This is a genomic window from Pseudomonas sp. SDO5215_S409 (genome assembly GCF_054071325.1).
Window position 1 is genome coordinate 1 of the sequence record NZ_JBSVWN010000018.1, and the last position, 57,671, is coordinate 57,671.

A 57,671-nucleotide genomic window follows, 5' to 3' on the forward strand; every position below is an offset into this window, starting at 1 on the left:
GCCACGGTAAACCGTTAGCCCACTGTTGGGTAGGTGGGGTTTATGGATCGCATACGATTCGGGCAATCAGATTATCGGCATGACGGCCACTTTGGAGCCAAATAGCGTAACCATCCAGCAAAGCCAGAATCGCCTCAAAGTGGCAGGCCAAAATGGCCTCATCGATATCCAGATCTCGGCTTTTGGCATATGCGTAGAAAGCCTGGATCGCGCGCAGGTGCGCCGCAGCCGTATTGTAAGCGCGGTGCCTGAGTTTGAGTTGGACGTAGATGAACGGAATGAGTATGGGCAACGGAGTCGCATCACCAGCTTGTACAAGCAGCGGTAGTCGTTGACCTGAAGAGAAACGGCACTGAATCAGTCTCATCGGCAGCCACCTCATTCAAGGATTCGTCATGAACACTCTGGACATAGCCCGTTGAGAGAGTAGGCGTCAACAACGAATTCGTCGAATCAGTCACTTAGGCAGCTCATGAACATTTATGACATGGCCTGTCGTTTAACATAATATACATTATGCGTATCTTCATATCGCCTAATCAGGGGCAGTACCCGTCAAACCTCAACAAGCAAAACCCCTATCCACTTCACACCTGAGCAAACCCGCCATCCACAAACATTTCGCTGCCTGTCATGAAGCTGCTCTCATCCGACGCCAGGAACAACGCCGCCGCTGCGACTTCTTCTGCCTGGCCGATTCGGCCCAGTGGAATCTGTGCAGTCATGTCATCGATGATCGTATCTTTCTGACCTGTGCCAGACAGCACCAGGTCCAAGCCTGGTGTCGAGATCGGTCCAGGTGAAAGTACGTTGACGCGAATGCCGGTGCCTTTGAGGTCCAGCGCCCAGTTCCTGGCGAAATTACGCAGTGCGGCTTTTGTCGCACTGTAAACGCTGAACGCGGGTGTGCCCATGGTGCCTGTGGTCGAGCCCGTCAGAATGACTGAGCCTTGTTGACTCATCAGCGTCAGCGCTTTTTGTACGGTGAACAGCGTGCCTTTGACGTTGACGCCGAATGTGCGATCAAAGGATTCTTCGGTGATCGAGCCCATTGGCTGGAAATCACCCAGGCCCGCATTGGCGAACAGCACATCGATTCGGCCTTTCTCCGCTTTGATGTGCGTGAAGATGCGCTCCAGGTCGCCCTGGTTGGAAATGTCGCCCTGGATGGCGACGGCTCCATAGCCGATGAGTCGCAGCGCCTTGTCCAGTTCTTCCTGCCTGCGTCCCACAATCACGACCTGCGCGCCCTCAGCTGCGAAGCGAATGGCGGTTGCCAGGCCAATGCCGCTGTTGCCGCCGGTAATCACTGCAATTTTGCCGTTGAGCCTGCTCATGTTGAACTCCCGAGAATGTTGAGGCCCAACTCTAGATCCGCGCTATTATTTTGAATAGTATGCACCTTTTAGTAAGTACTCTACTCAGCGAGTGATCCCATGTCGAATAACACGTTCAACTGCGGTCTCGACGCCGCCCTGGCGGTGATTGGCGGTAAATGGAAACCGTTGGTCCTTTTTTATCTGGCGAAGAATGTTCACCGCTACGGCGAACTGCGTCGCGCGATTGGGGGTGTGACTGACAAGGTGCTGATCCAGCAACTCAAAGAGTTGGAACGCGATGAAATTATCTCGCGCATCGATTATCAGGAAATACCGCCAAAGGTTGAATACTCACTCACGCCGTTCGGACATTCCTTGGCCATGGCGCTTGGCGCATTGTGTACCTGGGGAACGGAGCATATGCAAACCGTCGAACGTATCAGTGAGCGTCGAACGAACGCCCTCTCTAAAGGGAACCTCCCTTCAAATTTCCCCACTCAATAACATCCCTAAAAATCATCCCTTCCTGAATGGCCACTCACATGAACAAACTTGGCAACATAGCAACCTGGGCCGGTAATGTTTTCAAAAGTAATGCCGAGGATTCTGCGCAGGCCCAGGATAAAAAAGCCAAGGCCTCGAGTGCGACCGTCGAGCGTCCGGACATTTCAAATATCGATTGTGTGGGTGCTGCAGTTGCTGTGCCTAGGCTCAAGCAAGCGTTGCGTTCATTTCCGCACAACGAATTCGATCTTGAGAAAGTCGCCAAAAACTTGAAATTATCAGCCGCTATCGGCGACGGCGCTTGTGTGGGTCTGAGCCTTACATGGCTTGAAGGCGTGATGCAGCGGCCGAATAAAAGCCCTGTCAATAAAAACGGTTGCCTCGTTACGAACGCCGGGTTGCAGACGGCGTTCGCCAGTCAGCGAAACTACGAAGGTAAACACGCCAAGGCACTGGCCACACTAGGCAATTTATCGCCGGAGGCCGCTTCGCGTGCGGCCACGCAGGCGCTGTTCAATGAACATCGGTTAAGCGCAGCTACAGTGTCCGGCGGGCTCGACGAAGAGCATCTGGCCTCTCTGATTGCCACGCCTGGGCACTACATTATTGCGTTAACCGGTTTCAGTGACGGCCACTGCCTGGCAGCTACGACGTTGCCCGCCCATGAGCACGAGCCCAGAATCACGGTGTTTGACCCGGAAGCGGGTGAATTCAAAATGCATACGGATGAGGCCGAGTATTTTCTTACAGCCCTCAACGCCCGTTACAAAACTGTGGGCTGGAATTACTCAGGGATGGACGTCTTCTCTCTGCGGGCAAACACCCAGGCCGCCAACCGGGGATAACCGCCCCGCTCCCCAACAAAAAATGAAAACCTCATAACTCAACTAAATGACTATTTAGTTGAGTTATCCCCCTCCCCACCCCGAACAAACGCCAACACCCTCTGCAACATCACCTCACACGCCTGCAACTGCGCCACGCTGATAAACTCATCCGGCTTGTGCCCCTGTTCCATGCTCCCTGGCCCGCACACCACGGTCGCGATCCCCACTTCATCAAACAACCCGCCTTCGCTACCAAACGCCACGGTGCTGAACGCGTGCGAGCCGCAAAAGTCGGCCACCCACTGCGCGGCCTGGCTGTCTGCGGGTGTGGACAGCCCCGGGTAGCTGGACAGCTTGCGAAATTCAATGGTCGATTGGGCGCTGACCGCACGCATCGCGGGCAGCAGGTGGTGTTGGGCGTAGTCGCGTAGTTGGTTGGCCACCCGCCAAGGGTCTTGCGCCGGCAGTGAGCGTATTTCGAAGTCAAAATGGCAGTGCTCGGGCACGATGTTCAGTGCCCTGCCCCCTCTGATCATGCCGGTTTGCACGGAGGAAAACGGGGGGTCGAAATGGTTGTCCAGCAATTGGGGGGCCTTGAGGATTTCACCCAGTCGGCCCAGTTCCGCGATCAGGCGTGCGGCGTATTCGATGGCGTTTACGCCCTGCGGCGCGTAGGCCGAATGGCAGGCGGCGCCGTGCACGTCGCAGCGCATCGCCAGTTTCCCCTTGTGGCCCAGCACCGGTTTGAGTTCGGTGGGTTCGCCGATCACGCACAGCAGCGGCTTGACTGGGCAATGCCGGAACCACTCGATGAGTGAACGCACGCCCAGGCAGCCCACTTCTTCGTCATAGGACAACGCAATGTGCACAGGCATGCGCAACGGGGCCTGGACCAGTGCCGGTACGCAGGCCAGCACGCAGGCGATGTAGCCTTTCATGTCGGCGGTGCCGCGCCCGTACAGCTTGCCGTCCTGCTCCGTGAGTTCAAACGGCGCAACGCTCCAGGCCTGGCCGTCTGCTGGCACCACGTCGGTATGCCCCGACAGCACAATGCCGGGCACGTCCGCCGGGCCGATCGTGGCCAATAGGTTGGCCTTGCTCTTTTGAGCATTGAACAGCAGCTGGCAGCTCACACCAAAACGCTGCAAGTAGTTGCGCACGAAGTCGATCAGCGCCAGGTTCGACTCCCGGCTGGTGGTGTCAAAGCTGACCAGTTGCGCCAACAGGTCGCGGCTGTTGCTCATCGCTCATCTCCCGGTACGGCGTAGCCCGGGGCGGTCGCCGGGTAGATCGCGCGGTCGATGTAGTCCTGCATTTGCCCGCGATAGGCCTGCCACAGCGTGTCGAGCGCCGCCAGCGGGTCGGTGTCGGCCCAGTCCACGCGTAGATCGACGATCGGCCAAGTGAAGTCCCCCACTACCCTCAAGGCCGCCGAATGCACCGGCCCCGCTTCCCCGCCTTCGGCCAGGCCTGCCTGCAACGCCGCCATGAGCCGGTCGGCAAGGTCGCCCGGCGTGGTTTCAAACGTGTGCACCATGGCTGTGACCACACCGGTGTTGGCCAACATGTTCCCGGCGGCCACGCAGCACTCGCCGCTGAGTGCCTTGTGAATGCCCAAGGTGTTTGCCCCGCTGAAATGCGCGGTTTTGCCGGTGTGATCAATGGCAATCAGTTGGCGGTATTGGCTGTACCCGTATTGCCCCAGCGCTGCGATGATCGCCTCGTCGGGTGTCAGGCCCTGCTCCAGCAAGTCAAGGGTCAAGGGGCCCAATGCCGGCAAGGTGATGTTTTGTGACGACACCGCGCCGATCCCCGGGCGCAGCCACGGGCAACGGGCGCCCACGGCAATGCTTGAGGAGCTGATGGCGATGCCGAACTGGCCGGTGTCCGGGCAGTGGGCGACAACAGAAAAAGTCATGGGCGCTCCTAGTGATCAGGGCTCAGTCGAGCAACGAGGCGTCGGCCGCGATCATCAACTGCTTCATTTCTTCAAAATGCTGGCGGGAAAAATCAGTGATCGTTTCCCACCCGCGCGCTGTTTTTTCGGCGATGTCATCCGACAGCACCCGTAACGGCTGGCCGGTGGACCAGGCCGTCACCAGGATTTGGCAGGCCCGCTCCAGGGTCCAGATATCGTCGAAGGCCTCACCGATGTCCGACGCAATCACCATCACCCCGTGGTTGCCCATCAACAGGCGGCGCTTGTCCCCCAGCAGCCCGGCCAGCCGTGCGCCCTCGGCCTCGCTGTCGGCCATGCCGCCGTACATTTCATCCACGGCAATGCGGTTGAAATAACGTGCGCTGTTCTGGTCGATCGGCGGCACGTGGGGTTTGGCCAGGCACGCCACTGCCGTGGTGTGCACCGGGTGCAAGTGCAGCACGGCCCGCGCGTGCGGCAAACGCTGGTGGATCTGCCCGTGAATGGCCCACGCCGTCGGGTCCACCTGCGGGTGATCGGCGCACCCGCTGTCGTCGGCATCGAGCAGCAGCAAGTCACTGGCACGAATGCGCGAGAAATGCTTCCACTTGGGGTTGATCAAAAACTGTTTGCCATCTGCCGAAACGGCCGCGCTGAAATGGTTGGCCACCGCTTCATGCATCCCCAAATGGGCGACGATGCGAAAGGTGGCCGCCAAATCGATACGGGCGTTCTCCTCGATTGATAACGCCATGTGGCTCTCCTCAAGGCTTGGGCATCAGCTCGGCAATATCGGCCTCGGTCGGCGCCTGAAAGTTGTACTTCTTGAGCAGCGCGGCGTATTCAGGCGTGGCGCTGTATTGCTTCAAGCCCGCCACCAGCGCGTTCTTGACCTCATCGTTGCCCTTTTTCACCCCCAGCCCGTTCAGCACCGGGTAGATCAACGTGTCGGACGAAATCACCACCCGGCCTCCGAGTTTTTCCACCGCGCCGCGCGCCACCGCCGCGTCGGTGATCTGCGCCTCGACGGCATGCGCCAGCATCGCCTGGGTGGTTTGCGGGTCGGTGCTGTACTCGCTCAGTTCGATGGGCTTCAGGCCCTTCTTCACGCAGTAGTCATCAGACAGCTTGTGCATCTGTTGCAGCCAGGACGTCGCCGCCATGGAGCCGATTTTGTGGCCGCAAAACTCTTCCGGCTGCTTGGGCTGGTAATCGCTGCCCTTGAGCGCCAGGATCGACTCACCGCTTTTGAGGTAGGGAATCATGTCGATCACCTTCACCCGCTCGGCCGTGATGTACATCGACGAGTTGGTCACGTCAAAACGAGCGCCCTGAAGGCCCGTGATCAGGTTGGGAAAGCGCGTGTCGACGGTTTCCACCTTGCGCCCCATCACCTTGGCGAGGCCATCGAGGAACTCAATGTCAAAGCCCGCGGGCCGGTTGTTGTCCATGTACTCGTAGGGGAAGAACGTCACGTCGGAACCGGCGATGATTTTTCCGTCCTGTTCAAAAGCCGAGGCCGTCAACGACGTCATCGCAACAGCGGCGCCCAGCAGAGTCAGGGCGATGGGGCGTACAAGCACACTTAACGTTGTCATGGTAATTCCCGCAGGGTTGGCAAAGGGGTTAGGCGGTGACCGGATCCTGTCCGGCCTGTTGTACAAAAAAAGAGGCGCCACGCGGTTTTTGCGGCAAGCGCAACTGGTGGGCCGTGGAGCGCACCAGGCCGCTCTCCTCCCCCGCCACCAGCCGCCCGGCATGGCGACTGGGCAACGGGTTTTCACCAAACGGCAGCGCGTCCTCGGCGGCATACACGCTGATGAACAGCGTGCGCGGCCACTCGGTTTCATTGGGGCTGGAGGCATGCAACACCCGGGTGTGCATGAAGCACACCGAGCCTGGCGGGCCAAAACAGGCGACCGGCGCCTGGCAATGTTGCGCCACCACGTGGTCATCCACCGCCCCGGCGAAGCGTTCGCCGTGCCAGTGCGACCACAACGGGCCCTTGTGGCTGCCCGGGATCACCTGCAGCGGGCCGTTTTGCGGCGTCACCTCGCTGACCATCAGCAAGGCCGTGACGATGTCGTCATTGCTGTGGGGGGTAAACGGGAAATCCTGGTGCCATTTCACCTGGGTGGCGGTGTGCGGCAACTTGGAGTTGATCTTGCTGTGGTGAAAACGCGCACCGCGCCCGCCAATCAATTGCGCGGCGATGGCCGACATGCGCGACTGCAACGCCACGCGCTCATAGGTCGACGAAATTTCGGTGGGCGAGCTCACCCGGCGCAGCGAGGGGTGATCGGGCCGATGGTCGCCCTCCAGATCGAAACGGGCGCGCCCGTCCACGGTTTCGCCAAAGCCCTGGTCATGGCTGCGACTGTCCTCCACCCACTGGTCGAAGTCTTGTTGCAGCGCCGCCACTTCGTCGCGCCCCAGTACGTCCTGCACCACCAGGACACCGTCCCGATGAAACTGCTCGATTTGCCATTGCTCGATCATGCTGTTTCCTTCTTGTAGGTGAACACCGTCAGGGGGTCATGCCAGCGAAACATCCTTGAGGAACGCCTCGACGCGCGGATGCTTGCCGCTGCGCAGGGTGTGGGGGTGGTCGTCGCACACCACGCGGCCTTTTTCCATGAAGACGATGCGGTCGGACACCTTGAAGGCGAAGTTCATTTCGTGAGTGACGATCACCATGGTGATGCCCTCCTTCGCCAGCGTTTCGATGACCTGCAACACCTCGTTGATCTTCTCGGGGTCCAGCGCAGAGGTGGGCTCGTCAAACAGCATGATTTGCGGGCGCATCATCAAGGCCCGCGCGATGGCCACGCGTTGCTGCTGGCCGCCAGACAGTTGATGCGGGTACTTCCACGCATGGTCGAGCATGCCTACCTTGTGGAGCAGCGCGTACGCCTGCTGCTTGAGCTCGGCCAGGCCTGCAAGGCGGTGATACCGGGGGGCCATGAGCAGGTTATCGAGCACCGTCAAATGCGGGAACAGGTTGAAGCTCTGAAAGACCATGCCGATGTTCAGGCGGTGCTCGGCATGCTCGACGTATTTGGGTTTCTGCGCGCCCTGGCGGCTCAGGTGGATAAAGGGCTGGCCGTTGATGCGGATGTCGCCATTGTCGATCTGCTCCAGCCCGTTGAGCAGGCGAATCAACGTGGTCTTGCCCGAGCCGGAAGGCCCGATCACCGACACCACCTCACCCGGCTGAATCTGCAGGCTGACCGCGCCCAGCACTTCCACCTCGTTGTACGCCTTGTGCAGCCGGGTGGCCTGCAATGCAGGCCCCTCGGCGCCGCTGGGCTGTGGTCGCGCCAGGGTCGCACGTTGTTGCGTGGCCAAGGCCAGCACGCCCGCGTCGGGAACCTGCGACACCTTGCGCTGGTTCACGTCCAGGAAGCGTTCCAGGCGTTTGAGCAAAAAGTCGAACACGGTGACGATCAACACGTAATAGAAGGCCACCGCCGCCATGGTTTCCATCACCATGAAGTTTTGCGAGTACAGCCGCTGGCCCACCATCAGGATCTCGGTGAGCGAGATCACCGACACCAATGAACTGAGCTTGACGATCGAGATGTATTCGTTGGCCAGCGACGGCAGCGCCACCCGCAGTGCCTGGGGAATGATCACCCGCCACTGGATCCCCAGGAATCGCAAGCCCAACGCCCGCGCCGCTTCGCCCTGGCCCTTGGGGATCGACAGCAATCCGCCGCGATGGATTTCGGCCACATAGGCGGTTTCACACAGCACCATCGCCAACAGCCCCGCCCAGAACGGGTCGGTCAGCACCGGCGCCGTCGACGGAATAGCTTGTGGCAGGTTGTAGGTAAAAATCAGCAGGACCAACAGCGGCAGGCTGCGAAACAACCAGATGTAGCCGCGCGCTGGTAGGCTGATCAGCGGGCGGCTGGACTGCTTGGCCAGCGCCACGAAAAACCCCAGTGCAATACTGATGACCCACGTCAGCGAACTCAGTTTGATCACGGTGACCGTGGCCCGCCAAAACTCGGCATCGGCCAGCAACCCCAGCATGTAATTCCAGTTGAATGTCATCGTCGCCGCGCTCGCTAAAAAAACCCGAGGTGCGCACCTTGCGGCGTGCACCGATGAATCGAGAGTCATGGACGCAGGCACACAGGGTCAATTAGTTAAAACCGGCCCAGTGAGTCGGAAGAACCTACGCAGCGAAACAGGCGCTAAAACGCCGCCCGCCGCGCAAAAAAGCCCTGAAACAGGGCGGTATTTGAGCGCGCAGGCCCACCTCGCCACCTGGCGGTGCATGCCGGGCAATCGGAAAAATAAAATGTGCAGGCGGGCCCGGAAAATCAGGCGCGCCTAAAGAGTACCGGGGAGCGCCCGCGCGGCATGGGGGTCGAAAAAGCTCGGCGCCGCCATGCCCGGGATGTACTGGTCAGACACAAACATGCGGCAACGCTCGGTAAAGGCCGCCACCACGCGCGATATCGGGGCATTACTGGCCGTTGCGTACCCCAGCTGCATGGGCCGCACATTGCCCGCCAGGCGAATGCGGATCAGGCGCTTGCCGTCCTGGGACAAATTGCTTTTGGGCCGCGCATTGGCAATGCAATAGCCCACCCCGTTGGCCACCATGGCGCGCACGGTTTCCAGGTTGCTGGAGCGCATCACGATGTTGGGCGTGACGCCCGACTGCAGGAACAGGCTCAGGAAGTATTCCCGGCTCCAGGGCATGTCCAGCAGCACCATCGGGTAGGCGCCCAGGTCTTGCACCGAGAGGGCCGGCAGGCTGGCCAGCGGGTGATAGGCCCCCACCATGACGTAAGGCGGCAGTTGCGCCAGGGGCTGGAAGTCGATGTCGCTGCTGTTGACCAGGTCGTAGGTCAAGGCAATGTCGATCTCGGCGCTGCGCAGTTTTTCCAGCAACTCCTCGTGGTTGCCCTCGACCTGAGTGACGCGCACGCCCGGGAATGCCCGGCCAAACCCAAACACCAGCTCTGGCGTGATCGTGGGTGCCAGCGACTCCAGGCACCCCACGCGCAGCGGGCCGCGCACGCTGTTCAACGACTCTGAGGCGATGGTGTAGAGGTTGGACATCTGCTGCAAAATCAGCTTGGCCTCCTCCATCACCTGGCGCCCCACCGCCGTCAGGGAAATACCCTGCGCGTGATGGCGCACGAATAACTGAATGCCCAGTTCGGCTTCCATGTGGGTGATGGCCGCCGAGATCGACGGCGACGACACATGAATGCGCTCCGATGCGGCACTGATGCTCCCTGCTTCACCGGACGCGACAAAGTACTCCAATTGGCGCTGGGTAATTCGACTGAGCATCACGCCTCCGCAACCTTGATAAGCCAGCGCGGGATGACCGCCGGCAAGTGGGACAAAGCAGGATTCATGCCGCCCGCTCTCGGGGCGCTGAGGCCGTCGGCGCCGGGCCAGGCCGGCGGGTTCGGTTTTTCCTAAGCACTGCCCCGCACAAAAGCTGGTTTCGCCGGGTGCAAACGCCATGTGACGCTGGGGCCATTCCTGTCACCGTGAGTCGCCCGGCATGCCCACCCACACCCGCATCCGCATGTTCAACACCAAAACCACCTACCCCAACCAGGCACTGGACAACGACCTGTGCCAGGCCGTGCGCGCTGGCAACACTATTTATGTGCGGGGCCAGGTCGGCACCGATTTTGACGGCAACCTGGTCGGCCTTGGCGACCCCCGCGCCCAGGCGGAACAGGCGATGAAAAACGTCAAGCAGCTGCTTGAAGAGGCGGGCTCCGACCTGTCCCATATCGTCAAGACCACCACCTACCTCATCGACCCACGCTACCGCGAGCCGGTGTACCAAGAGGTGGGCAAATGGCTCAAAGGGGTATTTCCGATTTCGACCGGCCTTGTGATCTCAGGCCTCGGCCAGCCGCAATGGCTGATGGAGATCGATGTGATTGCCGTGGTGCCTGACGACTGGGTGCCCGCATGACTCCGCCCGTGGTGTTCTTCCTCAATGGCCCCAACGCCAACCTTTATGGCCTGGACAAGAACGGCACCTACGGCAGTGAAAGTTTCGCCGCCATCCAGGCCCGCTGCGCCCAACACGCCGCAGAGCTGGGCTTGACGCTCGAGTTTCGCCAAAGCAACCACGAAGGCGTGTTGGTGGACTGGATCCAGGAAGCCCGCCAGAGCGCAGACGCCATCATCATCAACGCCGCGGGCCTGAGCTACAGCTCGGTGCCCATCCTCGATGCGCTGCTGGCATTCGACGGGCCGATCATCGAAGCCCACATGAGCAATATCTGGAAGCGCGACAGTTTTCGTCACCACTCCTACGTGTCCAAGGCCGCCACTGGCGTGGTCGCAGGCCTCGGTGCGTTGGGCTACCGCCTGGCCCTGACGGCGATGGCCGAGCTGCTGCAACCCTGAGCACTGCGCTCAACACACCCGATAACGTTCAGGAAACTCACATGTCAGTGGAAACAATCAACACCGTAGTGGTGGGCGCAGGCCAGGCGGGCATCGCCATGAGCGAGCACCTTGGCCTCATGGGCGTGCCGCACGTTGTGCTGGAACGCAGCCGCATCGCCGAACGCTGGCGTTCGCAGCGCTGGGACTCGCTGGTCGCCAACGGCCCGGCCTGGCATGACCGGTTCCCCGGCATGACGTTCGACAACCTGTCGCCGGAAACCTTTGCGGGCAAGGAGCAGGTCGCGGCGTATTTCCAAGCCTATGTCGCCTGGCTCAAGGCTCCGGTGCGCACTGGCGTCGAGGTGCTGAGCGTGGAGCGCCACGTCGGCCGCCCGGGGTTCAAGGTCACGACCTCGACCGGGGTGATCGAGGCCATCAACGTCGTCGCGGCCACGGGGCCGTTCCAGCACCCCGCCATGCCCGCAATCGTCCCGGCCCACGCGCCGCTGCAACAGTTGCACTCCTCGGCCTATAAAAACCCCGGCCAATTGGCCGATGGCGCGGTGCTGGTGATCGGCGCCGGGGCGTCGGGCTCGCAAATCGCCGAAGAACTGCAAAAGGCCGGTAAAACGGTGTACCTCTCGGTGGGCGAACACTACCGCCCTCCCCGCGCTTATCGGGGCCGCGACTATTGCTGGTGGCTGGGCGCGCTGGGGTTGTGGGACGAGGTGAGCATCCAGCCCAAAAAGAAACACGTGGCCTTTGCAGTCAGTGGCTATGACGGCGGAAAAACCGTGGACTTCCGCCGCCTGGCCCACCAGGGCATCACCCTGGTCGGCCTGACCCAAGCCTTCACCGACGGGGTCATGCACTTCGCGCCGGGCCTGGCCGAGCACATTGCCGAGGGCGACCGGGCGTACTTCGATATCCTGCGCGACGCCGATGCCTACATAAAGGCGAACGGCCTGCCCTTTGCCCCCGAACCCGAGGCCTGGACCTTGCTGCCCGACCCCGACTGCCTCACGCACCCGGTGCTTGAGCTGGACCTGGCCGCCGCGGGCATCACCACCCTGTTATGGGCCACCGGTTTCGTCTCTGATTACCGCTGGCTCAAGGTGAACGCCTTCGACGACAAGGGCGACCCGTTCCACAAACGCGGGATTTCGGCAGAAAGCGGGATCTACTTCCTGGGGTTGCCCAACCTCGTCAACCGCGCGTCCTCGTTCATCTATGGGGTATGGCATGACGCCAAATACGTGGCAGACCACATCGTCCTGCAAAACGCCTACCGGGCCTACGCCAAGCCTTGACCGGCTCAATCGTGCCAGGTGCGGATGGCCTGGTTCACCAGCAGCGGCTGCAGGCTGCCCCGCTTGGCCACCCCCAGCAGGCAGCGCGCCAGTTGATCGCAGTCCACGCTGAAGTCGTCGTTGAACCACGACAACAGCGTGCCGAGGGGCGCAAAAAAACGCGCCAGGTCGCTGCGCGGACCGCTGAGGGCGGTCGGGCGGATATACCCCGGGCGGAACACATACAACGGGCCGCCCAACTCGCCCAATTGGCGCTCGGCGCGCCCTTTGATGCGGGTAAACAGGTTCTTGCCCCGCTCGCTCGGATCGGCGCTGCGCCCGCTCACAAAACAAAAGTGCAGCGCCGGGTTGGCCGCGTACATCGCCCGGGCGGCGGCGACCGGATAGTCCAGGGTGATGCGGATATAGTCGGGCTCGGGCACCTGGGTTTGCGAAATTCCCAGGCACCAGATACAGGCGTCGTAGTCGTGCAGGTCCAAGCCGTGGTAATCCAGGAAGTTATCGAGTATCACTTCCTTCAATTTGGGCGCGACGATTCCCAGCGGTCGCCGGGTCAGCACCAGCACATGGTGGATCTGCGGGTCGTTCAGGGCCTGGCGCAGCACTTCGCCGCCAGCAAACCCGGTGGCACCGGTCACGATGATCTTCATGGCATGTCTCCCCAAAGGCGTTTGAGAAACGGTAGCAGGTACTCAAGCACCCGGTCGGTTTCACCAAACGTGATCGCATGGCCCTTGCCTTCCAGCGGCATCACTTGCATCTGCGGCACCTGCTGGCGCAGCACCACCGACTGGGCGAACGGGTTGACGGTGTCGGCCGTGCCCCATACCGCCAGCACCGGCAACCCCGAGCGACCCAGGGCGGCATAGTCCTGCGGCTGCCAGGCCGCATCGTAGTGACGCAAGGTGTTGAGCACCCCGGCGGCAAAGCCCGGGTAGCGGGTTTGCGCCGCCATCCAGGTGGCCATGCGTTCACGGTCGGGGGACTTTTCGTAAGCCTGGTCCATCAGGTTGCGCAGGTTGCTGTCGCCCCAGAAGTGGAACACCACGTCGCCGACACCCGGCCATAACAGCAGCGGGTTCACCACCGGCTCACGCCCGCCACCGGCCGGGGCAATCAGCCCGACGCCGTTGAGCCGTTGCGGGGAGCGGGCCGCAAAAGCGCTTACAATCGCACCGCCCAGCGAAGCCCCGACCATCGACACCGGCGTCCGTACCCCCAGCGCGTCGAGCAACTGGTTGAGCTGGTCCACATAAAACGCCTTGGTGTAGGGCACCTCCGGGCGGTCTGAAAAGCCGTAGCCGAACAGGTCCGGCACGATCACCCGAAACCCCGCGTTGGCCAGCGGCTGGCGGAATTTCTCGAAACCAAAGCCCCCCACCACGCCGCCGTGCACCAGCACCACCACCGGGCCGTTGGCAGGGCCGTCGATGCGCACATGCATCGTGCCCATCGGCAAACGCACAAACTGCGCAGCCTCACCGCTCTGCAACAGGTGTTGGCGGGCTGTTTCATCCAGCGGTTCAGCGGCCATGGCGTGGCCGGCCCACAGCATTGCCAGGGCAATCATCAGGACTCGAATCATGGGGGTTACTCTCAAAAAGGGTCAGACAAAAATCGACTGCATTTCCAGGTATTCACTGATGCCATACACGCCGAACTCACGGCCGATGCCCGACTGCTTGAACCCGCCCGCCGGGGCGCCGGCTTCATCCAACAGGTCGAACGTGCGGTTGACCATCACCATGCCCGCTTCGATACGGTCCGCCACGGCGCGCCCGCGCTCGGGGTTGGCGGTGCTGATCCACCCTTGCAGGCCATAGATCGAGTCGTTGGCGATCTCGATGGCCTGCGCTTCGTGCGTGTAGGCAATCACACTCAGTACCGGGCCAAAAATCTCTTCACGGGCCAGGGTCATCTGCGGCGTGACGCCTACAAAAATCGTCGGTTTGACGAAATTACCGGCGTCCAGCCCCACCGGCTTGCCAAGGCCGCCGGTGAGCAACTGCGCGCCCTCCTCCAAGCCTTTGCGGATATACCCCTGCACCCGCTCGTATTGCTTTTTGCTGACCAGCGGGCCCAACAACGTCTCGTCATCGGTCGGCAAACCCACCGGCCACTGCGCGATCGCCGCCCGCAACGCGGCGCACACTTCGTCCATACGGCTGGCCGGGACCAGCAAACGCGAGCCGCTGATGCAGGCTTGCCCGTTGTTCATGAACGCCACCTGCAAGGCAAAAGGAATGGCCTGTGCCAGGTCGGCGTCGTCCAGCAGGATGTGCGCCGATTTGCCGCCCAGCTCCAGCGTCACCCGCTTCATGGTCTGTGCGGCGTTGACCATGATGGTCTTGCCCACCGCCGTCGAGCCTGTGAACGACACCTTGGCGATGTCCGGGTGGCTGGAGAGCCGGTTGCCCACCACCTCGCCGGTGCCATTCAAAATATTCACCACCCCGGGCGGCAGGCCCGCGGCGTGGATGCATTCGGTGAGCAGGCGGATTTGCAGCGCACTCATTTCGCTGGGCTTGGCCACCACCGTGCAACCAGCCGCCAGCGCCGGGGCAAGCTTGTTGCAGAGCATGAACACCGCCGAGTTCCACGGGGTAATCAAGGCCGCCACGCCCACCGGCCGGGCAATCACTTCAGCCTCGCCCAGGCGGGTGTGGAACGGCACTTGTGCCAGGGTTTTCTTCATATTGAGAAACACCTTGGCTGCCCCCGCGATGGAGAATCGGTTATGCCGGGCCACCCCGCCGTACTCTTCGGTGCGTGCGGCGATGTGCTCGTCGGTGCGTGCCAGGATCGCATCATGAATGGCCTGCAAATACCCGGCCCGCTCCTCCAGCGAGCTGTTTGAATACCACGCGAACGCCGCCTTAGCCGCCGTGATCGCACGGTTCACGTCATGCTCATCCGCCAGGCGCACCCGGCCGATCAGCGCATGGGTCGACGGGTTGAGCAGGTCCAGGGTTTCGCTGCCATGGGACGCCTGGAACCTGCCGTTGATGTAGTGCTCGGTGATCGACTTCATTGCCACTCCTCTTGATTACGCCTGATGAATGGCCAGGCCTTGGCGCCTGACCGCGACGGCCGCATGCCGCTTGCCGTACCACAACAGGCCCGCCGCCGTACCGGCAAACAGCGTGTAACTGATCGCCAGCGCACCGCCCAAGTGGTCTTCGCCCAACCCGTAGTTGCTGAGCAACGCGACAAAGCTTGGGCCCACGGTCATGCCGACCACGTTGTAGAACAAGATGTATGCCGCTGAAATCCGCCCGCGGAACGCGGCCGGCGTGGTGATTTGCAACACCGCCCCCGACACCCCGGAAAACGGCTGCAAAAACTGGATCAGGCCAAAGGTCAGGATGACCGCCAGCGCCTGCGCCTCCAGCGCAAACCCCACCCCGCCCACGACCGCAATCACCCCCGCCACCCGGGCAAAGTGCGCCAGGTGCGCGTCGTCCCGGCCCTTGCCAAAGGCGCGGTCTACCCACCAGCCGGCAAACAGCACACCGCAGGCCCCCACCGGCACGGCCGCCACGGCCATCACCAGGCCGACGGTCTGGACATCCAGGCCATGGCTGCGCATCAGGTACGTCGGCACCCAGGCCGCCGCGCCGAAAACCGCCGCGCTGTGCAGGCTGAAGCCCAAAAAATGGCAGGTCAGGAACGCCCGGTTTTCATGCACGAACTGCCTCAACCCTGGCTCGTTTTCAGCCTGTGTCGCCTTGGCGGACGTCCGTTCGGACGGCGCGACAAAAATCAGCAACGCCGCCACCACGCCCGGCACCCCGGCGGCCACGAACACCCACTGCCAAGGCGCCAGTTGGCCGATCAATGGGTAACTGGCACCGGCAAACCGGTCGGCTTGGGCAATCAGCAAACCGCCCAACAGGTAGGACATGGCGGCGCCGATCTGCGCGCCCGAGGACAACACGCCAATCGCCAGGCTCAAGCGTTGCGGCGGGAACAACCTGGCAACCATGCTCCAGGCCGCCGGTTGCAACACCGCTTCGCCAAGGCCCACCAGGCAACGGGCAATCAACAGTTCGGTAAAACTGCCCGCCAGGCCACAAGCGACCGTCGCCAGTGACCAGCCGGTAACGCCCAGGTAAATCGCCCACTGGCTGGCATAGCGGTCCACAATCCAGCCCATGGGCAGGCTGCCGATCAAAAAGAACACCGCAAAGGCCGGGCCTTGCAGCAGGCCCATCTGGAAGTCGCTGAGGTTCAGGCTGGCCTTGATCGGGTCGACCATCAGCGCAATCGCGTTGCGATCGATCGATGCCAATACCGCCAGCACCAGCAGAATCGCAACCACCGTCCACTCCCGCATTCCGGGCGCTGCCCTCATGTGGCCGCCTCCAGGCCCGGCGCCGCGAACACCACGCGCACCGCAAGCCCCGGTGCGCCAAACCCGTCACCGGTTTCGATACGGGCCTGGTGCAGGTGAGCAATACGCACCACCAGCGACAGGCCGATGCCGCTGCCGCGCACATGGCCGTTGCCGCGCAGGCGATGGAAGCGCTCGAAAATCGCCTGCTGGTCTTCCAGCGGTACACCGGGGCCGTCGTCGGCAATCTCCAGGAACGCCCCCTGCGCCGCGTCGTCGCCGCAGCGGATACGCACCGTGCCGCCGGGTGCGGTGTAGCGCAGCGCGTTATCCAGCAGGTTGCGCACCAGAATGCCCATCTCGTCCACATCGCACTGGATATGACACGGCTGCAACTGCAGCGTCAGGTGGCGCTGCTGGCGACGGGCCGTGAGGTCGAACTCATGGGCCACATGGCCGACGATGGTTTTTAAATCGTGCCAGTCGCGCACCGGCGCCATCTCACTGGCCTCCAGGCGCGCCATGTCCAGCAGTTGCTCGGACAACCGGCTGCTGCGCTGTACGCTCAGCATCAGCTTTTTCAGTGCCTGCTCGCGCTCGGTGTCACTGCGCGAGCGCATCACCACCTCCAGCTGTGCTTGCAACGAGGCCAGCGGCGTGCGCAGTTCGTGGGCGGCATCGCTGATAAATTGGCGTTCGGCCTTGATCGCATGATCCAACTGGCCCAGCACATGGTTGAACGCCCCCACCAGCGCCAACAGTTCCGAAGGCAACCCGCTGCGGGGCAAGGGGGTGAGGTCAAAGCGCGAGCGGTTGCGAGTGGCCTGTTCAAGCCGCGCCACGGGTTGCAGTGCGCGGCGCACCGAGTACGCCATCAGCAGGCCGATCAGCAGCATGCCAAGCGCCGCCAGGGACACCGCCTTGGCCGCATGTTTTTGAAAGTCAGCGTCGATCAGGCGGCGGTCGTTGCCCACCTGCACCTGAAACCGCCCACTGCGGTCAGACACCGAATACACCCGCCAACTCTGCTCGCCCTGCTCAACGGTTGCGAACCCCTGGGTAAACCCCGGCTGTAAGGGCACCCGCGGCGCACCCGGGGTGCTGGCCAGCAGACGGTTGCCGCGCCATACCTGAAAACTCAATTCACTGCTGAGCGCGGCCACGCCCGGCGCCAGCTGCAAGGTGCTGCCCAAACCCAGCGTGTCGTCGTCGATGTCCGCCGGCAGCATCTGCAAGAGCTTGACGGCAATGGACTGCAGTTTGTCGTCCCAATTGCTGGTCTGGCTGTTGCTGATGACCAGGTACACGGAGCCCAACGACAGGCCCCATGTGATCAGCACCCAGAGGGCCAGTGTGCGGTACATCCGCGACTTGAGCGAGCCGGTCATGGCTGGGGTTTCCCGATCATGTAGCCATGGCCATGCAGGGTGCTGATGATCTCGTCACCCAGCTTGCGCCGCAGCTGGTGGATAAACACCGCGATGGTGTTGCTCTCTGCCGCCCCCTCCTGGCCATAGACCGTCTGTTGCAGGTACGCACGGGTGACCACGCGGCCGGGCCGTTCCATGAGGGTGAGCAGCGTGCGGTATTCATGGGCGCTGAGCATCACCCGCACCCCGGCGCGGCTGACGGTGCGTTTTTCCGGGTCCAGGCGCACATCGCCACACACCAGCTCGCCCACCACATGGCCCTGGCTGCGACGGATCAGCGCGCGCACCCGGGCCAGCAACTCGTCGAATGCAAACGGCTTGATCAGGTAGTCGTCGGCCCCGGCGTCCAGGCCCAGGATGCGTTCGCTGAGCTGGCCGCGTGCGGTGAGGATCAGCACCGGCGTGGCGTCGTAACGCTCGCGCAGCCAGCGCAACACCTCCAGGCCCGACTCACCGGGCAAACCGATGTCCAGCAAAATCGCCGAATAGGTGTGCTCTTGCAGGGCCAGCCGGGCGGCAGTAGCGGTGGCAGCGTGTGAAATCAGCCAGTCCTGCTGGCGCACGCCGTCGCAGATAGCGTCGGCCAACAGGCTGTCGTCTTCGACCAGCAACAGGTTCATCGCAGGTTCCTCAAGGAGCGGATGAGGAACAGTATGGCCGGGGGTTTTTAAGTTTTGTTTAGGGTTGCGTTTATTGCGGCTCGCTCATCAACGCACTGAAGTGCAGCGGGTTGACCCCGTGGTAACGGCGAAACACCTTGGCAAAGTGGCTGGCGTTGCTGTAGCCCACTGCGGCGGCCACTTCACTCACGCGGCCCCCCTCGCTCAACAGCTGCGCCGCGCGTTCGATGCGCACCTTTTGCAGGTAGCCGTACACACCACTGTCATAGAGCTGGCGAAAGCCTTGCTTGAGTTTGCGCGTGTTCAGTTCCACGCACTGCGCCAGGCTTTCGATGGTCCAGGCCTGCTCGGGCCGGGTTTGCAGCAACTTGCGTGCGCGCTCGACCCGCGCCAGGTCGCGCCCGCCGGTATTGGCCGCATTAAAATGCGCCAGGTGCTGAATGTGGGCGGTGAGCTGGCCGAGCATTTCATAGGCCTTGCCGCGCAGGAGCAAATCGCGGGCCACGCCTTCGAGGCGGCAACCGAGCATTTCCTGGCCGATGCGCCGCACCACCTGGGGCGCCGGGAACTGCGCCAGGCGCGCGGCATTGTCCTGGGAGCTGGTCTTTTCCCAATTGCCGGTGAACTCGAACAACTGGCTGGCCAGGTCGAGCATGCCCAGGCGGTGCGCGGCAAAACTGATGTTGACCCCGCGCCAGCGCGTACCGGCCGGTACAAAACCCACGCCCTTGACCTCACGCGTGGAATGGAACAGCGAACAGTGGTCCTCGCGCCAACTCAACGCCGGGGTATCGGCAAAACTGCGCCAGCCCGCGCAGTTGGCATGATAGGACACCGTCAACGACGCTTCGCAGGACGAGTCCAGGTGACGGTCTTGCTCCACGTGCCATTCGATCAGGCGAATATCGAGTTCGTCTCCCAGGTCCTCAGTCAACACTTTGGGCAGTTCGTAGTCAGCGCGGTAGTGATTGAGGCTCATGGAGAAGACACCTTTGGGAATTCAGTCCAAATGATAACACTTATCAATTATAGTTCCGATCACGCGGATAACAGCCCCGATCGCACGCGCAATGAAAGGGCCATCTCCCGAAGATAACGCCACTTCATCTACCACAGGGCCTTCTCATGCAACGCTCTCTACTCAGCCTGGCGATCCTGTTCGCCATCGCCCATCCCGCCTTGGCCGACGACGCCTTGACCTTGCCCGAGCTGCAAGTGACGGCCAACAAACGGGTGCAGGCACAGGACCAGACCGACCTTGCGTTGTCGGTGGCCACGGAGGCGGACCTGCAAAAGGCCAATGTCTACAACAGCGGCGAATTGGAACGCGTGTTTCCTGAACTGCTGGTGCGCAATACCGGCGCGGGGCTGTTCCCCAGCCTGAGCCTGCGCGGGGTGTCTTCGTCCGACCCGTACAATGCGCCGGTGGGGGTCTACGTCGATGGCGTGCCCCAATACCTGGGCACCTTCCAGCAACAATTGCTGAACATCGAACACATCGAACTGCTCAAGGGCCCCCAAGGCACGCTGTATGGGCGCAACGCCCAGGCCGGGGCACTGAACATCATCACGCGCCAACCCGACAACACCCCCACCGCAACGATCCAGAGCCGCATCAGCAACCTGCATCAACAAGTGGCCGTGACGGCCGCCACGCCACTGGTCGATGACACGCTGTTCCTGCAGGCCGCCGTGTACCACGACAACGTCGACGGCGAACTGACCGGCAGCCCGCACCACGGCGACAGCGACAACGGCGGCGGCAACCTGGCCCTGACGTTTCGCCCCAACGAAGACTTCAGCCTGAAACTGGCCTACGCCCGTGACCGCCTGACCTCGTTCAACGAGCAATACCTGGCCGACGCCACGTACGAAAAACGCCGGGCCAGCGTGCCGCTGATGGAGTCCCAATACACCCGCCGGGTAGAAACCGGCAGCGCCACCGTAGACTGGAGCCTGAGCGACTCGCTCAAACTGACCTCCATCACCGCCTTGCAGAGCTACCGCCACGAACGTCTGTATGGCGACTTGGGCTTTTTGTGGCCCGAAACCCAACGTACCGTCAGCCAGGAACTGCACCTGGCCACCCAGGGCGACAACCGGGCCTGGGACGCAGTCGGCGGCCTCTACTGGCAAAACAGCCGCAGCCATTCGCTGCGCGTACCCGACAGCAGCGCGCCTCTGTTTGGCCAGTTTGGCGAGGCCGACAGCCGCATCGAAAGCACCGAAAAAGCCGTGTTCGGCGAATTCACCTGGCACCTGGCCCCACGCTGGGACCTGACCCTGGGCGCCCGCCACAGCCAGGAAACCGCCGACACCCGCTACGTGCAGGCCAACGCCGCCTTCACCCCGGGCTTTACCTACAAAGGCCACGACACCTTCACCAGCACCACCCCCAAAATCGCCCTGGGCTTCCAGGCCACGCCGGACACCCGCCTGTACGCGTCCGCCACCAAAGGCTTCAAGGCAGGCGGCTTCAACCGCATCGGCGCAATCACCCCGGACGCGGTGGCCTACTCGCCGGAAAAATCCCTGAGCACCGAAATCGGCGTCAAATCGAGCCTGTTGGACAAGCGCGTGTGGATCAACGCGGCGGTGTACCGCATCGACATCGACGACGTGCAGCAATTCATCGGCGCAGCAGGCACCGGCACCCAATCGCTGGCCAACATCGGCAAAGCCCGCAGCGAAGGTGCAGAAATGTCCGTGGACTGGCACGTCGACGACGCCACCTCGGTACGCGTCGCAGGCACCGTCAACCGCAACCGCATGCTCGACTCCGAACGCCAGGGCAACCACCTCACCTACACCCCCAACCGCACCTTGCGAGTGTCAGCCGAACACAGCCTCTTCTTCGACAACCTACTGGGCGAACTGCGCCCCAGCGTCGGCGTGAGCTACACCGGCAAACACTACTTCGACGTCGACAACCAAGTGTCCCAAGGCGGCTACAGCCTACTCGACGCCCGCCTGGCCTGGCTGCCCACCCCCGACCTGGAACTGGCCTTATACGGCAACAACCTGGGAGACAAAAACTACCGCACCTACTCCTACATCTCCGCAGGCAACCAATTCAGCCAACCAGGACAAGGCCGTGAACTGGGCGTAAGCACAAAAATCACATTCTGACCCTGCTCTTGATCTGCTTTTGATCTGCTGTTGATCTTGATCTGGCTTTTGATCTGGCTTTTGACCTTGATCTTAAACGCCCCGTTAAACCACGCTGGCCGTAGGCCGATGTTCAAGCGGGGGGTAAGCCGGCAGGACGCCGGCCTAGCCGCTCTCGGCCAAGGATGGCCGATAGCGGCGACCCCCCGATTGAATGTCGGACTACGGGCACACCGAGCGCCAGCGAGGTGCCGAGTGGTGGGGCGAGAGCCTTTTGCTTACTTTTGGCTGGGCCGGCATTCCGGCTCTGTCCAAAAGTAAGTCGCTGTAAAAGCGAAACCACCATCCGCCACAACCCAAATAACGGATATGCCCCCCATACAACCCAATCACCCCTCCCGATACTCCTTGGGCGACATCTCATGCCGCTGCCGAAACAACCGAGACAAATGACTCCCATGAGCAAACCCACACCGCCAAGCCACCTCCTTGATCGGCAAATCCGACCCCCTCAACAACTTCCCCGCCTGCTCCAACCGACAATCCAGCACATAGCTATACACACTCGTCCCAAACAACTCATTGAACTGTCGCTTGAGCACCCCATGCCCCATCCCCACCACCCGCCCGATATCAGCCACCGTCAGCGGCTCCAGGCAATGCTCTTGAATATAGGTGCGCGCCGCCAACAACATACGCCGCTCCCGCCGGTTGATACGCGGCAACACCGGTGACTCCAGCGACAACGCCGCCGGCTCAGGCTCCTCGACGCTCAAGCGCTGCGCCAACCCCCACAACAACTCCATCGCCTGCGCATGCGCCTTGAGGCCTTGCAACGGATTGCCCGGCACCCCGTCGGCCATGAACCGCCCGGCCATCTGCTGCTCTTGAGCCGTCATGCGCACGCGCAACACCCCGGCCTTGCGCTGCGGGTGCGAGAACCAGCGCCCGCTGCCCCGTCCAGCCGCCATCAACGGCGCGAACACCTCCAGCCATTCCAGGCTGAAATGCACAATCGCAAGCTTCAGGTCGTGATAAGCCGGGAAAAAATCCATGCACGTGAACGGCTCGCACGCACAACTGAGGTAGCAATAACCCGAGTCATAAGTGCACAACTCAGGCACGCCCTCCATCAGGAAGTGGCCATTGCCCTTGACCATCATGGCCAGGGACAAATGTCGATCCACGTTGACCTGACGGCACACGTCGCGGTCAGGAAAACCGTCCACCAGACCAATGCGCACCCCCTCGTGGACTTGGGTCCAGGCGATACCGGGCATGTACTGATTGTGCTGTTCCAGCGTGGGAGCACTGGGGCGCAAAGCGGAGTCAATCGACATAGGGTTGTCCCTCAGTCAGGGGGTGGTGAAGCGGCAATGCACCAAGGCCGGTGCGACACGCTGGCGCAACGGCCGGATGCGTGACACCAGCGCCAGGGCGCGCATGTAGCGAGGCCAGGGTTCGGCGTAGGTCAGTGCTTGCAGCACATTGAGCCCCGGCACTTGGTGCACAAAGGGTTCGAGTTCACCCAAGGCAAGGCCGAACGGCATCGGCGGCGTCTGGTAATCAGCGCTCATGGCCAGGCCCTTGAGGGTCTTGCGCGAATACCAGGGCGGAATGCAGTCAAAAAACAACTCGCCCTCCCCCAGGCGCTGCACCAGTTGTTGCAACAACCCCAGCACCTCGTGCGCCTGGAAATACATCAGCAGACCCGCGGCGGTGACGAACACCGGGCCTTGCGCGGCCTGGCTGACCTGGTCGAGCCACTGCGGGTCCAGCGCCGAACACGCAAGCAACATGTTGCGCGGGTGTTCGGGCAGCAACGTACGACGCGTCTCGATGGCCTCGGGCAGGTCCACCGAATACCACGTCACCCGGCCGTTATCCACGCGCCATAACTGGGTTTCCAGACCTTCGCCCAAGGCCACCACCGTACCGTCGGGGTGGCGTGCCAGAAAGTCTTTCACCCGGTCATCGGCATAGCGCGAACGAATGCCATGGGTCGCCTGGGGTTTGCCAAAGCGGCCCTTGAAGTCGTAATCGATACGCTCGATCAGTTGCAGCAGCACCGGGTCGTCCAGCAGGCGATCAGGCCCGCGGGCAAACGCTGCGCGGTTCCACACCGTCATCAGCATGGTTTCGGGCACGCCGGAAAGCCCCGGCACCACTCGCTTGGGTTGCACTACTGAATTCATCCACGTTTCTCCAGATGGACCCCGCCGGGCGCATCACACGGGCATCGGTCAGAAGGATTTTGCGCGCCACACAGCGACTGTAACGCGCAGAAACACTCTATCATGAATGAGAACGATAATTATTAGACCGATTGTGCTCATCCCAACCCCTTTGTGATCCTTATCACGCCAACGCCGCTTTATCCTGCGCCCCGACGCGTGCCGAGCCCGCCACGCCAGCCAAAAAAACCACGGAGCGCTGGATGAAGAGACAACCCGATGCTGTTGACATGACAGCAGGGCAACCCTTGACCCTCCTGCGCTTATTGGCGCTGGTGCCACGCCTGTTCAGCCTGGCGATCGGCAGTGCGGTGGTGTCGACCTTGCTGGGCGTCGTGTCGTTGGGCTGCGTCTACCAGATCGTTCATCACTTGCTGGCAGCGCCGACCGATTCGGCCACGGCCATCCACTGGGGCCTGGCCGCGTTGGGCGTGGTGCTGCTGCGCTGGGGGCTGATGAGTGCCAGTCACGTGTGTGCGCACCTGGCCGCCTTCGAGCTGCTGCGCCGCTTGCGCCAGCGCATTGCCCGCCACCTGGGTGAAGTGCCGCTGAGCTTTTTCAGCCGCCACACCAGCACCGACCTGCGCCGCACCCTGAATGATGACGTGGGCAGCCTGGAAGGCTTTTTTGCGCACCTGTTGCCAGACGCCGTGTGCGCACTCGTCACCCCGCCCCTGACCCTGATGGTGCTCGCGGTCATCGACTGGCGCCTGGCACTGGCCAGCATCGCCCCGCTGCCCTTGGCCCTGCTGGCCCAGACCCTCATGGTCAAAGGCGCCGCCGCGCGCATGGCGCAATGGCACAGCCTGCAACAGCGCATTTCCCACAGTTTCAGCGAATACCTGCGCGGCATTCAGGTGGTCAAAAGCTTCGGCCTGACCAGCCTGCGCTTTGGCACCCTGAGCCGCGACATCCTCGACGCCGCCGCCTGGGTGGCCGGTTTTGCGCGTAAAAGCTCGCTGTTCTGGGTGGTGTTTTCCGGCCTGCTCAGCGCCAACCTGATCATCGTCGCGCCGCTGGGCGCAGGGCTGCTGCACACAGGGCAGATCGGCCTGGACACGCTCCTGCTGTTTTTGCTGCTGGCCCCTGCCGTGCTGATGCCCCTGTTGCGCCTGACCTACATCCAGGGCGAACTGATCCAGCGCAGCGCCGCCCTCGCCCGCATCAACCAGGTGTTGCAGACCCCGGCCCTGCACGACAACCTCGCCGCACGCATCCCCGACGCACCACTGCACCTGTGCGTGCAGGATGTGCGGCATGCCTACGGTGAGCGCCAGGCCCTCAACGGCGTCAGTTTTACCGCCCAGGCGGGCCAACTGACCGCACTGGTGGGCCCCAGCGGTTCCGGCAAAAGCACCCTGGCGCAACTGGTCTGCCGCCTGTTCGACGCCGACAGCGGCCATATCACCCTGGGCGGCACCGACCTGCGCGACTGGCCCCTGGACGCCCTGCTCGAACGCGTGGCCACGGTGTTCCAGCAGGTGCACCTGTTTGACGCCAGCGTACTCGACAACCTGCGCCTGGCCAGGCCCGACGCCGACCTGGCCCAGGTGCACGCCGCCGCCCGTGCCGCCTGCGCCCATGACTTTATCCAGCGCTTGCCCCAGGGCTACCAGACCCCACTGGGCGAGCGCGGCGCGCAATTGTCCGGCGGCGAGCGCCAGCGCCTGTCGATTGCCCGCGCCCTGCTCAAGGACGCGCCCGTGCTGATCCTCGACGAAGCCACCGCCTATGCCGACAGCGACAACGAAGCGCTCATCCAGCACGCCCTGGCCAACCTGTGCCGGGGCCGCACCGTGCTGATGATTGCCCACCGGCTGCACACCGTCACGGCGGCCGACACCATTGTGGTGCTCGACCACGGCCAGGTGCGCGGCATCGGGCGCCACGCTCATTTGCTCGACACCTGCGCGCTGTACCGTCAGCTCTGGCAAGACCACACCCAGATTCGCGACTGGCACCTGATGGGCTCGGAGGCAACCGCATGATCGGTTCGTTGATGCGCGCTGGCGAGCGCCTGGCCGGCAAACGCGACCCGCGCTTGAACCAGGGCCTGCGCCTGGCGGTACTCGAAGGCCTGTTGGGCGCCGCGCTCTACCCGCTGCTGTATGGCTTGCTGGACAGCCGAGTGCGCCCCGGCACCGAACACCCCAGCATCCTGCTGCTGACGCTGGCGATGCTCGCCTGCCTGTGCGCCAAAATCGGCGTGGGCGCGCTGGGCACGCCCAAGGTGTTCACGGGCGCCTACGCGATGATGGCCAGCGCCCGCCTGCGCCTGATCGACCACTTGCAGCGCTTGCCGCTGGGCTGGTTCGGCCAGGCCAACAGCGGCGAAATCAGTGCGCAGGTCACCAGCGACCTGGAACTGGTGGAAAACCTCTGGTCGCACTTTCTTGGCGTGTTTGTGCTGTCTATCGCGCAGCTGGGCGGCCTGTTGATCTTTTTGTTCTGGCTGCAACCGTTGCTGGCCGCCGCCGTCGCACTGACCCTACCGCTGGCGGCGCTGGCAATGCGCGTGGCCATGGGCAAAACCCTGAGCCACGCCGAACGCATGCTGGCCAGCAACAACCGCACCCAGGCGGCGTTGCAGGAATACCTGCAAGGCATCGCGGTGATCCGCAGCTTTGGCCGGTTTGGGAGCGCCTTGCGCCGCCTTAATACCGTATTGGATGCGCAGCACCGGGCAATGATCGCCATCGAACTCAAGCCCGCACCCTGGATCGCCCTGTTTGGCCTGGTGATCGAGGGCGGCTACGTGCTCATGGTCTTGCTCGGGTGCCTGCTGCTCGGCCAAGGCCGCCTGGCGTTGGCGGACCTGCTGCTGTTCTGTGTGCTGGCCTTGCCGCTGTACCGTGTGGCCCTGGACTTGGGGTTTGCCACCCTGCTCCTGCGCTTCGGCCATTTGGCGCTGTCGCGTACCGAACAACTGCTGCAGCAAGCGCCCCTGCCCGAACCTGTTGCACCGCGTGCCCCCCAAGGTTTCGATATCCAGCTGCAAGACGTGTGCTTTAGCTACGCGGCGCGCGAACACCGGGTGCTCGACGGCGTGTCTTGCAACCTGCCCGCCGGCTCGCTCACCGCCGTGGTCGGCCCCAGTGGCGCGGGCAAAAGCACCCTCGCGCACCTGGTGGCGCGCCTGTGGGAGGTGGACAGCGGTCACGTGCGCATTGGCGGCGTCGATGTGCGCGAGATCGGCAGCGTGCACCTGCAAGCGCAGATCTCCATGGTGTTCCAGGAGGTCACGCTGTTCTCCGGCAACGTCCTGGACAACCTGCGCGTGGGCCACCCCAGCGCCAGCGAAGCCCAGGTGATCGGCGCCGCGCGTCTGGCCCAGGCCCATGACTTTATCCAGGCCCTGCCCGAAGGCTATGCCACCCGCATCGGTGAAGGGGGGGGCTGGCTGTCGGGCGGCGAACGCCAACGCCTGTCGATTGCCCGCGCGCTGCTCAAGAACAGCCCGATCCTGTTGCTCGATGAAGCCACGTCCAGCATCGACCCGTCTTCGGCCGCCGCGATCCAGCAAGGCCTGGACGCACTGGTGCGCGAACGCACCGTGCTGGTCATCGCGCACCGCCTGCACAGCATCCAGCACGCCGACCAGATCCTGGTGATGGACCAGGGCCGCATCGTCGAACGCGGCCGCCACGCCGAGTTGCTGGCGCTGGACGGCCTGTATGCCCACCTGTGGCGCCAACAACACCAGGCGCGCCACTGGCACTTGAACACCTGAACCCTGAACGCCGCGCACTGTTGCGCGCGGTACGAGTACTTGTCTGGATGGAGTCTCACCATGCACACATCGACCAGAACAGCCTCGACGGCAACCCCCGCTTCCACGGTGAAGCTCACCCCGTCCGCGCTGGCCGAAGCCCTGGCCGGGCAATTGCGCCTGCCCGTTGAACAATTGCCCCCCGACGCCAACCTGCTGCGCCTGGGCCTGGACTCGATGCACCTGATGGCCTGGCTCAACCGCCTGCGCCGCCAAGGGTTCAACGTGACCTTGAGCCAACTCTACGAACAGCCCACCTTGCAAGGCTGGTGCGCATTGCTCCAGGCACCGGCGCCCGCCCCCGAGGCAACGCCTACGGCGCACGCATTACCGCGTATGCACGACGGCCAGCCCTTTGCGCTCACCGCCGTGCAGCATGCCTATTTTGTGGGGCGTTCCAGCGAGCAACCGCTGGGCGGCGTGGGTTGCCACCTGTATCAGGAGTTCGACGGCCACGGCTTGACCGCCCAGGCACTGGAACCGGCCATCGAGCAACTGATCGAACGCCACCCCATGCTCAAGACCCGCTTCCTGGCCAACGGCAGCCAGCAATGGCAAGCGCATTCCAGCTGGCCGGGGCTCAAGGTGCATGACCTGCGCGAGCACACCGCCGCCGCCCGCCAACAGCAGCTTGCGCACCTGCGCGAACAGCTGGGGCACCGGCGCCTGCGGGTCGAAGACGGCGAAACCTTCGACTTCCAGCTGTGCCTGCTGCCCGAAGGCCAACACCGCCTGCTGGTCAATATCGACCTGCTGGTGGCCGACGCTGCAAGCTTCAACCAGCTGTTTGAAGAACTCATCGCGCTGATCGCCCGCCAGCCGCTGCCTGCGGCGCCCGACGACTACGACTTCTGCGCCTACCTTGCCCAGTTGCAGCACCACGATGCGCCGCGTATCGAACACGCCCGCGCGTGGTGGCTGGAGCGCCTGGACACGCTGCCGCTGGCCCCGCTGCTGCCGCTGGCGCAAGAACCCGAGCGCATCGAACAGGTGCGCATCAGCCGCCGACGCGGGCAACTGGACGCCAGCCAATGGCAACGTTTCAAGGAGCACGCCGGCCAACACGGCGTCACCCCCACCATGGCCCTGGCCACGCTGTTCAGCGCGGCGCTGGGCCGCTGGAGCGGGCAACAGCAGTTGCTGCTCAACCTCACCCTGTTCGACCGTCAGCCCCTGCACCCTGCGGTGGCGGGCATGATCGCCGACTTCACCAACATTTTGCCGTTGCCGGTGCAGTGCAGCGGGCACGCCTTTGCCGACCTGGCATTGGCCAACCAGCGCAGCTTTGCCCAGGTCTACGAACACAGCGCGTGGTCCGGCGTGCACGTGTTGCGCGAGCTTAAAAAACACCAGCGCCACCCCCACGGCGCACCGATTGTGTTCACCAGCAACCTGGGGCGCCCGCTATATGGCGAGGCCACGGCCAACACCTTGGGCGAACCGGCCTGGGGCATCTCGCAAACCCCGCAAGTGTGGATCGACCACCTGGCGTTCGAGCATCACGACCAGGTCATCCTGCAATGGGACAGCAACACCGCGCTGTTTCCCGCCGGGCTCACCGACACGCTGTTCGACGTCTACCTGGAACAAGTCCTGGCGCTGGTCAACGACCCGCACGCCTGGACCCACCCGTTGCCGGAACTGATGCCCCAGGCCCAGCGTGAGGTACGCCAGCAAGTCAACGCCACCACCCGGCCGCTGCCCGAAGGCCTGCTCCACAGCAGGATTTTTGCCCAGGCCCAGCACAGCCCACACGCCATCGCGCTGATCCAGGGCGAGCGGCAACTGAGCTTTGCCCAACTGGCCGACCAGGCCAACCGCATCGCCGGGGCCTTGCAGGCCATGGGCGTCAACCCCGGTGACACCGTTGCCGTGAGCATGAGCAAGGACATCGGCCAGGTCATCGCCGTGCTGGGCATCCTCCAGGCCGGAGCGATCTATGTGCCGGTGCCGCCGGACCAACCGCTGGCCCGGCGCCTGGGCATTTACCGGGGGGCCGGGGTCAAATGCATCCTCACCAGCGCCGATGAACCCACCGAAGCCCAGGTACAACCGCACCTGGACTGGCAACAGGCGATGCTCGCACAGCCGCTGCCCCAGGCCATGGCGGTGGACCCGCAGCAACCGGCCTACATCATCTACACCTCGGGCTCCACCGGCGAACCCAAAGGCGTGGTGATCAGCCACCAGAGCGCGTTAAACACCTGCGTGGACATCAGCGAGCGCCACCAGGTCACCGCGCAAGACCGTGTACTGGCCCTGTCGGCGCTGCATTTCGACCTTTCGGTGTATGACATTTTCGGCGTGCTGGGCGCCGGGGCTTCCATGGTGCTGGTCAGTGAACAGCAGCGGCGCGACCCGTCGCTGTGGTGCGAGCTGATCAAGCGTCATCAGATCAGCCTGTGGAACAGCGTGCCGGCCCTGTTCGACATGCTGCTCACCTACAGCGAAGGCTTCGACCTGCCAGCGCCCGCGTCACTGCGGGTGGTGATGCTCTCGGGCGACTGGATCGGCCTTGACCTGCCGGGCCGCTACCACGCTTACCGCGCAAACGGGCAGTTCGTGGCCATGGGCGGCGCCACCGAAGCGGCGATCTGGTCCAACACCTGCACCGTGGCGCAGGTGCACGCGCAGTGGCGTTCGATCCCCTACGGCCAGCCGCTGGCCAACCAGGCCTATCGCGTGGTCGACGAGTTGGGCCGTGACTGCCCCGACTGGGTCGCGGGCGAGCTGTGGATCGGCGGCGTGGGCGTGGCCCAGGGTTATTTCAACGACACCGAGCGCAGTGCCCGGCAATTTGTCCAGGTGCACGGCGCACGCTGGTATCGCACCGGCGACATGGGCTGCTACTGGCCGGACGGCACACTGGAGTTTCTGGGGCGACGCGACAAGCAAGTCAAGGTGGGCGGCTACCGCATCGAACTGGGCGAGATCGACGCCGCCTTCAACCGGCTGCAAGGCGTCAAGACCGCGATCAGCGTGGCCCTGGGCGAACGCGAAAAAAGCCTAGTGGCGTTTGTGGTGCCCCAGGGCACCCACCTGTACAGCCCGGTGCCGACCGACCCGCGCACACCGGCCGACTACAGCGACTGGCTGGCCACAGGCAGCCTCGCCCCGGCCCTGGCAGACGACCCTGTGCTGGCGGATTTTCTGCTGCAACACCTGGCACTCAACAACGTCGCGCTGAACAGCCCCACCGACCTCGCCAGCCTGTGCGCACACTACGGCTGCGCCGCCCATTGGCGCCCACTGCTCGGGCGTTGGCTGGACTGGCTGGGCGCGCAAGGCGTGCTGCAACAGCAAGATGGGCACTGGCAGCGCGTGCCCACCGTGCCCTCACCGATCGATGCCCGTCACCACGGGTTGAGCGAAGCGTTGAGCGCGCACCATGACGGCCTGCGCGACATCCTCCTGGGCCTGCGCGACCCGCTGACCCTGCTTGACCACCCCTACTGGTCGCCCGAGCAGTTATTGCTGCAAAGCCCCGGCAGCCGCGCCACCCTCGATCAACTCGCGCAGCACATCAGCCGCCTGAGCCAGCATCTGCAACGCCCGGTGCGACTGATCGAAGCCGGTGCGCGCAGCGCCCAGAGCGCGGCGTACCTGCTGCAACAGCTCAATGCCGCGCAGGTGCAGTACACCGCGCTCGACACCTCCCAGGCCCTGGTGCTCAAGGCCCGCGAACGGTTGGCGCCGTTTGCCCACGGCGCCGCGTTGCGTGACCACGACGATGACACCCGGGCGCTGCTGCACAGCGCTGATGTGCTGCTGATCAACAACACGCTGCACCGCCTCGAACAGCCCCAGGCTGCCCTGTCGCGCTGGCTGCACCTGTGTGCGCCGGGCGCTGCGGTGTGCGTGCTGGAACTGGCCGAGGCCGGGCCGTTGGCGCTGGTCAGCAGCGACCTGCTGGACGCGCAACACAACGCCGCGCAACACCTGCGCGGCCTGGAGGACTGGCGCCAGCTGGCCGTCGAGCTTGGCTTACAGGTGTGCCAGACCAGCACGCTGGACGCTGTGCAGCGCCTGGTCCTGCGCGCCGCCGCGCAGCCGTGCCGCCCGGACCCGCTCAAACTCAGCCAGGCGCTGGCGAACGAACTGCCCGCTTACATGGTGCCCCAACGCCTGTACTTCCTGGATGCCCTGCCCTTAACCGCCAACGGCAAGGTCGATCACCAGGCCCTTTCGCGGTTGTGCAAACCCGCTGCGGTAGCCGTTGAAGACCAGGCTCCCGAAGGCGTGGCCGAACAACTGCTCGCAGGCCTGTGGCAGACGTTGCTGCACACCTCGCCCGTGCACCGCCACAGCCAGTTTTTCCAACTGGGCGGCGACAGCCTGTTGGCCACGCGGCTGATCGGCGAGCTGGCCAGGCAGGGCTACCGCGCCCGTCTCGACGACCTGTTCAACTTCCCGACCCTGCACGCGTTTGCCGCGACCCTGGTGGCTGACGGCGGCGCCCAGGCCCCCACGCTGCACCACGATGCCGCCGCCCGCTACCAACCGTTCGCCCTCAGTGACGTGCAACAGGCGTATTGGGTGGGGCGCCGTCCCGGTTTTGTACTGGGCGGCGTGGGTGCGCACTTTTTTGTCGAGTTCAACGTCGAGCACCTGGACGTGCCCCGCCTGGAAAGCGCCTGGCGCCGCCTGATCGATCGTCACGACACCCTGCGCGCCGTGGTACGCGACGGTTGCCTGTGCGTGCTGGAGCAGGTGCCCGCGTTCACTCCACGCCGCCACCGGGTCAGTGCGCTGGAGGCGGCGGACTGCCTGGCACTGCGCGAACGCCTGTCCCATCAAGTGCTCGACACCGCGCAGTGGCCATTGTTCGATGTGCAGATCGCCGAGGACGGCAGCCCCCACAGCCGCGTGTTCGTCAGCCTCGACAACCTGCTGCTGGACGGCATGAGCATGCAAATCCTGCTGGCCGAACTGGAGCTGCTCTACGAACAGCCCGAGCGCGAGCTTGAGCCCATCGGCATCGGCTTTCGCGACTACCAGTGCCTGCGCGCCAGCCAGCCGCCCAGCGCCAGCGCCCAGGCCTACTGGCAACGCCGTTTGGACACGCTGCCAGCGGCGCCACAGTTGCCGTTGCGCCAAGACCCGGCCAGCGTTGGCGCGCCACGCTTCGTGCGGCTGGCCGAGCGCCTGCCTGCGGCGCAGTGGGAAGCGTTGAAAGCCTGTGCCCATCGGCATCAGTTGACGCCTTCGGGGCTGCTGCTCAGTGCGTTCTGCGCCGTGTTGTCGGCCTGGAGCCGCGCGCGTGAACTGACCCTCAACCTCACGTTGTTCGACCGCCAGCCGTTGCACCCGGACATCGACCGGGTGCTGGGCGACTTTACCTCGTTGCTGCTGCTCGCCTGGCAACCCGCCGAAGGCTGGCTGGACAGCGCCCAACGCCTGCAACAGCGGTTGTGGCGCGACCTGGCGCAACGGGACCACTCGGCCATTCGCGTGATGCGGGAGCTGGCCAGCCGCCAGGGCTTGGCGGCCGCGCAAATGCCGGTGGTGTTCACCAGTGCGCTGGGCTTCGACAAGGGCCGCTTCATGGCGCAGTCGTCGTGGCTCAAGCCGGTATGGGGCATTTCGCAGACGCCGCAGATCTGGCTCGACCATCAAGTCTACGAGTCCGAAGGTGACCTGTGCCTGAACTGGGACGCCGTCCAGGCGCTGTTCGAGCCGCGCACCCTGCGCGGCATGTTCGACCAGTACATTGCGCTGCTGCGCCAACTGGCCGAACAGCCCCAGGCCTGGGCGTTGCCCCTGGCGCAATTGGTGCCGAACCAGGCCAGCGCCTTGGCGTCGCCCGTACCGCTTGCTCATGAGCCAGTGCCCGTCGCTGCCGAAGCACCGGCCTGCGTGCACACCACCGCGCTGATCCGCCAGGCATTCAACGAGGTGGTCGGCCTGACGCTCAAGGACGACCGGCAGAACTTCTTCGACGCCGGCGCCAGCTCGCTGAAGCTGGTGCAACTGCACGTGCGCCTCACGCAAACGGGGTTCCCGCACCTGCTGGTGACCGACGTCTTCGGCTACCCCAACGCCCACGCCCTGGCCGCGCACCTGCGCCCGAGCGCCACGCCGGTAGAGGTGCCGCAGGCCGACCGGCACACCCGCCTTGAACAGCGCAACACCCGACGCTTGCGTCGAACCGGAGGTGTCTGATGACTCGCTACCTGCCGTATTGGTGCTACTACCTGCATCAAGGCATGCTCACCGCGCTCATGTTGCAGGGGGTGGTGGGGTATTTCCGCCACCAGGGCCTGGACCTGGCCAGCCTGAGCCTGCTGTCGCTGACGTTTTTGCCCTGGGTGGGCAAGTTCCTCTGGGCGCCCTGGTGTGAACGCCACAGCATTGCGCTGCGCGGCAATCGCTACCTGGGCAGCCTGGTCATCCTGCAACTGAGCATGGCCGCCCTGCTGCTGTGCCTCAGCGCGTTTTCGCCCGAGCATTCGATCTACCCGATCCTGGCAGGCTTGATGCTGCTGGCGTTGCTGTCGGCCAGTCATGACATTTACGCCGACGGCATCACCATCACCACCTGTGACGCGGCCAGCCGCCCCTTTGCCAACACCGCCCAGGTGGGTGGCAGTTACCTGGGGATTGTCTTCGGCTCCTTTGTGTTTTTGTTTCTGGCCGAACGCTGGGGCTGGCGGGCCGGGTTCATCGGCATGGCCGGGGTGTCACTGTTGCTGTTGCTGCCGGTGGGCCTGCTGCCTGCCCAGCAGGCCAGCGCCCCACCGAGCGAACGCCCGCGCCTGGACCGCAGCAGCGTTACCGCGCTGTGGCCAGCGCTGTGCCTCACCGCCATTTACTACCTGGCCATGCGCGGCCTGATGGCGGTGCAAACCGTGTTGTTGCTGGACCAGGGCCTGAGCCTGAGCGACCTGGGCCTGGCCACCACGTTGTACAGCACCGTGGCCAGCGCTTTTGGCGTAGTGCTCGGCGGTTGGATGGCCAGGCGTTTTGGTGCCTGGCGCTGCCTGTTGCCGGCCATGGCGCTGCACGCACTCGTGGCGGTGGCGGCCGCACTGGGCGCACGCCTGTATGACCTGCCCGTTTGGCTGGCGTTGTTTGCGCTGGTCAACGTGGCCGCCGCCATCAGTTTTGTGACCCTCTACAACCTGCTCATGGGCGTGGTCCGTCCTCACCAGCCCGCCTCCGACTATGCCTTGCTGCAATCGGTGGACGCCGCCGTGGCCATGCTGGCCTCGATGGCCGCGCTGCAAATCGCCTATCACCTGGGCTACCCGGCCCTGCTCAGCGGCCTGGCCCTGATCGCCTGCCTGTGCCTGTGGCCCGCCTGGCGCTTGCGCCTGCGCCTGCAACGCGGGCTGGCCGCTGCCCCGTCTTCCTTATCTGCCCACGAGGTCATCCATGCACAGCCTTGACGCGCTCTATGGCGCCAGCGAACCGATTGCCGTGATCGGCCTGGCCTGCCGCTTTCCCGGCGCCCGAGACAGCCACGAATACTGGCAGAACCTGTTGGCCGGTCGCGAATGCAGCCGCCGGTTCAGCCGCGAAGAACTGCTGGCCGCAGGCCTGGACCCGGCCCTGATCGACCACCCGGACTTCGTCAATGTGGCGGCGGTGATAGACGCCGCCGACCAGTTCGACGCCACCCTGTTTGGCTATTCGCGCCAGGAGGCCGAGTCCATCGACCCCCAGCAGCGCCTGTTCCTGCAAACCGTGTGGCACGCCCTGGAGCACGCAGGGTTCGCCCCTCGCGAGGTGCCGCACAAGACCGGCGTATTCGCCTCCTCGCGCATGAGCACTTACCCCGGGCGCGAACAGATCCGCGTCACCGAAGTCGCCCAGGTCAAGGGCCTGCAAGCCTTGATGGGCAACGACAAGGATTACCTGGCCAGCCGCGCCGCCTACAAACTCAACCTGCGTGGCCCCGCCATCACGGTGCAGACCGCGTGCTCAAGCTCGCTGGTGGCGGTGCACCTGGCCTGCGAAAGCCTGCGCAGCGGCGAGTGCAACATGGCGGTGGCCGGTGGCGTGGCGGTGTCGTTTCCGCAACAGGCCGGTTACCGCTACCAGCCGGGCATGATCTTCTCCCCCGATGGCCGTTGCCGCCCGTTCGATGCCAGCGCCCAAGGCACCTTTGCCGGTAACGGCGTAGGCGCCGTGACCCTGCGCCGCCTGGAAGACGCCCTGCGGGACGGCGATCCGATCCTGGCGGTACTGCGCGCCAGTGCGATCAACAACGACGGGCAGCACAAGGTCGGCTACACCGCGCCGTCCATTGTCGGCCAGCGCGAGGTGATCACCGATGCCCTGTTGCTGGCCGACATCGACTGCACCGGCATTGGCATGCTCGAAGCCCATGGCACCGGCACGCCGCTGGGCGACCCCATCGAAGTGCAGGCGCTGCGGGACGTGTTCGCCGCGCGCACCGACATTGGCGGCTGCGCCCTGGGCTCGGTCAAGGGCAACCTCGGCCACCTGGACACCGCCGCTGGCATCGCCAGCCTGATCAAGACAGTGTTGGCGGTGAACCACGGGCGCATTCCGCCCAGCCTGCATTTCGAGCGACCCAACCCTGCGCTCAAGCTGCAAGACAGCCCGTTTTATGTGCCCACCCGGGCACAGGAATGGCCGAGCGGCCCGCGCCGCGCTGGGGTGTCGTCGTTTGGCATTGGCGGCACCAATTGCCACGTCGTGGTCGAAGCCCTGCCCGACACTTTGCGCAGCGCCGCCCCCGAGGCGCAGGCCCCGGCATTGCTGCTCAGCGCCGCCAGCCACGCCTCGTTGCAACAACTGGCAGGGCACTACGCCCAGGCGCTCGACAGCCACCCAGCCCCGGCCAACCTGGCGCACACCGCCCTGCACGCACGGCAACTGGACTTGCCCCACCGCCTGGCAGTGCCCCTGCATGAAGAAACCGCCCACGCCTTGGCCGCATTTGCCCAAGGCAACCACGACGCGCTGCTGCATCACGGCCAGGCCAGGCCCGGCGAGCAGTTGTGGCTGTGCAGCGGCCAGGGCAGCCAGTGGGCCGGGATGGGTAAAAGCCTGTATGGCCAGTCCGACGCCTTTACCCAAAGCCTGGACCGCAGCTTTGCGATCTGCGCCGCGCATTTGCAGCCCGGCCTGCAAGCGGTGATGTTTGGCGAGCACCCGGCGCTTATCGACCGCATGGACTACGCACAACCGGCCATCGTCGCCTATGCCGTGGCCATGGCCGCGCATTGGCGTGCCCTCGGGCTTGCCCCCGATCGCCTCATCGGGCATTCGGTGGGCGAATACGCCGCCGCCGTGATCGCCGGCCTGTACCGCCTCGAAGACGTGCTGCCGCTGGTGATCACCCGTGGCCGCCTGATGAACGAATGCGCCGCCGAGGGCGCGATGCTCGCGGTGTTTTGCGACGAGGCCCGGTTGGCCCCGCTGGCCCACGAACACGGCGTGGAAATTGCGGTGTACAACGCCGAGCAACAGTTGGTGGCGTGTGGCCCGCGCGCGGGCATCGACACGCTGGCCCAGGCCCTGCAAGAGCAGCAGGTGCGCTGCAACCGCCTGAACGTCGCCGGTGCCGCGCATTCGCGGTTGCTGGAGCCGATTCTGGACGCGTTCCAAACCGCCTGCCGTGGGTTGCAGGCACGCCCGGGCACCACGCCGCTGATCTCCACCCTCACCGGCCAGCCACTGAGCCACACCGACCTGGAAGACGGCACGTACTGGCGCCGCCACCTGCGTGAGCCGGTGCGCTTCCACCAGGCCCTGCACTACGCGCTGCGCAGTGGCCTGCACCTGGGCCTGGAGCTGGGTGCGGATGCGCCGTTGACCGGTATCGCCAGCCGCCTCCCCGACACCGCCGTGCATTGGGTGGCCAGCGCCCGTCGCCACAAACCTGCGCAGGCGGTGCTGCAAGACAGCCTGCTGCGCCTGTTCGCGGCGGGCGTCAACCTGCCCTGGCGCGAAGTGCTGCCCAGCACCGGCCAACGCATCCAAGCGCCGTTGTATGCCTTCGATCAACAACGCTACTGGTGCGACACGCTGCCTGCGCCCAGCCCTGCCGCCCAGGACTGGCTGCTGCAAGGCGGGCGTGAGGTCGCGGCCCGCGAAGGCGACGGGCTGGATTTACCGCGCCTGGAGCGCTTGTACGCCTGCGTCACCCAACTGCACGGGCTGTACGTGGACCAGATGGTGCGCCAGTGCATCGGCGACGGCATCGACCGGGGCGTCAGCGCCCTGGACATCCTGCGCGGCGGGCGCCTGCTGCCGCGTCACCGGCAACTGCTGGTGCGCCTGCTCAATGCCTGCGTCGAGGACGGTTACTACCGCCTGGACCAGGGCCGTTACCACAGCGCCCACCCGCTGCCCCGCACCGAACAGGCGGCCTTGCTGCACACCTTGCGCGACTGCTGCGAAGGCCTGGACGTGATCGCCGACACCGTGGAGCGGGCGGGCGAGCAGTTGTTCGCCATGATGAACGGCAGCGTCGAGCCGGTGGCGGTGATCTTCCCGCAGAGCACTTCCAGCGGCGTGGAGGTGCTGTATCAACAGTTCAGTTTTGGCCGCTACTTCAACCAGATCGCCGCCGGGGTGGTCGCAGGCCTGGTACGCCAGCACCAACAGCACGGCATTGGGCCGTTGCGCATCCTGGAAGTGGGCGGCGGCACGGGCGGCACCACCGCCTGGTTGCTGCCCGAACTCAAGGACGTGGCCGGGGTGAGCTACGGCTTTACCGATATTTCGGCGCTGTTCAGCCGCCGCGCCGAAGAGAAATTCGCCGAATACGCCTTTGTCGACTACCACCAGTTCGACCTGCAGAAACCCGCTGCCGAACAAGGCTTTCAGGCCGGGCACTATGACCTGATCGTCGCCGCCAACGTGATCCACGCCACCCAACACGTAGGCCAGACCCTGCTCAACCTGCGCCCGCTGCTCAAGCCCGGGGGCGCCCTGTTGATGCGTGAAATCACCCGGCCCATGCGCCTGTTCGACTTTGTCTTCGGCCCGCTGGTGCTGCCGCTGCACGACGAGCAGGCGCGGGGCGGCGAGCTGTTCCTGAACACCGAACAGTGGCAGCAGCAATGCCAGGCCAGCGGTTTCGAGCGCCTGGACTGGCTGCCCGACGACGGCAGCGCCACCGCCCGCATCAGCGAGCACATCCTGCTGGCCCGCACTGCCGCGGTTACGCATGCGCCGATGCGTGTGGTGGGCCAGGACAGTGGCGACCCGGTGCTGGGCCGGCAACTGGGGCCGCAGCGGTATCAGGCCGACTGGTCCGACTGCGCAGGCCAGCCGCAACGCTGGCAGCAACGCCTGGACGCCGCCTGCGCAGCCCTCGCCCAGCGGCATGGCGAGCCGCGCCGGGCGCCACAGTTCAACCACCCGTTGCCGGTGCCCGAGGCGCTGGACGTCATCGGTCTCGAATGGCACAGCGACGTGCTGGGCGACGCCCGCGTGACGCTCAGCGATGCCCGCTGGCAACCGCTGTGCAGCACCGGCCAGACCGCCTCGCGCCACGCCAGTGTCGACACCCACTACCACTGGCAGTGGCAGCCGCTGCAACTGCCCGCTCAACCGGCACCCGACGGCGCACGCGTGCTGAAACCGGCGCCGGGCCTGTTGGTCGACATGGCCGCTGAAATCCTCACCGCCCTCGCCGAACCCGGCGAGCAGCCCTTGCTGGTGGTGACACACAACGCCTGGGCCTTGCCCGGAGATGCCGCTGTCATCCCTGAGCAACGTGCCCTGTGGGGCCTGTTGCGCGTGGCGAGCGCCGAGCTGCAGCGCCCGCTGGCCGTGATCGACCTGGACCGCGACGACGAAGCCAGCCTGGCGCTCGGCATGGGCGCCGCCCGCAGCGGCGAGCGCTGGATCGCCGTGCGCGGCGGCCAGGCCTGGGCGCAAACCTTGTTGCCAAGCGCCCACCCGGCGCCCGCCTTGCCCGCCAACCGCTTCAACGACAACGGCTGGCACTTGGTCACCGGCGCTTTTGGCGGGCTGGGACGGGTCAGCGCAGGCTGGCTGGCCGCCCAGGGCGCACGCCATATTGCCTTGCTGGCCCCGCGCTGCCCGGCCGACGGCGCCGCCTGGGTCGAACAGCTTGAGCACACCCATGGCTGCGAAGTGCGCTGGCTCGCTTGTGATGTGAGCGATGCCCACGCCTTGGCCCATTCCCTGGCCGCCTTGCAGGCCGAAAGAGCCCTGAGCGGCGCGATCCACTGCGCAGGCCTGTTGGACGACACCCCGCTGGCCAACCTTGGGCGCGACCGCCTGGCGCCGTTGCTGCAGGTCAAATGCCAGGCGGCGACGCAATTGCAACAGGCACTGGCAGCGCACGGGCGTTATCTGCTGCTGTATTCCTCGGCCGCCGCCAGCCTGGGTGCGCCCGGCCAGGGCGCCCATGCGCTGGCCAGTGCCTACCTGGACGGCCTGGCCGAGGCCGCCATTGACCAACGCCTGCGTGTGATCAGTGTGGCGTGGGGCGCCTGGGGCGAAGTCGGGCGCGCTGCCGAGCAAGGGCTGCACGCCAAACTGGCCGAGGCCGGCATGCTCACCCTGAGCACCGACGAAGGCCTGTGGCACCTGGAGCAAGCCGTGATGCGCGGTGCGCCGTGGCACCTGGCGATGCGCGTCGACCCGTCACGCATCGACTCGCACCGCCGACTGTTCCCGCGCACCGCGCTGGCCACCGCGCCCGCGCCCAAAACCGCGCCCGCACAGGCCGTGTGCGCGCCGCAACTCAACGGTGATCCCCAGGCCGATCGCCAGGCCCTGCAACACTGGCTGGGCGCCTCGATACGCCGCCAACTGCGCCTGGCCGCCGAGGCCAGCCTGGCGCCGGAGCAGGACCTGATGCAACTGGGCCTGGACTCCCTGCTGTTTCTGGAACTGAGCAGTGACATCCAGCGCCAGCTGGGCATTCGCCTGGACGCCGAGCAGGCTTACCGCGACTTGAGCATCCACGGCCTCACCGGCCTGCTGCTGGCCCAGGCGCCCAACGCGCAACCGGTGCAGGACGCAGCACCGATCGTGCTCGACCCCAAGGCGCGTTTCGAGCCGTTTGCACTCACGCCGATCCAGCACGCCTACTGGCTGGGCCGCACCGACCTGATCGACTACGGCGGCGTGGCCTGTCACGTGGTGTTTGAATGGGACAAACCCTACGCCCGCTTCGACCCCGTGCGCTTTGAAAAGGCCTGGAATGCCTTGATCCAGCGGCACGACATGCTGCGCATGGTGGTAGACAGCGACGGTCGCCAGCGCGTGCTGGAACACACGCCCTGGTATCACCTGCCGCGCAACGACCTGCGCGACCTGAGTGAAGACGCACGGCAAGCGCGCCTGCTGGCGATCCGTGAAGACCTGTCGTACCGCGTGCTGCCCGCCGACCGCTGGCCGCTGTTCGAGGTGACCTTGAGCGAGCTGGACAGCCAACATTGCCGCCTGCACATGAACCTGGACCTGCTGCTGTTCGACGTGCAGAGCTTCAAGGTGATGATGGACGACCTGGCCCGCGCCTACGCTGGCGAAGACCTGGCGCCGTTGCAACTGACCTTTCGCGATTACGTGGTGGCCGACCAGGCCCAGCGCGACACCCTGGGCTGGCGCCAGTCCTGGCGGTTCTGGATGGACACCCTGGAGCACCTGCCCGCCGCCCCGCAGTTGCCCATGGCAACGGCGGCGCTGCAAGGCCCGCCGCGCTTTCGCACCTTGCAGGCACAACTGGATGCGCCGCGTTGGGGCCGCCTGAAAAACCACTGCCAACACCTGGGCCTCACCGCCTCGGCGGCGCTGCTGGCGTTGTTCGCACAGACCCTGGAAAGCGTCAGCCGCAGCCCGGACTTCACCCTTAACCTGACCTACTTCAACCGCCGCCCCGTGCATGCCCAGGTGCAACAGCTGATCGGTGACTTCACCTCGGTGCTGTTGATGGACTTCCAACTGGGCCGGGGCGCGAGCCTGCGCGAGGTGATGCAGGCCACCCAGTCGCGCCTCTGGCAGCGCCTGGCCCACACCGCCGTGAACGGCGTGGAAGTGATGCGCGAACTGGGCCGCCGTCAAGGCCAGGGCCGCCAACCGGCCATGCCGGTGGTGTTCACCAGCATGCTGGGCATGTCGCTGGACGGCCAGGCCATCGACCAGGCCATGACCGCCACGCTGGGCGACCCGGTGCATGTGTTCACCCAGACGCCCCAGGTGTGGCTGGACCACCAGGTGATGGAGATCGACGGCGAGCTGGTGTTCAGTTTGTACTGCATGGAAGACGTGCTGGCCGACGGGCTGATCGACCGCCTGTTCCACACCTACAGCCAGTGGTTGCACCAGTTGGCCGACGACACCGCAGGTTTTGAGCGCCCGCCCGCCCTGCCCCGGCATGCGTGGCCCAGCGCGCCGGTCGACCTGCAAGCCCTGGAAACCCGCCTGCGTGCAGCGCCGGGGGTATACAGCGCCAGCGTCAGTGCCGACAGCCAACACCGCCAGTTGATCGCCCAAGTGGTGGCGCAGGCACCGCAGCCCATGAGCGTCACCGTGCCCCTGCCCATCGAGGCCTTGCCGCAACTGGACGCTGCCCAGCGCGACGAAGTCGAACTGACGTGGCAAGCGCTGGAGCAACGCGCTCGCCATGGCATTGCCGCGACCTTGCGCCAACACGGGCTGTTCAGCGAAGTGGGCCAGCGCCATGACCTGGCGCAAGTGATGACCCGGTTGGCCGCCCAGCCGTCATTCACCGCCTTGGTGCGCCAATGGCTGACGATGCTCGTGCAACAGGGCTGGGTTGTGCGCGATGGCGCCCACTACGTCACCCAGCAGCCACTGCCGCAGGCGGCCCCGCTGCCCTTGCCGCAGGCGGCGTGGAGCCAGACCCTGGCGGGCTACCTGGACACCTGCATTCAATTGCACGGCGAACTGCTGCGCGGCGAACGCTCGGCCCTGGGCCTGTTGTTTGGCGGCAACGACGCGGTGGTCAACGCCTTTTACAACGACAACCCGGTGCTGCAATGCCTGAACCGCAGCCTGGCGCTCACCGCCAGACACCTGGCGGCAAACCGCACGGACCTGCGTGTGCTGGAAGTGGGCGCAGGCACCGGCGCGAGCACCGCGCAGCTGCTGCCCGCCCTGCAGCCGCACCTTGAGACGTACCGTTTTACCGACATCTCCAGCCTGTTCCTGGAGCAGGCGCGCGAGCGTTTCGCCGAGTGGCCACAGTTGAGCTGTTCACTGCTGGACCTCAACCAGCCGGTGGATTTCAGCCAACACCCGGGGGCTGGCTACGATCTGATCGTGGCGGTCAACGTGCTGCACGACGTGGTGCACGTGCCCCGCAGCCTCAAGCGTTTACATGGCCTGTTGCGTCCCGGCGGCCACTTGTTGCTGGTGGAAGCCACCGAGCGCGACAGCGCGTTGCAACTGGCAAGCATCGGCTTTATCGAAAACCTCAGCCATTTCGACGATGCACGGGCCGACGATGACAAAGCCATGCTCGACCTGCCGCGCTGGCAGGCCGTGGTACAGGCGGCGGGCTTCAGTTGGCGGATGAACTGGCCGCAACAGGCCGATGACCGCATGCGCCAACACTTGATGGTGGCGCGGGCCGACCACGAAGCACCGCTGGACCTGCCCGCGTTGCAGGCCCAGGTGCAAGAATGGGCGACTCCCTGGCCGCTGACGCTCAACCGGGTGGAACACGCCATCGCGCCCAAGCCCGAGGCGCCCCCGGCGGCGCCACGCCCGGCAGCGACAGCGGCACCGTTGGTGATCCAGGCCGTCGCGGCGCTGTGGCAGGAACTGCTTGGCCAACCCGTGGACGCGGCCAGCGACTTCTTCCACGCGGGCGGCGACAGCCTGATTGCCACCCGCATGATCGCCCGCCTCAACCGCCTGGGTTATACCGCCAGCAGCCTGCGCAACCTGTTCGACAACCCGCGCCTGGGCGACTTTTGCGCCACGCTTCAGGCCCCTGCCGAGTCCGTCGACGACAACCCGCTGGCCCTGGCGCGAGGCCCGCAACCAGGCACCGTGTTTGCGTTCCATGCCTCCGACGGCGAGATCGGCGCCTACCTGCCGCTGGCCCAGGCGCTGGGCTGCCAGTTGTTCGGCCTGCAAGCCGCCCACGCCTTGCAGGCACCGTCGCTCGAGGCATTGGCGACGCAGTACGTCGACGCGATCGTGCGCCAACAACCCTCCAGGCCGTATGTGCTGCTGGGCTGGTCCTACGGCAGTTTTGTCGCCCATGCCGCCGCCCGCCAGTTGCACGCCAAGGGTGAACCGGTGCGCCTGGTGCTGCTGGACCCGGTGTGCCGCGAGGACTTCCACTTCAAAGACCGCAGCAGCTTGCTGCGCATGATGGCCCAGGGCGCAAAAACCCTTGAGCTTCCGGCTGACCTCGAACACCTGAGCGAAGCCCGGCAATTGGAGGTGTTCATGCGCGCCGCTGCCGGGGCCGGGGTGCTGAAAAACCCGCCATCGGCCACCGAGTCGCAGCAGTGGTTGCACCGCATCGAGCACTTGATGCGCCTGCTCAATGGGCACACCCGCCCGGATGCCCTGGACGTGCCGTGCCTGTGGCTGACCGCCGCCGAACGCCCGGCGCACTGGCTGCCCGCCGAACACGACTGGCACGCCTGTGCCACCCCTGCGCAGCGCCACACCCTGGCCTGCGATCACTGGCAATTGCTGCTCGACCCCGCGCACTTGCCAGACACCGCCGCCGCCATCACCACTTGGCTGAAGGAGCACTACGCATGACCCATCCTTTGAAAGTCCTGATTGTCGGGGCCAAATTTGGCGAGTTGTACCTCAACAGTTTTCTGGTGGACTCACCCGGGCTGCAACTGGCCGGCCTGCTGGCCAACGGCAGCCCGCGTGCCCGGGCGTTGGCCAATGCGTTTGGCATCACGCTGTACACCGACGTCGCGCAACTGCCCGCCGACCTGGACCTGGCCTGCGTGGTCGTGCGCTCGGGCGTGGTCGGCGGGGCCGGTGGGCACCTGACGCAAAGCCTGTTGCAACGCGGGCTGCACGTGATCCAGGAACACCCGGTGCACCCCGATGAAATCGCCCGGCATCAACAGTTGGCGGCGTCCGTCGGGCGCCATTACCGGGTCAACAGCTTTTATGCGCACACCGCGGCCGGGCGTTGCTGGATCGACGCGGCGCAGCGGGTACGCCAACTGCTCGCGGGCCAGGCGCCCAGCCTGGCGCAATTGACCACCAGCCGCCAACTGCTCTACTCGAGCCTGGACCTGATGCTGCAAGCCCTGGGCGGCTCACAGGCCGCGCACACCAGCGTGAGCCTGCTGGGCAGTGACGCGCACTTTCACACGCTGGCCCTGGACCTGCCGGAATGCCGCGTGTTGCTGCGCCTGCAACGCTGGATGAACCCCGACGATCCCGACCTGCACAGCCTGATCATGCACCAGATGACCCTGGGTTGGCCCAGCGGCTACCTGTCGCTGGAAGCCAGCTACGGGCCGGTCAACTGGACACCGGCGTTGCACAGCGACAGTCACGCCGATGACCGCCAAACCGGCTACAGCAGCACCGCGGCCTACCTGGAACGCCCCACCGCGCTGCCCCTGCACCCGGCCGCCGCCAACTGGCGCAGTGCCCAGGAAGTGGAAGGCCCGGCGGGCGTGGGCCATTTGCTGCAACAGGTGCGCGGCCATGTGCAGGGCGCACCGGTCGACGCCTGGTTGAGCGATGACGATCAACAGGCACTCGCCCGGTTGTGGCAAGACGTGCTGCGTTGCGCTGGCCCCGCCGAACAGCGCACCGCCCCACCACCGTTGCCGATTGAGGCCGCGCAATTGCGCGCCGGGAGCGCGTCGGCATGAGCCTGTTGCGTCCTTACCTCAGCAGCGACGGCGCCACAGCGCACCTGGTGCTGTGCCCGTTCGCCGGGGCCAGCGGCGGGGCTTTTCACAGCTGGCGCGGCCTGGATGACCTGGGCCTGGACCTGTCCCTGGTGGTCTACCCCGGCCGTGACCAGCGCATGCACGAGCCGTGCGAGCGCCAGGTCGGCCCGTTGGCCCAAAGCCTGGCCCACGCCGTGCAGGCGCTCGACGAGGAGCAACGCGAACAGACGCTGTTGTGCGGCCACAGCATGGGCGCCCAGGTCGCGTTTGAAACGTGCCTGTTGCTGGAACAGGCCGGTACGCCTCCCGCCGGCCTGGTGCTGTCGGCCTGCCACGCGCCGCACTTGAGCGGCCGGCGTTTGCTCAGCCATCTGGACGATGCGGGGTTTATCGAGCAATTGGTGGCGATTGGCGGTTGCAGCCCGGCACTCTTGGACGACCGCGCCCTGTTGCAGCTGTTCATGCCGTTGCTGCGGGCCGACTTCCAGGCGACCGAAAGCTACCACCGCCCCTTGGAAGCCCGGCGCCCACGCCTGCGCACCCCCACCTTGCTGCTCAACGGCAGCCATGACCCGGAGGCCGATGCGGCCGAGGTCGCGGCCTGGTCGCACTGGTTGGACGGTGAGGTGCAACACCGCGACGTCGCAGGCGACCACTTTTACCTCACCCAGCGCCCGCGTGCGTTTGCCGCTCGCGTGCTGGGGTTTATCGAACACAGCATCAGCCCCTTTTATCATTAACGGGAATTGACCATGCCCCCTTCATCCTTACAGCCTTTTCTCACCCTCACACTGCCCCAGCGCCTGCACCACTGGGCACAGGCCCAAGGCAACCGCACGGCGTTGGTGGCGGGCGACGTGCGAGTCAGCTTCACCCAACTCGACGCACGCGTCTCCCGCCTGGCCGGTGGCCTGGCCGCGCTGGGTATCGGTGCCGGTGACCGGGTCATGCTGCAATTGCCCAACGGAGTCGGGTTTGTCAGCGCCCTGTTTGCGCTGATGCGCCTGGGCGCCCTGCCGGTGCTGGCCATGCCGACCCAGCGCGCGCAAGACATCGACGCCTTGTGCGCACTGGCAGAACCGGTGGCCTACCTGATTCCCGAGCGCATCCGCGACTTTGATTTCCGCCCCATGGCCCTGGACATCCGCGCGCGTCACCCGTCGCTGCGCCATGTCATCGTCGACGGCGAACCCGGCCCGTTCACGGCGTTGTCCAGCCTGGACGCGGCCTGCACATCGCTGCCCGCGGTCGGCCCACACGACACCGCGCTGTTGCTGCTGTCGGGCGGCACCACCGGCACGCCCAAACTCATCCCGCGCAGCCACGCGGCGTACGCCTACAACTTCACCCAGTCCGCCGCACTGTGCGAACTCGGCCCGCACAGCGTGTACCTGGCCGTGCTGCCCACCGCCCACAACTTCACCCTGGCCTGCCCGGGCCTTTTGGGCGCGCTGGCCGTCGGCGCGTGCGTGGTCCTGGCCCCAAGCGCCAGCTGCGACGTGGCCATGCCGCTGATCGCACGCGAACGGGTGACGCATGTGGCCCTGGTGCCGCCGTTGGCCCAGCTGTGGGCCCAGGCCCGCGAATGGGAAGACAGCGACCTGTCGAGCCTCAAGCTGGTGCAGGTCGGCGGCTCGCGACTGGACCCAGGCCTGGCCCGGCAACTGGTGGACGCCCTGGGCTGCCGCCTGCAACAGGTGTTCGGCATGGCCGAAGGGCTGCTGTGCTACACCCGCCCGGACGACCCGCTGGAGGTGGTGCTCAACACCCAGGGGCGCCCGCTGTCGCCGGATGACCAGGTGCGCCTGGTGGACGCCGACCTGCAGGACGTGGCCCCCGGCGCCGTCGGCGAATTGCTCACCCGGGGCCCCTACACCATCAGCGGCTATTACCGCGCCGCCGAGCACAACGCCCGCAGCTTTACCGCCGACGGTTTTTACCGCAGCGGCGACCTGGCGCGCTGGACCGCCGGGGGCAACCTGGTGGTCGAGGGCCGTATCAAGGAGCAGATCCAGCGCAGCGGCGAAAAAATCTCCGCCGCCCTGATTGAAACCCACCTCAACGCCCTGCCCGAGGTTGAAGCCGCCGTGGTGGTGGCCGTGCCCGACAGCCTGCTGGGCGAGCGCATCTGCGCGTTCATCCTGGGCGAACCCCCGACCGGTGCCGCCCAGACGCTGCGTGAACAACTGCGCGACAGCGGGCTGGACACCGACAAGTTGCCGGACCAGTTCGAGTGGCTGATGGCCTGGCCGCTGACCGCCGTAGGCAAGATCGACAAACAGCAACTGGCCGTTCTGGCCCAGTAACCGGAGGAGCGTTGCATGACCGCTATCAAGCCCGCGTCACACTGCGAAAACCTTCAGGACATCCGCCACGGCATCGACAGCCTCGACCGCCAGTTGGTGCAACTGCTGGCCACGCGCCTGACCTACGTGCAGGCCGCCACGCAATTCAAGGCCGACGTGCACGCCATCCCGGCCCCCGAGCGGGTCAGCGCCATGCTTGAGGAGCGCCGGGCCTGGGCGGCCGACGCCGGGTTGCCGGTGGACGAAACCGAGGAGTTCTTTCGCGACTTGATCCACTGGTTCATCAACCAGCAGATCAACCACTGGCACCGCTTGCACCCCCAGGAGGCGCACCCATGAACCGGGCGCCGTCGTTCGCCGGGTTGCTGCGTTGCCTGAACGCCGCCCGAGCGCAAACCAATGTTTCGCGCCCGCAGGTGCTGGCCTCGTTTTCCACCGTGTCAGCGCAGGTCGACCCCTTGGCGCTGTTCAGCGCCAACCACCCACATGTGCCCGCCTGCCTGTGGCATGTGCCCGCCCAGGGCCTGTTTCGCCTGGGCCTGGGCCAGGCCCATGAGTTCAAGGGCGGGCGCGATGAAAGCTGGCAGGCCCTGGAGCAGCGCTGGCAATCGATGGCTGCGGACGCGGTGGTGCATGGCCGTCATCGCCCTTCGTTGTTCGCAGGGTTTGCCTTTGACAAAAACAAGCCGCGCACGCCGCTGTGGCGCGACTTTCCGGATGCGGCGCTGACGCTACCCGGCTTTGAACTGCAGCATCACCGCGACAAAACCCGCCTGGTGGTGAATGTGCTGGTGGAGCAGCGCAGCGACTGTCGCCGCCTGGCGCTGGCCCTGACGCACCAGTGGGCCGAGATCCTGGCGCGGGCTTTGCCAGCCGCCCACACCACGCCGCCTGCGTATGTGCGCCTGTCCATGCCGCACCTGTGGAAGCAGGATGTCAGCCATGCCGTGCGCCGCATTCAATACAGCAGCCTGAAAAAAGTGGTGCTGGCACGCGCTCAAAAAGTCCCGGCGGCCGAGCCGTTGCACGTGGTGATGCAACGCTTGCTCGACAAGCAGCCACAGGCGTACCTGTTTGCATTCGCCCGCGACACCAGCTGTTTTGTGGGCGCATCCCCCGAATGCCTGCTGAGCGTGCGGGACCAGCACTTGCACACCATGGCCCTGGCGGGCAGCGCACCGCGCAGCAGTGACGCGCGCCGCGACGCGTCGCTGGGTGAACAGCTGCTGGCCAGCGAAAAGGACAACGCCGAACATGCCATGGTGGTCGCAAGCCTTCGCGAGTGCCTGGCGCACCATTGCAGCGACTTGCAGGTGGCGCCACACCCGCGCCTGCACAAACTGGCGCACATCCAGCACTTGTTGACGCCGGTACAGGGCCGGCTCAAGCCCGGCAACAGCCTGTTGGGCATCGCCGAATGCCTGCACCCCACCCCGGCGGTGGGCGGTTTCCCGCGTGAGGCGGCGCTGGACTATATCCGCACCCGCGAACAGCTGGACCGGGGCTGGTACGCAGGCCCCGTGGGCTGGTTGAACGACCAGGGCGACGGTGAATTCGCCGTCGCCCTGCGCTGCGCCTTGCTGGAGGGCGGCCGCGCCACGCTGTTCGCGGGGTGTGGCCTGGTCAGCGGTTCGGACCCGGAAAGCGAGTACCGCGAAAGCGATCTGAAGATGCAGACCATGCGCGAAGTGCTGGCCGCCCGTTAAGCGGTGGGTCGATGCGCATTGGCCGGAACGCCCGGCTCGGCAACCGCGCCCATGGCGCCCAACGGAAGCGCCATGGCGTGTGAATCAGTTGGAACAGGCGGTTCAGCTGAGCGCAACTGACCGCTGGAAGCTGGCGATGCGTTGCCACATGGCAACCGGGTTGGAGTACATCGGGAAATGCCCGCAGGCCGGGATTTCGGCCAACTGCACGCCTTGGCGTTGAATGAACGGCAAGTAGCTCAGGTAGTTGTTCTGCTCGCCGTACATGAACATCCGTGGGCAAGGCAGGCCGAGGAATTTGTCCATCAGGCCCGCATGGTTGGAGTGCTCGACCATCGACTCGAAAATCCCGCGCACCGCCCCGGACCTGATTCTGCCTGAACGGGGAGGCTAGAAACGAAGCCAAAACAGGCGTGTCGCAAATCAGTGTTTCCCAATGAGCCAAAAGGGCCGTGACGGAAAAATCAGGGGTTCTGGCTAAAAACCCCCGGGTAGTGTTGAGCCCTATGGCAAGGTCCCTATGTCGTGTGCCAATGGCGCCGAAAAATTGATGCGGCAGAACCCGCTTGAATCAAAAAAGTGGGAAAGGAACTTTTTCTTGACCCTGGACCACTCAGGGAGAAGTCGGTTTCAAATTTTCTGTCAACCTTAATCGTTGGAACATTGATGAAAATCGGATCCTTTTTCCAGCTGAATATTGGGACAGCTCCAGTTGATGTATTGCAGAACGAAGGACAAGCCGGACGGACTCAGGCGCCGTCTCCGTCACGCCAACTCCCAAGCTCCACGCCCGTCAGCCTGCCTAAGAGCCGCAGCATGGGGACCAAATTACGCGGCCTGGTTTCCCGGCAGGCAAACCAGACGCAAGCCAAAATCAACAATCAAGCTTCAGCAATGAAGATCAGCGGTGTCCACGTCGGGCGTCTCAGCGACCACGAATTGATGACCATGTCGCTGGCCCTGCATATTCAGCCGACCGGGGACATAAATATGCTGCGGGAAGGCATCGCTGCGCGATTCACTCAATTCAACGAAGTCATGGCGGCTGCCATGGGCCGCAGTGCGCATGGACTCCCCGGAACGCGCAACCTATGCATATTGGGGGGTGACCAGCTTGATAATCAGGAGTGGCAAAGCCATCTTGGCCTCAGCAAGGCAGATGCCGAAGTATTGAAAGCGGCAGGACGCAACGCCAACATGGCCGTCATCGTCGACAATAACGGCGGGAAACCTATCCAGATTTCCTTGTATTTTTATGGATCAAGCAGCGCCAAAGACCTCAATCAACACCTGCATACAATGCTGGATGTGCAAGGCGATGTGTATAAGTCCGTGCGCGACGCCGCCGGAGTATTCGCCGGTTTACTGGAGAAAAACCCCGGCGGTATCAAAGTCGATATGATCGGCGGAATTTCCTTGGGTGGCGGTTGCGCTCAATACTTTAAGGCGGCCTTGGAAAGCAAAGTGACGCTCGGCGACGATAAGCCGGCAATGATTTTACTTGATCCCCAATTATTGAATAACACTCAGGGCCGCAAGGCTGCGCAGAGCGGTTCACTGGGCTATGACTACAACAAGCTACACGGCGTCGCGGTGACTCTCGACTATAGCAAAAAACCGAGAAAGAGCCTGATGGACCGTATGGAAACTGCAGGATACACGCACCCCGGCGTGCTGCGGCTGAAACTGGACTTGCAGGACAATGACGCCATCAAATTCGGGGCTGAAGGCTTGCCGTCACGCAACCAAAAACCGAAACCTGTCTTTATGCTGGGATATCACGGTCAAAATTCCGCCTTTGAAGCCGCAATTCACCGCTTTGCAGGAGCGTTTTCACATTAATCGACACCGGGCAAAAGCGGCGGTTCTTTCAGATCAGGAGTCCGCAGAATTCGGAAAAATCGTACGCTAAGATTAAGCGACCCGGCAGGTCACTTGGGGTAATTGGCTGTCGGGCATGGCGACGTGAGCGCCTGTCGAATCTGAGCTGCAAACACGGCGTTCTCCTCGGCACTCAGCACTCCCGCCGCCTCCAGTTTCATCGCTGCGTGTGTACATTCCTTTTTGCCATGGCTTTTCATACGGCAAACCTATCAAGCCTTGGCGCGCAACGTCCCCAGCAACGCGTCGACGATCGGGTTGCTGCGTGTGGCATTCCAGGCCACGGCGGTGGTGACCACGTTGAGTTTTTGGGTCAGGGGGCGAAACACCACGTTGGGCGGCGCCAGTTTTTTCATCGATGCGGGCACCAGCGCCATGCCCTGCCCGCAACTGACGAACGCGATCTGCGAGGCCACCGAGCGCACCTCGTGCAGCACCCTTGGCGAAAACCCGCTGGCGTGGCAGGTGGCGATCAGGTTGTCGAAGTACACCGGGCTGACCTTGCGTGAAAACATCACCAGGGGCTCGTTGGCCAGGCTCGACAGGCTGATGCGCGTGCGTGACGCCAGCGGGTGGTCGCAGTGCAGCGCCACTACCAGGCGGTCCTCGGTCAAGGGGATGGACTTGACCGCAACGCCCAGGTCGCCTTCAAGGCGCGCGAATGCCAGGTCGATATCACCCGCCTCCAGCGCCGGGACCGCGTCGACACTGTCGATCTCGCGCACCGACACCGTCAGGCCCGCGTGGTCTTTTTTCAATTGCTCGATCAGCGCGGGCAGCACATCGCCCATCGCCGTGGAGATGGCGCCAATCGTCAACATTTGCGCCTGCCCCGCCACCGCTTCGTCCACCGCCAGTTCCAGGCGCTCCAATTGCTCGGCGAACTTGCGCACGGCGGGCAGGATGGCCAGGCCCACGGGCGTCAACTTGGCACCGCGCCGCGAGCGCTCGAACAGCTTGACCTTGAGCGACTGCTCCAGCACCTGGATCTGTTCGGACAGCGGCGGTTGCGACATGCCCAGGCGCTTGGCGGCGCGGCCGAAGTTCTGTTCTTCGGCCACCGCCAAAAACAACCAGAGGTGACGAATCAGGCGGAAATTGATCATGGCGATTCCATAGGTAAAAGGTATGCAACGCAGGCCTTGCATCTAATACACCAATCATGTCCCGGAAACCACTGGCAGGATGTATAGCCAGTCTGTAACCACCGGCTTGTCTGTACCGAAGGCGAGCTCTAAGCTGGCCGGTCTTTTGATACCGCCGCGGAACGCCTCATGTCTCGAAGTATTGCCCACCTCGCCGTGCTGCTGGGGTTGATCACCGCCATTGGCCCGTTCGCCATCGACATCTACCTGCCCGCCCTGCCCACCCTGGGCAGCAGCCTGCAAGCGACGCCTGCGGCCGTGCAGATGAGCCTCACGGTGTTTTTCATGATCATCGGCGTGTGCCAGCTGTTTTACGGGCCGATGAGCGATGTGTTCGGGCGCAAGCTGCCGATTTACGTGGGGCTGGTGATTTTCGCGATCGCCAGCGTGGGGTGTGCGCTGGCGCCCAACATTGAAGTGCTGATCGGTTTTCGGGCGCTGCAAGCGTTTGGCGCATGCGCCGGGATGGTGATCCCCCGCGCGGTGGTGCGTGACCTGTACACCGGGCATGAGGCGGCGCGGCTGATGGCGCTGCTGATGCTGGTGATGAGCGTGTCGCCGATTCTGGCGCCGTTGGCCGGCAGCCTGATCATTGCGCTGTGGAGCTGGCGTGAAGTGTTCGTGGCACTGGCCTGCGTTGCCCTGCTGTGCCTGGTGATGACCGTGGTGCAACTGCCCGAAACCCACCCGGCCGAGCGGCGGCTGGGCAAAACCCTGGGCGCTGCGTTCGGCAGCTACGGTGCGTTGTTGCGTGACCCGGTGTTTACCGGGTTGTCGGTGGTGGGCGGGTTTGGCCTGGCGACCTTTTTTGTGTTCATCGGCAGTGCGCCGTTCGTGTACATCGAGCATTTCGGGTTGACGCCCACCCAGTTCAGCCTGTGCTTTGCGCTCAATGCCGCCTCGTTTTTCGCCCTCAGCCAGCTCACCGCACGCCTGAGCGCACGCTGGGGCCTGGCGCCGCTGATCCGTTGGTCGGCGCTGGGCGTCGCAGGCGTCATGGGCGCGCTGGCGCTCACGACCCTATGGGGCGACAGCCTGGCGGTGATGATGACGTTGCTGTTTATCGGCTTCGGGTTTCTGGGCCTGCTCTTGCCCGCGACCGGCGTGCTGTCGCTGGAAGACCACGGCGCCGTGGCCGGTTCCGCCTCGGCGCTGCTGGGGGCCATCCAGATGATCACCGCCGCCGTGACCATGACCCTGGTGGGCGTTTACGCCGACCACACCCCGGCGCCCATGCTGATCGGCATTGCGCTGAGCGCGGTGGCGGCATTGCTGGTGACCTGGTGGACACTCGCCCGCCTGCCTGCGCACTTACAGCCCCAACACTAAATGTGCCAGTGCCCGCTGCACGCGTTCAGCCACACAAAGAACTCGGCAGCCGGCATGGGCCTGGCGATCAGGTAGCCCTGCACTTCATGGCAGCCAAACTGCTCGAGCAAGGCGCACGTCTCGGCATGCTCCACGCCTTCGGCGACCAGGCGCAGGTTCATGATCAAGCCCAGTTGAATAATCGCCCTGACGATCTCTTGCTGCTCCGGGCGGTGCATTTGCGCAATGAAGGAGCGGTCGACTTTCAGTTCGTCCACCGGCAAGCGTGCCAGGTAGGCCAGCGAGGAGTAGCCGGTGCCGAAGTCATCGATCGACAGGCTGAACCCGATCTGACGCAAGCGTGACAACGACACCAACGCCTGGTCGGGGTTGCGCATGGCGCTGGACTCGGTGATCTCCAGGCAGATCTGCGCGGCGCTGGCACCGGTCTGTTTGAGCAGTGTTTCGACCTGGCGCGCGAACAGCGGCGACTCCAGGTCATGCACGCTCAGGTTGACGCTGATGCGCACCTTTGACGCGCCCGTCTGCTGGCGGCTCAGGTGCATGCACTCACGCAACAGCCACAGGCTCATCGCGCAAATTTTACCGTTCTGCTCGATGATCGGCAGAAACGCCCCCGGCGCCAGCAGCCCCAGGCGCGGGTGCTCCCAGCGCACCAATGCTTCGGCGGCCGACACCTGGCCGGTGGCGAGCGAGGCCTTGGGTTGCAGGAACACGCGCAGTTGACCGGCCTCGATGGCCGAGTCGAAGTCTTCCAGCAACGCCATGGACGCCTGGCGGCGAAGCTCCTGCTCCGGGTCGTAGAACACATGGTTGAGGGCCTGGCTGCGCGCGGCATCCAACGCGACCTCGGCGTAACACAGCAAGTCCTGGACCTGCCGCCCATGGGTCGGATAACGCGCCAGCCCCAGGCGGGCCTTGGCGCGGATGCGTTGCTGGCCGCTCAATTTGAACGGTTGATCGAGCGTGCGGGCTAGGCGCGCCAGGCAGATTTCCTGGTCACACCGCAGCAGCAAGGCAAACCCGCCGGACGGCAAGCGTGCCAGCAGTTCACCCTCACCCAACACCGCCGACAACCGCTGCGCCACGCTTTGCAGCAGCAGGTTGCCGTCGGCGTAGCCGTATAACGCGTTGAGGCGCTTTAAGTCGACCAGGTCAAAAATCGCCACGGTCAGGCCCGCCACCGGCAGGAACCCCTCTTCAATCACCTGGTCGACGTTCATGATAAAGCGCGTGCGGTTGGGCAAACCGGTCAGCGGGTCTTCAAAGGCCAGCTGAGAGATACGCAGCTCGCGGCTGGCAATCGCATCGCTCATGCGCCCGATAGCCCCCGACAAGGCCCCCAGTTCGTCGCGGCCCGCCGGCAGGCTCAGTTGATAGTTGCCGCTGGCGATCTGCTGCGCGGCCTGGCTCAGGTTGCGCAACGGGCCAATGAACGCACGCGCCAGCGGCAACCCCACCAACAGGCCGAGCACAAAGGTGACCACGCCGATGCCCACGAACAGCAACAGGCAGGACAGGCGTTCGGCCTTGATCTGCTGCAAGCTCACGTCGCCCGCCAACACCAAGGGTGCACCGCCAGGCCCGGTGACCGGCACAAACAGCGAACGAAAATCACCGAACTCGTCGTGGTATTCACTGAACGTGTCGTGCTGTTGATCAAACACGCGGGCCAGTGAACTCGGCGCACTCTGGTAGGCAGCCAAGTGTTTGCCATAACGGCCTGCGGCGATTTCTTCGGCGCCGGCCGAGTCCATCACGAACAACGGCGTGCCCTGGCGCCGGGTGAGGACGTAAATCGAGTCGACCCCGGCTTTTTTCGCATAAGCGTCCAGGCGCAGCAGCATCGCCTGGTAGCGCGCTTCATCGAAGGGGCCGTCGGCCAACAGCTCACGCAGGTAGTCGTCGCCGATCAGCATCGGCAAGGCTTGCACCATGGCGCCCAGGCGCGTGGCCACCACTTGATCGTCGGCCTCGGCCTTGAGCTGATAACCGCTGATGCTGAACAGCACGGTGGCCAACAGATGGATCGCGACAAAACTGAGCGACACCTTGCCCAGCAACGTCAGCGAACGCAGCTTGCGCCACAGGCCCGGCGCCTGGGAGGGCGCGTCGTCCGGCAATAACCAGCTTTGTTGCTCGAAAACCTTACGCATGCACCGTTTCTCCGCCCGGACCGTCTTACACCTTGAATCGTTTGACCAGGCTTTGCAGATCGCCGCCCAGCTGTGCCAGGTCGACGCTCGAATCGGCCATCTCGGCACTTGCCTGCGCCGACTGGTCGGCCACTTCACGCACATTGAGCACGCTTTGGGTGATCTCGGCGGCCACGCAGCTCTGTTGTTGCGCGGCCGTGGCGATCAACAGGCTCATCTGCTGGATGCCCGCCACCTGCTCGGTGATGGTGGCCAGGGCGGCGCCCGTGTCGCGCACGCCCGTGACGGTGGTGCGGGTTTGCTCCACGCTCGCCTGCATCATGCGTGCGCTTTCTTCGGCAATGCGTTGCAGGCCTTCAATAAGGTGCTCGATCTCTTGCGAAGAGTGCTGGGTGCGCAGTGCCAGGCTGCGCACTTCATCGGCCACCACCGCAAACCCGCGCCCCGCTTCACCGGCGCGTGCCGCTTCGATGGCCGCGTTGAGCGCCAGCAGGTTGGTTTGCCCGGCGACGGTCTTGATCACATCCAGCACGCCACCGATGCGCTCGCTTTCCTTGTGCAGGCGCGTCATCGACTCGGCGGACAGCCCCACTTCATGGGCGAGGTTTTCGATTTGCGTCACCGCTTGCTGCGACACCCACAGGGCGCTGCTCGCCTGCAGGTCGGCCGTCTTGGCGGCCTCGGCGGTGGACTCCGAATGGCGCGCCACTTGCGTCACGGCGCTGGTCATCTGGCTCATGGCGGTGGCCACCAGGTCCGTCTCGGTTTTCTGGGTATCGATACCGGCGCGGGTCTGCTGGGTGATCGCGGCAAACTGGCTGGCCGACGCGGCCAGGCGATGGGAACTGCCGCCGATCAGCGAGATGACGTCACGCAGGCGATGGCTCATGTTGTCGATCGCACGCAGCAACTGGCCCAGTTCGTCGGCACGCTCACTGTGCAGCGCTACCGTGAGGTCGCCGCTGGCGATGCGTTCTGCGGCTTGCAAGGTTTCTCGCAGCGGCCTCACGATCTGCCGACCAATGTGCCAGGCCAACAAGCTGCCACACAACAAGGCCAGGCATGTCACGCTGGCCAGCGTAAACACTACACGCTCCACACTGCGGCTGGCCCGGCGCTCTTCGACGTCGTACAGCGCGTTGATCTCGCCTTGCAACACCGCCAGCGACTGATTGAGCGTGAGCACCGTGGGCCCGATGTCGGCCCCGGCCTGCACCTGGCTGTGGGCGATGCCGTAAGCGCGCAGTTTCTGGTCGAGCGCCTTGATGCGCACCAGGTCTTCCTGGGGCCAGCGACCGCCGCGCACATCATCGACGATAGCGGCCAGCATCTTTTCCATGGTCGCGACACTGGCGTCATGACGCTGCAGTTGCGCGGCTTCGCCGGTCAGCGCGTATACAAAGTTGGCATCCCGGGAAAACACGGTCTGGTCGAACAGGTTGCCCAGCCGGTTGATGCGCTTGAGCGACTGCCCGTCACCGCGCAGGCCGTACAGGCCGGTCAACGCCAGCACTACCGCTGCGACCAGTAACAAGCCAAACCCCAGGGCCAGTTTTCGGGGGACGGTCAGGTGCTCCAA

At 64.6% G+C, this 57,671-nt stretch carries 38 protein-coding genes and 4 pseudogenes; 19 read left to right on the plus strand and 23 right to left on the minus strand.

All coding sequences use genetic code 11. From position 1 onward, the window contains the following. Nucleotides 1-40: 40 nt before the first annotated feature. Nucleotides 41-367, minus strand: coding sequence for a hypothetical protein (locus tag ACW9H9_RS11810; protein WP_457343408.1), 327 nt, complete (start codon nt 365-367; stop codon nt 41-43). A 220-nt stretch (nt 368-587) separates the two neighbouring features. After that, nucleotides 588-1,337, minus strand: a complete 750-nt coding sequence (locus tag ACW9H9_RS11815) for an SDR family NAD(P)-dependent oxidoreductase (protein WP_457343406.1) — start codon at nt 1,335-1,337, stop codon at nt 588-590. Nucleotides 1,338-1,436: 99 nt separating this feature from the next. Between ACW9H9_RS11815 and ACW9H9_RS11820 the strand changes: the two genes are divergently transcribed. Both ACW9H9_RS11820 and ACW9H9_RS11825 read left to right on the plus strand, forming a co-directional pair. Beyond that, nucleotides 1,437-1,823, plus strand: coding sequence for a winged helix-turn-helix transcriptional regulator (locus tag ACW9H9_RS11820; protein WP_457343405.1), 387 nt, complete (start codon nt 1,437-1,439; stop codon nt 1,821-1,823). Nucleotides 1,824-1,861: 38 nt separating this feature from the next. After that, the gene (locus ACW9H9_RS11825; RefSeq protein ID WP_457343403.1) at nt 1,862-2,668 is read left to right on the plus strand and encodes a YopT-type cysteine protease domain-containing protein; all 807 of its coding nucleotides are present in this window, start codon (nt 1,862-1,864) and stop codon (nt 2,666-2,668) included. A 50-nt stretch (nt 2,669-2,718) separates the two neighbouring features. Here ACW9H9_RS11825 and argE read toward each other — a convergent pair whose 3' ends face one another. From argE to ACW9H9_RS11860, 7 genes are all read right to left on the minus strand, one after another. Then, entirely contained in the window at nt 2,719-3,894 is a 1,176-nt protein-coding gene (gene argE, locus ACW9H9_RS11830) for an acetylornithine deacetylase (RefSeq protein WP_457343402.1), read from the minus strand. Further along, nucleotides 3,891-4,568, minus strand: coding sequence for a DUF1028 domain-containing protein (locus ACW9H9_RS11835; protein WP_457343401.1), 678 nt, complete (start codon nt 4,566-4,568; stop codon nt 3,891-3,893). Before ACW9H9_RS11835 ends, argE begins: the two co-directional genes overlap by 4 nt. A gap of 22 nt (nt 4,569-4,590) precedes the next feature. Beyond that, nucleotides 4,591-5,322, minus strand: coding sequence for a class II aldolase and adducin N-terminal domain-containing protein (locus ACW9H9_RS11840; protein WP_457343400.1), 732 nt, complete (start codon nt 5,320-5,322; stop codon nt 4,591-4,593). 10 nt (nt 5,323-5,332) lie between these two features. Next, nucleotides 5,333-6,166: an ABC transporter substrate-binding protein gene (locus ACW9H9_RS11845; protein ID WP_457343399.1), complete on the minus strand. Its 834-nt coding sequence runs from the start codon at nt 6,164-6,166 to the stop codon at nt 5,333-5,335. Between the two features lie 28 nt (nt 6,167-6,194). After that, nucleotides 6,195-7,067: a phytanoyl-CoA dioxygenase family protein gene (locus ACW9H9_RS11850; protein WP_457343398.1), complete on the minus strand. Its 873-nt coding sequence runs from the start codon at nt 7,065-7,067 to the stop codon at nt 6,195-6,197. Nucleotides 7,068-7,103: 36 nt separating this feature from the next. Then, nucleotides 7,104-8,627, minus strand: a complete 1,524-nt coding sequence (locus ACW9H9_RS11855) for an amino acid ABC transporter permease/ATP-binding protein (RefSeq protein ID WP_457343397.1) — start codon at nt 8,625-8,627, stop codon at nt 7,104-7,106. A gap of 282 nt (nt 8,628-8,909) precedes the next feature. Then, on the minus strand, nt 8,910-9,884 hold the full coding sequence (locus tag ACW9H9_RS11860; protein ID WP_457343396.1) for a LysR family transcriptional regulator: 975 nt from the start codon (nt 9,882-9,884) through the stop codon (nt 8,910-8,912). A gap of 220 nt (nt 9,885-10,104) precedes the next feature. On the opposite strand from ACW9H9_RS11860, the gene ACW9H9_RS11865 reads away from it, so the two are divergent. Genes ACW9H9_RS11865 through ACW9H9_RS11875 form a run of 3 tightly spaced genes read left to right on the plus strand, consistent with a single transcriptional unit; the run spans nt 10,105 to nt 12,262 of the window. Further along, the gene (locus ACW9H9_RS11865) at nt 10,105-10,530 is read left to right on the plus strand and encodes a RidA family protein (protein ID WP_457343395.1); all 426 of its coding nucleotides are present in this window, start codon (nt 10,105-10,107) and stop codon (nt 10,528-10,530) included. Beyond that, the gene (locus ACW9H9_RS11870; protein ID WP_457343394.1) at nt 10,527-10,970 is read left to right on the plus strand and encodes a type II 3-dehydroquinate dehydratase; all 444 of its coding nucleotides are present in this window, start codon (nt 10,527-10,529) and stop codon (nt 10,968-10,970) included. The genes ACW9H9_RS11865 and ACW9H9_RS11870 overlap by 4 nt, the downstream gene beginning before the upstream one ends. 41 nt (nt 10,971-11,011) lie before the next feature. After that, nucleotides 11,012-12,262 carry a flavin-containing monooxygenase gene (locus tag ACW9H9_RS11875; protein ID WP_457343393.1) on the plus strand — a complete coding sequence of 417 codons (1,251 nt, stop codon included), beginning with the start codon at nt 11,012-11,014 and terminating at the stop codon, nt 12,260-12,262. 5 nt (nt 12,263-12,267) lie between these two features. Here the strand turns inward: ACW9H9_RS11875 and ACW9H9_RS11880 are convergent, their stop codons facing one another. The 7 genes from ACW9H9_RS11880 to ACW9H9_RS11910 all read right to left on the minus strand — a co-directional run bounded on the left by ACW9H9_RS11880 (nt 12,268) and on the right by ACW9H9_RS11910 (nt 19,624). Further along, a complete protein-coding gene (locus ACW9H9_RS11880) occupies nt 12,268-12,912 on the minus strand; it encodes a hypothetical protein (RefSeq protein ID WP_457343392.1) in 645 nt (214 codons plus the stop codon). Next, nucleotides 12,909-13,847 carry an alpha/beta fold hydrolase gene (locus ACW9H9_RS11885; RefSeq protein ID WP_457343390.1) on the minus strand — a complete coding sequence of 313 codons (939 nt, stop codon included), beginning with the start codon at nt 13,845-13,847 and terminating at the stop codon, nt 12,909-12,911. The genes ACW9H9_RS11880 and ACW9H9_RS11885 overlap by 4 nt, the downstream gene beginning before the upstream one ends. A 21-nt stretch (nt 13,848-13,868) precedes the next feature. Continuing rightward, nucleotides 13,869-15,293 (minus strand): aldehyde dehydrogenase family protein, encoded by a 1,425-nt coding sequence (locus tag ACW9H9_RS11890; protein WP_457343389.1) that lies wholly within the window; start codon nt 15,291-15,293, stop codon nt 13,869-13,871. 15 nt (nt 15,294-15,308) lie between these two features. Beyond that, on the minus strand, nt 15,309-16,583 hold the full coding sequence (locus ACW9H9_RS11895; RefSeq protein WP_457343388.1) for an MFS transporter: 1,275 nt from the start codon (nt 16,581-16,583) through the stop codon (nt 15,309-15,311). 29 nt (nt 16,584-16,612) lie between these two features. After that, on the minus strand, nt 16,613-17,983 hold the full coding sequence (locus ACW9H9_RS11900) for a sensor histidine kinase (RefSeq protein ID WP_457343387.1): 1,371 nt from the start codon (nt 17,981-17,983) through the stop codon (nt 16,613-16,615). Further along, the gene (locus ACW9H9_RS11905; protein WP_457343386.1) at nt 17,980-18,645 is read right to left on the minus strand and encodes a response regulator transcription factor; all 666 of its coding nucleotides are present in this window, start codon (nt 18,643-18,645) and stop codon (nt 17,980-17,982) included. Before ACW9H9_RS11905 ends, ACW9H9_RS11900 begins: the two co-directional genes overlap by 4 nt. A 70-nt stretch (nt 18,646-18,715) precedes the next feature. After that, on the minus strand, nt 18,716-19,624 hold the full coding sequence (locus ACW9H9_RS11910) for a helix-turn-helix transcriptional regulator (RefSeq protein WP_457343385.1): 909 nt from the start codon (nt 19,622-19,624) through the stop codon (nt 18,716-18,718). A gap of 146 nt (nt 19,625-19,770) precedes the next feature. Here ACW9H9_RS11910 and ACW9H9_RS11915 point away from each other — a divergent pair, with 146 nt between their 5' ends. Continuing rightward, a complete protein-coding gene (locus tag ACW9H9_RS11915; protein ID WP_457343384.1) occupies nt 19,771-21,774 on the plus strand; it encodes a TonB-dependent receptor in 2,004 nt (667 codons plus the stop codon). Nucleotides 21,775-22,142: 368 nt separating this feature from the next. Here ACW9H9_RS11915 and ACW9H9_RS11920 read toward each other — a convergent pair whose 3' ends face one another. Together ACW9H9_RS11920 and ACW9H9_RS11925 are read right to left on the minus strand one after the other, a co-directional pair. Then, nucleotides 22,143-23,093 carry a helix-turn-helix domain-containing protein gene (locus tag ACW9H9_RS11920; RefSeq protein WP_457343383.1) on the minus strand — a complete coding sequence of 317 codons (951 nt, stop codon included), beginning with the start codon at nt 23,091-23,093 and terminating at the stop codon, nt 22,143-22,145. A gap of 15 nt (nt 23,094-23,108) precedes the next feature. Further along, complete coding sequence (locus ACW9H9_RS11925) at nt 23,109-23,948, minus strand: class I SAM-dependent methyltransferase (RefSeq protein WP_457343382.1); 840 nt, start codon at nt 23,946-23,948, stop codon at nt 23,109-23,111. Between the two features lie 242 nt (nt 23,949-24,190). Here ACW9H9_RS11925 and ACW9H9_RS11930 point away from each other — a divergent pair, with 242 nt between their 5' ends. From ACW9H9_RS11930 to ACW9H9_RS11980, 11 genes and pseudogenes are all read left to right on the plus strand, one after another. Then, nucleotides 24,191-25,975 (plus strand): ABC transporter ATP-binding protein, encoded by a 1,785-nt coding sequence (locus ACW9H9_RS11930; RefSeq protein ID WP_457343381.1) that lies wholly within the window; start codon nt 24,191-24,193, stop codon nt 25,973-25,975. Beyond that, entirely contained in the window at nt 25,972-27,717 is a 1,746-nt protein-coding gene (locus ACW9H9_RS11935; RefSeq protein ID WP_457343380.1) for an ABC transporter ATP-binding protein, read from the plus strand. Before ACW9H9_RS11930 ends, ACW9H9_RS11935 begins: the two co-directional genes overlap by 4 nt. A 60-nt stretch (nt 27,718-27,777) precedes the next feature. Continuing rightward, nucleotides 27,778-33,544: pseudogene (locus ACW9H9_RS11940) on the plus strand (amino acid adenylation domain-containing protein); the annotation flags it as partial. 95 nt (nt 33,545-33,639) lie between these two features. Continuing rightward, nucleotides 33,640-33,918: pseudogene (locus ACW9H9_RS11945) on the plus strand (acyl carrier protein); the annotation flags it as partial. Next, nucleotides 33,918-35,144 carry an MFS transporter gene (locus tag ACW9H9_RS11950; protein WP_457343379.1) on the plus strand — a complete coding sequence of 409 codons (1,227 nt, stop codon included), beginning with the start codon at nt 33,918-33,920 and terminating at the stop codon, nt 35,142-35,144. The pseudogene ACW9H9_RS11945 and the gene ACW9H9_RS11950, both read left to right, overlap by 1 nt. Then, nucleotides 35,131-44,460, plus strand: a complete 9,330-nt coding sequence (locus tag ACW9H9_RS11955; protein ID WP_457343378.1) for an SDR family NAD(P)-dependent oxidoreductase — start codon at nt 35,131-35,133, stop codon at nt 44,458-44,460. The genes ACW9H9_RS11950 and ACW9H9_RS11955 overlap by 14 nt, the downstream gene beginning before the upstream one ends. Continuing rightward, entirely contained in the window at nt 44,457-45,548 is a 1,092-nt protein-coding gene (locus tag ACW9H9_RS11960; RefSeq protein WP_457343377.1) for a Gfo/Idh/MocA family oxidoreductase, read from the plus strand. The genes ACW9H9_RS11955 and ACW9H9_RS11960 overlap by 4 nt, the downstream gene beginning before the upstream one ends. Further along, complete coding sequence (locus ACW9H9_RS11965) at nt 45,545-46,309, plus strand: thioesterase II family protein (protein WP_457343376.1); 765 nt, start codon at nt 45,545-45,547, stop codon at nt 46,307-46,309. Before ACW9H9_RS11960 ends, ACW9H9_RS11965 begins: the two co-directional genes overlap by 4 nt. 12 nt (nt 46,310-46,321) lie before the next feature. Continuing rightward, complete coding sequence (locus ACW9H9_RS11970) at nt 46,322-47,875, plus strand: (2,3-dihydroxybenzoyl)adenylate synthase (RefSeq protein ID WP_457343375.1); 1,554 nt, start codon at nt 46,322-46,324, stop codon at nt 47,873-47,875. Between the two features lie 15 nt (nt 47,876-47,890). After that, nucleotides 47,891-48,214 carry an isochorismate lyase gene (locus ACW9H9_RS11975; protein ID WP_457343374.1) on the plus strand — a complete coding sequence of 108 codons (324 nt, stop codon included), beginning with the start codon at nt 47,891-47,893 and terminating at the stop codon, nt 48,212-48,214. Next, a complete protein-coding gene (locus tag ACW9H9_RS11980; protein ID WP_457343373.1) occupies nt 48,211-49,581 on the plus strand; it encodes an isochorismate synthase in 1,371 nt (456 codons plus the stop codon). Before ACW9H9_RS11975 ends, ACW9H9_RS11980 begins: the two co-directional genes overlap by 4 nt. A gap of 102 nt (nt 49,582-49,683) precedes the next feature. Here ACW9H9_RS11980 and ACW9H9_RS11985 read toward each other — a convergent pair. After that, a pseudogene (locus tag ACW9H9_RS11985) lies at nt 49,684-49,956 on the minus strand (alpha/beta fold hydrolase); the annotation flags it as partial. A 291-nt stretch (nt 49,957-50,247) separates the two neighbouring features. Between ACW9H9_RS11985 and ACW9H9_RS11990 the strand changes: the two are divergent. Further along, nucleotides 50,248-51,423 (plus strand): hypothetical protein, encoded by a 1,176-nt coding sequence (locus ACW9H9_RS11990; RefSeq protein WP_457343372.1) that lies wholly within the window; start codon nt 50,248-50,250, stop codon nt 51,421-51,423. A gap of 251 nt (nt 51,424-51,674) precedes the next feature. On the opposite strand, the gene ACW9H9_RS11995 is transcribed toward ACW9H9_RS11990, so the two are convergent. After that, entirely contained in the window at nt 51,675-52,568 is an 894-nt protein-coding gene (locus ACW9H9_RS11995; protein WP_457343371.1) for a LysR family transcriptional regulator, read from the minus strand. 168 nt (nt 52,569-52,736) lie between these two features. Between ACW9H9_RS11995 and ACW9H9_RS12000 the strand changes: the two genes are divergently transcribed. Next, on the plus strand, nt 52,737-53,936 hold the full coding sequence (locus tag ACW9H9_RS12000) for a multidrug effflux MFS transporter (protein WP_457343370.1): 1,200 nt from the start codon (nt 52,737-52,739) through the stop codon (nt 53,934-53,936). Here the strand turns inward: ACW9H9_RS12000 and ACW9H9_RS12005 are convergent. From ACW9H9_RS12005 to ACW9H9_RS12015, 3 genes and pseudogenes are all read right to left on the minus strand, one after another. After that, the gene (locus ACW9H9_RS12005; protein WP_457343369.1) at nt 53,933-56,092 is read right to left on the minus strand and encodes a putative bifunctional diguanylate cyclase/phosphodiesterase; all 2,160 of its coding nucleotides are present in this window, start codon (nt 56,090-56,092) and stop codon (nt 53,933-53,935) included. The two genes, ACW9H9_RS12000 and ACW9H9_RS12005, sit on opposite strands and share 4 nt — an antisense overlap. A gap of 25 nt (nt 56,093-56,117) precedes the next feature. After that, nucleotides 56,118-56,981 carry a methyl-accepting chemotaxis protein gene (locus ACW9H9_RS12010; protein ID WP_457374536.1) on the minus strand — a complete coding sequence of 288 codons (864 nt, stop codon included), beginning with the start codon at nt 56,979-56,981 and terminating at the stop codon, nt 56,118-56,120. Beyond that, nucleotides 56,973-57,431: pseudogene (locus ACW9H9_RS12015) on the minus strand (HAMP domain-containing protein); the annotation flags it as partial. The gene ACW9H9_RS12010 and the pseudogene ACW9H9_RS12015, both read right to left, overlap by 9 nt. Nucleotides 57,432-57,671: the final 240 nt, after the last annotated feature.

What these genes read in the sequence shown, in the direction of transcription:
- ACW9H9_RS11810 (WP_457343408.1), bottom strand. Translation starts at nt 367, where the DNA reads ATGAGACTGATTCAGTGCCGTTTCTCTTCAGGTCAACGACTACCGCTG.
- ACW9H9_RS11815 (WP_457343406.1), bottom strand. Translation starts at nt 1,337, where the DNA reads ATGAGCAGGCTCAACGGCAAAATTGCAGTGATTACCGGCGGCAACAGC.
- ACW9H9_RS11820 (WP_457343405.1), top strand. Translation starts at nt 1,437, where the DNA reads ATGTCGAATAACACGTTCAACTGCGGTCTCGACGCCGCCCTGGCGGTG.
- ACW9H9_RS11825 (WP_457343403.1), top strand. Translation starts at nt 1,862, where the DNA reads ATGAACAAACTTGGCAACATAGCAACCTGGGCCGGTAATGTTTTCAAA.
- argE (WP_457343402.1), bottom strand. Translation starts at nt 3,894, where the DNA reads ATGAGCAACAGCCGCGACCTGTTGGCGCAACTGGTCAGCTTTGACACC.
- ACW9H9_RS11835 (WP_457343401.1), bottom strand. Translation starts at nt 4,568, where the DNA reads ATGACTTTTTCTGTTGTCGCCCACTGCCCGGACACCGGCCAGTTCGGC.
- ACW9H9_RS11840 (WP_457343400.1), bottom strand. Translation starts at nt 5,322, where the DNA reads ATGGCGTTATCAATCGAGGAGAACGCCCGTATCGATTTGGCGGCCACC.
- ACW9H9_RS11845 (WP_457343399.1), bottom strand. Translation starts at nt 6,166, where the DNA reads ATGACAACGTTAAGTGTGCTTGTACGCCCCATCGCCCTGACTCTGCTG.
- ACW9H9_RS11850 (WP_457343398.1), bottom strand. Translation starts at nt 7,067, where the DNA reads ATGATCGAGCAATGGCAAATCGAGCAGTTTCATCGGGACGGTGTCCTG.
- ACW9H9_RS11855 (WP_457343397.1), bottom strand. Translation starts at nt 8,627, where the DNA reads ATGACATTCAACTGGAATTACATGCTGGGGTTGCTGGCCGATGCCGAG.
- ACW9H9_RS11860 (WP_457343396.1), bottom strand. Translation starts at nt 9,884, where the DNA reads ATGCTCAGTCGAATTACCCAGCGCCAATTGGAGTACTTTGTCGCGTCC.
- ACW9H9_RS11865 (WP_457343395.1), top strand. Translation starts at nt 10,105, where the DNA reads ATGCCCACCCACACCCGCATCCGCATGTTCAACACCAAAACCACCTAC.
- ACW9H9_RS11870 (WP_457343394.1), top strand. Translation starts at nt 10,527, where the DNA reads ATGACTCCGCCCGTGGTGTTCTTCCTCAATGGCCCCAACGCCAACCTT.
- ACW9H9_RS11875 (WP_457343393.1), top strand. Translation starts at nt 11,012, where the DNA reads ATGTCAGTGGAAACAATCAACACCGTAGTGGTGGGCGCAGGCCAGGCG.
- ACW9H9_RS11880 (WP_457343392.1), bottom strand. Translation starts at nt 12,912, where the DNA reads ATGAAGATCATCGTGACCGGTGCCACCGGGTTTGCTGGCGGCGAAGTG.
- ACW9H9_RS11885 (WP_457343390.1), bottom strand. Translation starts at nt 13,847, where the DNA reads ATGATTCGAGTCCTGATGATTGCCCTGGCAATGCTGTGGGCCGGCCAC.
- ACW9H9_RS11890 (WP_457343389.1), bottom strand. Translation starts at nt 15,293, where the DNA reads ATGAAGTCGATCACCGAGCACTACATCAACGGCAGGTTCCAGGCGTCC.
- ACW9H9_RS11900 (WP_457343387.1), bottom strand. Translation starts at nt 17,983, where the DNA reads ATGACCGGCTCGCTCAAGTCGCGGATGTACCGCACACTGGCCCTCTGG.
- ACW9H9_RS11905 (WP_457343386.1), bottom strand. Translation starts at nt 18,645, where the DNA reads ATGAACCTGTTGCTGGTCGAAGACGACAGCCTGTTGGCCGACGCTATC.
- ACW9H9_RS11910 (WP_457343385.1), bottom strand. Translation starts at nt 19,624, where the DNA reads ATGAGCCTCAATCACTACCGCGCTGACTACGAACTGCCCAAAGTGTTG.
- ACW9H9_RS11915 (WP_457343384.1), top strand. Translation starts at nt 19,771, where the DNA reads ATGCAACGCTCTCTACTCAGCCTGGCGATCCTGTTCGCCATCGCCCAT.
- ACW9H9_RS11920 (WP_457343383.1), bottom strand. Translation starts at nt 23,093, where the DNA reads ATGTCGATTGACTCCGCTTTGCGCCCCAGTGCTCCCACGCTGGAACAG.
- ACW9H9_RS11925 (WP_457343382.1), bottom strand. Translation starts at nt 23,948, where the DNA reads ATGAATTCAGTAGTGCAACCCAAGCGAGTGGTGCCGGGGCTTTCCGGC.
- ACW9H9_RS11930 (WP_457343381.1), top strand. Translation starts at nt 24,191, where the DNA reads ATGAAGAGACAACCCGATGCTGTTGACATGACAGCAGGGCAACCCTTG.
- ACW9H9_RS11935 (WP_457343380.1), top strand. Translation starts at nt 25,972, where the DNA reads ATGATCGGTTCGTTGATGCGCGCTGGCGAGCGCCTGGCCGGCAAACGC.
- ACW9H9_RS11950 (WP_457343379.1), top strand. Translation starts at nt 33,918, where the DNA reads ATGACTCGCTACCTGCCGTATTGGTGCTACTACCTGCATCAAGGCATG.
- ACW9H9_RS11955 (WP_457343378.1), top strand. Translation starts at nt 35,131, where the DNA reads ATGCACAGCCTTGACGCGCTCTATGGCGCCAGCGAACCGATTGCCGTG.
- ACW9H9_RS11960 (WP_457343377.1), top strand. Translation starts at nt 44,457, where the DNA reads ATGACCCATCCTTTGAAAGTCCTGATTGTCGGGGCCAAATTTGGCGAG.
- ACW9H9_RS11965 (WP_457343376.1), top strand. Translation starts at nt 45,545, where the DNA reads ATGAGCCTGTTGCGTCCTTACCTCAGCAGCGACGGCGCCACAGCGCAC.
- ACW9H9_RS11970 (WP_457343375.1), top strand. Translation starts at nt 46,322, where the DNA reads ATGCCCCCTTCATCCTTACAGCCTTTTCTCACCCTCACACTGCCCCAG.
- ACW9H9_RS11975 (WP_457343374.1), top strand. Translation starts at nt 47,891, where the DNA reads ATGACCGCTATCAAGCCCGCGTCACACTGCGAAAACCTTCAGGACATC.
- ACW9H9_RS11980 (WP_457343373.1), top strand. Translation starts at nt 48,211, where the DNA reads ATGAACCGGGCGCCGTCGTTCGCCGGGTTGCTGCGTTGCCTGAACGCC.
- ACW9H9_RS11990 (WP_457343372.1), top strand. Translation starts at nt 50,248, where the DNA reads ATGAAAATCGGATCCTTTTTCCAGCTGAATATTGGGACAGCTCCAGTT.
- ACW9H9_RS11995 (WP_457343371.1), bottom strand. Translation starts at nt 52,568, where the DNA reads ATGATCAATTTCCGCCTGATTCGTCACCTCTGGTTGTTTTTGGCGGTG.
- ACW9H9_RS12000 (WP_457343370.1), top strand. Translation starts at nt 52,737, where the DNA reads ATGTCTCGAAGTATTGCCCACCTCGCCGTGCTGCTGGGGTTGATCACC.
- ACW9H9_RS12005 (WP_457343369.1), bottom strand. Translation starts at nt 56,092, where the DNA reads ATGCGTAAGGTTTTCGAGCAACAAAGCTGGTTATTGCCGGACGACGCG.
- ACW9H9_RS12010 (WP_457374536.1), bottom strand. Translation starts at nt 56,981, where the DNA reads ATGAGCCATCGCCTGCGTGACGTCATCTCGCTGATCGGCGGCAGTTCC.